The sequence below is a fragment of the Aliivibrio sp. S3MY1 genome, assembly GCF_028765575.1.
Lineage (GTDB): Bacteria > Pseudomonadota > Gammaproteobacteria > Enterobacterales > Vibrionaceae > Aliivibrio.
This window is the reverse complement of record NZ_JARACO010000006.1, coordinates 115,344-173,014: the sequence shown is the minus strand read 5'-3', so window position 1 is coordinate 173,014 and position 57,671 is coordinate 115,344. Positions and strand designations below refer to the sequence as shown.

Sequence of the window (57,671 nt, the reverse complement as noted above, 5' to 3'; positions counted from 1 at the left end):
GCAAGAAAAGCCTTAAAACATCTCGCTTGGGTTGCGATTGCCATTGCAACAGGCCTCACCTTTGTTGGTTATTTTGTACCAGTGAAAGAGTTCGTGGTCGATTTCTTCACTTTTAATAGTGAATTTTTACCTGCCTTTTGGGTGCTATTTTTTGCTGGCTGTACTTATGCGAATGCTGGATGGATGCGATCTATTGTTTGCTTGCATATGTGTCCTTATGCTCGCTTCCAATCGGCGATGTTTGATAAAGACACCTACATTGTCGGCTATGACACAAAACGAGGAGAATCTCGCGGTCCAAGATCTCGAAAAAAAGCACCTAAAGAGCTCGGATTAGGTGACTGTATTGACTGTAATTTATGTGTTCAAGTGTGTCCAACAGGTATTGATATTCGTGATGGCCTACAATACGAATGCATTAACTGTGGTGCTTGTATTGATGCTTGCAATGAAACCATGGACAAAATGGGCTATGAAAAGAATTTAATCAGTTACACGACAGAGCATAAATTAGCGGGTCATAAAACTCATATCATGCGCCCTAAACTCATCGGTTATGGCATCGTAATGGTCTTAATGATAGGTCTGTTCATTGCTCAAATAGCCACCGTTGAACCAATGGGGCTTGATGTATTACGAGATAGAAATCAATTATCACGTATCAACAATACTGGCCTTATTGAAAACACCTACACCTTGAAAATCATCAATAAAACACAACAAGAGCAAAACTACCTATTATCAGTAACTGGCCTTGAAGGAGTCGCTTGGTATGGCGCTCAAGATGTAAATGTAGACCCTGGTGAAGTATTAAGTTTACCAATTAGCCTAGGGATAAATGGGGATGAGTTATCCGCACCAATTACCACCATTACTTTTGAAATTAAAAATAATGACCAACAAGTGATAAAAGCAGAAAGCCGTTTCTTTAAACCGCTATAATCACTCTATTATTGACTCAAAGGGCTCATAATGAGCCCTTTTTATTTGAGAAAACATTATGTCTGAATACGCCTTTAACTTCAGTACGCTTACCCCTGACTTATTGTGGCATGCCCTTGCTGAGATAGGCGTAAGAGCAGAGTCTGGCTTTCTAGCGCTAAATAGCTATGAGAACCGTGTTTATCAATTCAGTGACGAAGAAAAGCGCCGCTATGTTGTGAAGTTCTATCGTCCTCAACGTTGGTCTGAGGCTCAAATCTTAGAAGAACATTTATTTGCTAAACAGCTTGTACAACAAGATATCCCAGTCGCTGCACCAGTAGAAATAAACGGTAAAACGCTTCACTTTGCTAAAGGCTATTGGTTTGCGCTGTTTGACAGTTTAGGTGGTCGCACATTTGAAGTAGATAATTTTGACCAGCTTGAATGGGTCGGGCGCTACTTAGGTAGAATACATAAGGTCGGAGAGTCTGAGTTATTCACTCATCGTCCAACTGTCGGGCTAGATGAATACTTATATCAACCAAGAAAATTATTAGAAAACAGTTCATTCATCCCGTCTTATTTAGAGAACAGTTTTTTCTCTGATCTTGATATGTTGATTGGAAAAATCGAGCAGCACTGGCAGCCAAGTAAAGCGATTCGTTTACATGGTGATTGTCACCCAAGTAATATTTTATGGCGTGATGGACCATTATTCGTCGATTTAGATGACGCGAGAAACGGTCCTGCTGCGCAAGATATCTGGATGCTTTTGAATGGTGACCGTCAAGATAAGTTAGTTCAATTGGATATTTTATTAGAATCTTACAGTGAATATTGTGATTTTAACCAAAGCCAATTGAAACTAATTGAGCCTTTACGAGGTCTACGAATGGTACACTATATGGCATGGCTAGCAAAACGTTGGCAAGATCCTGCGTTTCCTATTGCATTCCCATGGTTTGCCGACGCAAAATACTGGGAAAGCCAAGTACTTGGGTTTAAAGAACAAATAGCCGCTTTAAACGAAGCACCTTTAGAATTAATGCCTCAATGGTAATAACAATAAAACAAACACAAATGGATTGGAGAGAGTTACACATGATGAAGAAAATGATGGCACTGTTTAGTGCTTTAGTTCTAAGTTTTTCTGTCAACGCAGCAAACTTTACAGAAGGTGATTACTATAAAGTTTTAAACCTTCCGGAATCAAAAACACCAACAGTGAATGAATTTTTCTCTTTCTACTGCCCGCACTGTAGTAGCTTTGAGCCTCTAATTCAGGGCTTAAAGAAAACATTACCTGAGAATGCAACCTTTAAGAAAACACACGTTTCATTTATGGGTGGAAAAATGGGCCTATCAATGAGTAAGGCTTACGCTACGATGGTTTCTCTTGGTGTTGAAGATAAACTGGTTCCTGTTTTTTTCAATCGTATCCATACCATGAACAAGCCACCACGTAATGAGCAACAAATTCGTCAAATCTTCCTAGATGAAGGCGTTAACGCTGATGAGTTTGATGGCACTTACAATAGTTTTGCTATTAATTCTATGGTTAACCGCTTTGATAAAGCATTCCAAGACAGCGGCCTAACAGGCGTTCCAGCGGTTATTGTTAACAACAAATACCTCGTTGAAACAGGTAAGGTCCAAAGTGCTGAAGAATACTACGAGTTAGTTAATTGGCTACTAAAGAAATAAAAAACAAACAAAAAGGGAGCGATAATTCGCTCCCTTTTTTTATTCTTTATTTTTGAGAACACCTTGTAGATATTCATCTTTTTCTTTCCATAAGTCGTTTACCCACTTATGAAAACCACGCTTAAAGGCTTTATCTCCAAAGTAATCCCCATTTACCTTTTCATCATTAGGATGCAAATTAATACGGACAACTACTTTAGTTAATTTCCCTTGCAGCATATCGATAAACGGGGAATGTTGGTTCTCTGGATACGCAAGCGTCACATCAACAATACCATCAAATAACTCTCCCATTGCTGACAAGGTAAAAGCAATACCACCAATTTTGGGTTTAAACAAATGCTGATAAGGAGTGCGAGCTTCTTTTAGTTTTTCAGGTGTTGCACGAGTACCTTCAACGAAGTTAACCACGGTTGTTGGCACTGATCGAAAGTTTTCACACGATTTTTGAATCGCCTTAAAATCATCATCACGACGATCTGGATCTCGGCGCATGAATGGCATATCTGCCCCCCAACAGGCTAAGCCGACAAAGGGAACAAAAAGTAATTCATGCTTCAAAAAGAACTTCGTCATTGGTATTTTATCTTTCATTACCGAGGATAAAATAACAATATCAGCCCAACTTACGTGGTTAGAAAGCAGCAAATACCAATTCTCTTGAGAAAGTTCATCTCCCCCCTCTATTTCCCATTCAATGCTGTTATTTAGGTTTAACATCCAAAGGTTCAGCGTTGCCCATCCCCATAGTGTTTTATTTGCCATTGAAACGGTGATCTTTTTTATCACTGCAAAGGGGAAAATAAGCTTAATTACAGCAAAAAAACTGATAATTAAAGAGGTCAATGCCGTGTTGAGCATCACAAGCAAAACGCTAGCAGCCAGTCGGATATTCGCAAACATAGGGGTCTTCATTCGTTCACAGGGGAAAAATTGCCCACATAATAACAAGCTTGACCTTTTTTTGTTAAGAAACTTTATTTCCGTCTATACGAAAAGACATTAAATCGCTTGAGCCGTTAGTTGCTTTAAGAGGCGATCCATTGCCCTATAACCCACAGCTTCTGCTAGATGAATTCGTTGGATCTTATCTTCACCATTCAAATCTGCAATGGTTCTCGCAACCTTAATTATTCGATGATAGGCTCGAATTGAAAGACCTAATTGATGAAGTGTGTTCTCCAAGAAAGCGGCATCTTCCTTAACTAACGGACAATATTTATCTATTTCTCTGCTGCCTAACAATGCATTAATTTTGCCATTTCTTTCCAGCATCCGTGAACGCGCTAGTAAGACTCTTTCTTTTACCTCTTGGGTTGATTCCCCTCGATCGCCCCCTTCCGTTAAAGTGCCTTTAGGCAGTAAGGGGATCTCTAAAGACATATCAAATCGATCCAGCAATGGCCCTGAAATTCGGCTCAAGTATCGCAAAATCAATTGAGGATTCGTTCTGGTGTTATTGCCTTCGTAATATCCAGTAGGGCTTGGATTTAATGCGCCAACCAATTGAAAGCGAGCCGGGAATCGAGTTTTACTTGCTGCACGAGAAATGACAATCTCTCCAGACTCTAATGGCTCACGCAGTGAATCAAGCACCTTTCTTTCAAATTCAGGCATTTCATCCAAAAACAAAATACCGTTATGAGCCAATGATATTTCTCCCGGTCTAGGTATAGAGCCACCACCAACCAAAGCTGCCATAGAACTAGAATGGTGAGGAGAGCGAAAAGGGCGAGAGCGCCAATTAGATTCATCTATATGCTGATGGGTTAAGGAAGCGACGGCCGCGGTTTCAAGCGCTTCATCGTTTGTCATTTTGGGTAATAAATCACTCATACGAGAAGCCAGCATTGTCTTTCCTGTTCCTGGGGGACCTAGATACAATAAGTTGTGCCCACCAGCCGCAGCAATTTCTAACGCACGCTTACCTTGTTGCTGACCAATAATATCTTGCAGATCTCGCTCGATTAAAGCAGCGTCTTGCTCTACTTTTTTTGACGTTAATAATCCCAATGGCTGCTGACCACATAAAAAGCCACACACCGACAACAAATGAGGTGCGGATTTATGAATATCTTTGCCCACTAATGCCGCTTGATCGCCATTTTCATCAGGCACTACTAAGCATCTATTAGACTTTAATGAGGCTAATGCTGCGGGTAACACACCTTTCACTTTGCGAAGCTCCCCCGAAAGGGCAAGTTCACCCACAAATTCGTGCCCTGCCAATTTTATTTCAGGGATCTGATCAGATGCAGCTAAAATACCAAGAGCAATTGGGAGATCAAAACGGCCTCCTTCCTTAGGCAAATCCGCCGGAGCCAGGTTCACAGTGATCCGCTTTGATGGAAATTCAAAGTTTGCATTAATAATCGCACTTCTTACTCTATCTTTAGCTTCTTTAACTGTGGTTTCTGGTAACCCAACAAGGCTAAAGCCTGGCATTCCATTGCTAATATGAACCTCAACGGTTACTTCTGGTGCCTCAACCCCTACGCACGCTCGACTGTGTATGATTGCTAATCCCATTTCCCTACCCAATGATTTATAAAGCGACTATTTCTGCGCTTTTTATTAATTTGTTATATATAAGCGCTAAATGAATGAGAATTGTGAATAAAATGAGAGTTTTTTCTTGTCATGAGAGCCATGTCTGTGTTACCACTAAGTTAATGTAACGAATTATCAAAAAAACACGATTACGGACAGATTAAATGACCTTGCTTGCTCAACTTAATATTCTAATTATTAACATTCTCGTGGTGATTTTGGTCACCGCGCGGGGATGAGTGAGCAAAAAGTCGCAATAGCAACGCACACTAAAAACCCCCAAGCTCATCAGCAAGGGGGTTTTTTTATGAATTCAGGAAGAAATAGGAGCACATGATGTGCAAGAATAAAGAAACAATCACTCACGCAGGGAGCGACAGTGTATGAATGGCTCACAGTTAGTAGTTAAAGCCTTAAGAGACGAAGGGATTAAAACTGTCTTTGGTTATCCTGGCGGGGCGATAATGCCTATCTATGATGCCTTGTATGATGGTGGTGTTGAGCATATCCTCTGCCGCCACGAACAAGGAGCAGCCATGGCCGCTATCGGGATGGCCAGAGCAAGTAAAGATGTTGCCGTTTGTCTTGCAACATCAGGTCCTGGTGCAACCAATCTAATTACTGGTCTTGCTGATGCCATGCTTGATTCTATTCCTCTTGTTGCTATCACAGGTCAAGTCGCAAGTCATTTAATCGGTACTGATGCATTCCAAGAAATGGATGTCATTGGTATGTCTCTCTCTTGTACTAAACACAGCTATCTTGTTACTGACATCAACGAACTTGCTCCTGTTATTGCTGAAGCTTTTGAAGTAGCAAAATCAGGTCGTCCAGGCCCTGTATTAATTGACATAGCTAAAGACGTACAAGTTGCTGAAGCACCAGTAACGACCCTCCCATATTTTGAACCACCAGCGATTCCTATAGCCCCTCAAGAAAGTATTGAAGCCGCTGAAGCCATTCTAAAAAACAGTGCTAAACCTGTTCTATATGTCGGTGGGGGTGTGCAGCTTGCCCATGCTACGGATTCAGTTCGTGAGTTTTTACGTAATAACCCAATGCCATCAGTAAGTACACTTAAAGGCCTAGGTTCGATAGAAAGGCACGACCCACATTATTTAGGCATGATAGGGATGCACGGTACTAAGGCTGCCAATATTATCGTTCAAGAGTCAGATCTATTGATTGTGGTTGGTGCTCGTTTTGATGATCGTGTAACAGGAAAGCTAGAAAGTTTCGCCCCACACGCCAAAGTCATTCATATCGATATTGATGCCGCAGAGTTCAACAAGCTTCGCCATGCCCACTCAACATTGCGCGGAGATATCAATGTGATTCTACCGCAACTGAATGCGACTCAAAATCTAACACCTTGGCTAGAACACGTATCCGCTCTACGTACTGAATTTAAATGGCGTTATGACCATCCGGGGGAGCTAATCTACGCTCCTCTGCTACTCAAGCAATTATCAGACATGATGCCAGACAGCTCTATTGTTGCCACTGATGTCGGTCAGCACCAAATGTGGTCTGCTCAACATATTCAGCCTCGCGCGCCAGAGAATTATTTGACCTCTGCTGGTCTTGGTACGATGGGTTTTGGTTTACCTGCAGCAATAGGAGCTAAAGTTGCTCGCCCTGATGATGAATCAGTTCTGATTACTGGTGATGGCTCATTTATGATGAACGTTCAGGAGCTGGGTACGATAAAGCGTAAACAAATTCCGGTAAAAATGGTGCTACTTAATAACCAACGTTTAGGTATGGTTCGTCAATGGCAATCTCTATTTTTTGATGGTCGCCACAGCGAAACGATCTTAGACGACAACCCTGATTTTGTTGCATTGGCTGCAGCCTTTAACATTCCAGGAAAAACCATTACCCGCAAAGAAGAAGTCCAGCCAGCATTACAAGAGATGTTAGAAAGCAAAACCGCTTATATGCTGCATGTACTTATTTCTGAAGAAGAAAACGTATGGCCACTTGTTCCACCAGGGGCTGCAAACCAAGACATGGTGGAGGGTGAATAATGCAACGTTATATTTTAGAAATTGAAGCGACTGACAAACCGGTATTATTAGAACGCGTATTGCGAGTGATCCGTCACCGCGGTTTTGCTATCAAACAGGTACTTGCGACTCAAAATCAAGCAAGTGGTGTTGCTGCTATCGAGATTATCGTAGAAAGTGATCGTCCTATCAGCCTGCTTACGAATCAAATTGAAAAACTTTGGGATATTACCGCCGTTCATGTCTCTACATTGAATCGCGCATAAGATTAAAATTTAAAGGATTAATAACAATGCCTACAGTACCTAAAAACAGATACCGTTCAGCCACCACAACTCATGGTCGTAACATGGCTGGAGCTCGCGCACTATGGCGCGCAACTGGCGTAAAAGAGGAAGATTTTGGTAAACCTATCATTGCCGTCGTTAACTCATTTACCCAATTTGTTCCGGGTCATGTTCACCTAAAAGACATGGGACAATTGGTTGCCGGTGAAATTGAAAAAGCAGGCGGTATCGCTAAAGAGTTTAATACCATTGCAGTTGATGATGGTATTGCAATGGGTCACGGTGGCATGCTTTATTCTCTGCCATCACGTGAACTTATTGCTGACTCAGTGGAATACATGGTTAACGCTCACTGTGCCGATGCGATGGTATGTATCTCTAACTGTGACAAAATCACTCCGGGAATGATGATGGCAGCAATGCGCCTTAACATTCCGGTGATCTTTGTGTCTGGTGGTCCAATGGAAGCCGGTAAGACTAAGCTTTCAGATCAAATCATCAAACTGGATCTTGTCGATGCGATGATCCAAGGCGCCGATCCAACCATTTCAGATGAACAAAGTGAGCAAGTAGAGCGTTCTGCATGTCCAACCTGTGGTTCATGTTCAGGAATGTTTACGGCTAACTCAATGAACTGTTTAACCGAAGCGTTAGGATTATCTCAACCGGGTAACGGCTCAATGCTTGCGACTCACGCCGATCGTGAAGAACTGTTTATCAATGCAGGTAAGCGCATTGTGGCTCTAACCAAACGTTATTACGAACAAGGCGATGATTCAGCACTGCCACGTAATATTGCCAATAAAGCCGCATTTGAAAATGCCATGGCTCTTGATATTGCGATGGGGGGGTCAAGTAACACGGTTCTTCACCTAATCGCATCCGCTCAAGAAGGTGAAATCGATTTTGATATGGATGATATTGATGCCATGTCTCGTCGAGTACCTCATCTATGTAAAGTAGCCCCTTCAACACCAAAATATCACATGGAAGACGTTCACCGTGCCGGCGGAGTAATGGCCATTCTTGGCGAGCTAGATCGAGCAAATCTACTTAATAGTGATACCAATACCGTGCTTGGCTTAACGATGAAAGAGCAGCTGGCTCAATACGACATCATGCAAACTGAAGATGAAGCGGTTCTTAAATTTTTCCGTGCCGGCCCTGCTGGTATTAGAACAACCAAAGCCTTCTCACAAGATTGTCGTTGGGATCGTCTTGATGATGACCGTGAAAATGGCTGTATTCGCACCAAAGAAAATGCCTTTAGCCAAGAGGGCGGTCTAGCCGTTCTTTCTGGTAATATCGCTGTTGATGGTTGTATTGTAAAAACGGCAGGGGTTGATGAAGAAAACCTTAAATTCCAAGGTCCAGCCATTGTATTTGAAAGCCAAGACAGTGCAGTAGAAAGTATCTTAGGTGGCAAAGTAAAAGCCGGTGATGTTGTCGTTATTCGCTATGAAGGCCCTAAAGGTGGTCCGGGAATGCAAGAAATGCTGTACCCAACCACTTATTTAAAATCAATGGGATTAGGCAAAGCTTGTGCACTTCTTACTGATGGTCGATTCTCTGGTGGTACCTCAGGTCTCTCTATTGGTCATGCCTCACCAGAAGCAGCCAGTGGCGGTACTATTGGCTTAGTAAATACTGGCGACATCATAACCATCGATATCCCAAGTCGCTCTATTACTCTTGATGTTTCAGAATCTGAACTGGCTGATCGTCGAGTGAAACAAGACCAATTAGGCTGGAAACCCGTTAATCGTCAACGAGAAGTTTCTTTTGCACTAAAAGCCTATGCCATGATGGCAACCAGTGCCGACAAAGGCGCAGTCCGTGATAAATCTAAGTTAGAAGGATAAGGCCATGACAACACCTTCTAATCAAACTGGCGCAGAATATCTGCGTCAGATCTTACGAGCCCCTATCTATGAAGTTGCCACTGTTACGCCACTTCAAGGGATGCCTCGTTTATCAGAACGCCTCAATAATCACATACAGCTAAAACGGGAGGATCGCCAACCAGTTCACTCATTTAAGCTTCGTGGTGCTTACAATATGGTGGCAAACTTAACTGAAGAACAGAAGCAAGCTGGCGTTATTGCAGCTTCTGCAGGTAATCATGCTCAAGGTATGGCGCTTTCAGGCACTAAGCTTGGGATCCAAACCACCATCGTCATGCCAAAAACAACCCCTGACATCAAAGTAGAAGCGGTGAAAGGGTTTGGTGGTAGAGTCATTCTTCACGGCCGTAACTTCGATGAAGCAAAAGCCGAAGCAGAGCGTTTATCTGAGCTTCACGGCTATACCTTTGTTCCTCCATTTGATCATCCTTTAGTTATCGCAGGGCAAGGAACGATAGGAATGGAAATGCTGCAACAAAACGGGCATTTAGATTATATTTTTGTTCCTGTCGGTGGTGGTGGTTTAGCCGCAGGTGTTGCTGTTCTTATCAAACAATTAATGCCAGAAATTAAAGTTATCGCCGTTGAACCTGAAGACTCCGCCTGCTTAAAAGCGGCACTAGATGCAGGGGAACCTGTCATACTAGATCAGGTTAGTATGTTCGCCGATGGCGTTGCCGTTAAGCGCATTGGTGATGAAACCTTCCGTTTATGCCAAAAATATCTTGATGGCCATATCACCGTTTCTAGTGATGAAATCTGTGCTGCAGTTAAAGACATTTTTGAAGATACACGTGCTATTGCTGAGCCATCGGGCGCATTAGCATTAGCTGGATTGAAAAAGTTTACCGATAAAAATCAACTTAATCATAAGCAACTTGGGGCTATTCTTTCTGGTGCAAACACCAACTTCCATGGTTTACGCTACGTTTCCGAGCGTTGTGAGCTTGGTGAGAAAAGAGAGGGCTTATTAGCTGTCACTATCCCTGAACGCCAAGGGGCTTTTTTTGAGTTCTGTAATTTAATTGGTGGGCGAGCCGTTACTGAGTTTAACTATCGCTACAACGACAATAAACAGGCAAACATCTTTGTTGGTGTCCGCTTACAAGAGGGGCAAGAAGAACTTAATAATATTATTAATGACTTACAACAGAGTGAATACCCTGTTGTTGATCTCTCTGATAATGAAATGGCAAAACTTCATATTCGCTACATGATAGGAGGCAAACCCTCTAAGTCATTAAAAGAACGATTATACAGTTTTGAATTTCCAGAATATCCTGGTGCCCTAGTCAAATTTCTCAGTACATTAGGCACTCATTGGAATATCAGTTTATTCAATTACCGAAACCACGGGGCTGATTATGGACGAGTTCTGTGCGGCTTTGAATTAGATGATTCCGATCTCCTTGTTTTCTCTAAACATCTAAAAGAATTAGGTTATCGATGTAAGGATGAAACGGATAATCCAGCCTATAAGTTCTTTTTATCTTAATAGCGTATGGCATGTGTAAGGCTACTATTTTTTTAGCCTTATTTTCATTCATTTTTGAAATTCTACTATACAATCGTTTAAAAAATGCTATTATTTTTATCGGCCTGTAAACAGACCTATTTATCTGTAATATTATGCTTTTGAAACCTTCGTTATACTGCTTTACCAGTTATGCTTGAAGCTTTTTATACATATGTTTTACCTCAATAAATAATTCTTTATGGCTACAACTTCGCATTATGCGAATTATTTAATTAAAAAAAATTAGGATTTATTATGTCTAAATCAACTGGTATCGTTAAGTGGTTCAACGAAGAGAAAGGTTTCGGTTTCATTACTCAAGATAACGGCGGCGCTGACGTATTCGTTCACTTCCGTGCTATCGCAACTGAAGGTTTCAAAACTCTGAAAGAAGGCCAAGCGGTAACTTTCACTGTTGAACAAGGTCAAAAAGGCCCACAAGCTGCAGACGTTACTCCAGCTTAATTCGAATTTTCGAATAAAATTTTTAAATGCTGACTTCGGTCGGCATTTTTTTTGTCTGTCATTTGTTACATCAAGTTTCAGAGACAAAAAAAGAAGCGATAATCGCTTCTTTTTTATGTTCAAATACTGATGGAAATAGGTATCTAAGTATTAACTATTTTTTTGTTGGACGCTGCCAATTAGCAATACGACGATCTTTAGCTCGGCTAATGTACAGCTCATTTTCAGCCACATCTTTAGTTACTGTAGAGCCCGCGCCAACCGTCGCGCCATTCGCTATCGTAATTGGAGCGATAAGCTGGCTATCAGAGCCTACAAACACATCATCACCAATCACTGTTTTGAACTTATTTGCACCATCGTAATTACACGTGATCACACCAGCGCCTACATTGACACGCTTACCAATCTCAGCATCACCAAGATAAGTTAAATGATTCGCTTTAGAGCCTTCCCCAAGACGAACATTCTTCACTTCAACAAAGTTACCTACGTGAGCATCATTACAAAGCTCAGCGCCTGGGCGTAAACGAGTAAATGGGCCGACCGTACAATCTTCACCTACTGTAGCGCCTTCAATTACACTGTAAGGACGAATAATTGTATTATCATCAATCTCACAATCTTTCAGTACACAGCCCGCTCCGATAACGACGTTATCACCAATCGTTACATTACCTTCAATGATCACATTTACGTCGATCTCAATATCCATACCACACTGCAGAGATCCTCTAAGATCAAAGCGGCTTGGATCACGAAGCATTACACCTTGCTCTAATAGTTTTTGTGCTTGCGCTGATTGATAAGCTCTTTCTAAACGAGCTAATTGAGCACGATCATTTACGCCTTCAACTTCAATCGGGCTAACAGGGTGTACCGCTTCTACAGCACGACCTTCATCATGTGCAGCGGCAATGATATCAGTTAAGTAATATTCACCTTGCGCATTTTCATTCTTTAATGCAGCTAACCAACGCTTTAAATCACCGCCAGTAGCAACCATGACACCAGTGTTAATTTCTTTAATAAGCTTCTGTTCTTCCGTGGCATCTTTCTGCTCTACAATCGCAATTACAGGACCATTACGACGGATAATACGGCCATAACCCATAGGGTTATCAAGAACAACAGTCAGTAGTGCAATACCACCTGTTGGCTGAGAGTCTAGTAAATTTTCTACCGTTTCAGCGCTGATCAAAGGTACGTCACCATATAGAACTAACACTTTCTCATCATCAGAAAATTCAGGTGCAGCTTGGTTAACCGCGTGACCGGTACCTAACTGATCAGCTTGAAGCACCCATTGAACACGCTCTTCACCCAACTCTGCTTTCATTTGATCACCACCGTGACCATAAACTAGATGGATATTTTGAGCACCAAGACCTTCGCATGTATCAATTACATGCTTTGCCATTGGTTTACCCGCTAAAGTATGAAGCACTTTAGGTTTATTTGAGTACATGCGAGTGCCTTTACCCGCTGCTAAAATTACTGCACTGAATTTCATGAAAAGCCCATTCTATTATTATACTAACTGGTATCGACTCGACATCGATAGCATTTACCTAGCTAGTGGAAATCAAAATATTAAATCCATTACCGACTACTAAGTTAAATACAAAGTAATGATTAATGGGATTAATATGCGGATTAAATTATAAGCTAAAAACAAACCTTTTGGGTAAGAGATAAGTAAGAATAGTGAGATAAAAAAGAAAAGGCGACCCAAATAGGTCGCCTTCTTTCTAATGGTGCTTGATTAACGCGAACGTCTTGTCAGTTCGATAACTCGAAGCTGTGCGATCGCTTTAGCCAAATCACTGGCCGCTTGAGCGAAGTTAATGTCGCCATGCTGATTCTTAATATTTTCCTCAGCCTTGCGTTTAGCTTCTTCTGCCTTAGCTGCGTCTAGGTCTTCACCACGGATTCCGGTATCTGCCAAAACAGTTGCCGAACCTGGTTGAACCTCAACCATGCCACCCGAGACATAAATGTACTCTTCGTGACCGTGTTGTTTAACAATACGCACCATACCAGGCGTGATAGCGGTCAGCAGCGGTGCGTGACCATGGAAAATACCAAGTTCACCCTCGCTTCCGCTCACCTGCATCGTTTCAACAAGCCCTGAGAATAATTTTTTCTCAGCACTTACAACGTCCAGGTGAAAGGTCATTGCTGCCATATCGCCTCCTAATCAGCCTTATAGCTTCTTCGCCTTCTCAAGCGCATCTTCAATCTTACCGCAGTACATGAAGGCTTGCTCAGGAATGTCATCGTAATCACCAGCTAGTAACCCTTTAAAGCCAGCTAATGTGTCTTTAAGCGGTACGTAAATACCTGGGTCGCCTGTGAATACTTCAGCTACGTGGTAAGGTTGAGTTAAGAACTTCTCAATCTTACGAGCACGAGATACAACTTGCTTATCTTCTTCAGATAGCTCGTCCATACCTAGGATAGCAATGATGTCTTTTAGCTCTTTATAACGCTGTAATGTAGATTGTACATTACGTGCGATATCATAGTGCTCTTGACCAACAACAAGTGGATCAAGTTGACGAGATGTTGAATCTAACGGGTCAATCGCAGGGTATAAACCCATTGATGCGATATTACGGTTAAGTACAACTGTCGCATCTAAGTGAGCAAACGTTGTTGCTGGAGATGGATCCGTTAAGTCATCCGCAGGTACATATACCGCTTGAACTGAAGTGATAGAACCACTGCGAGTTGAAGTGATACGTTCCTGAAGAACACCCATCTCTTCAGCGAGTGTAGGTTGGTAGCCTACCGCTGATGGCATACGACCTAGTAGAGCTGATACTTCAGTTCCGGCTAGTGTATAACGATAGATGTTATCAATGAATAGTAAAACGTCACGACCTTCGTCACGGAAACGCTCAGCCATTGTTAGACCAGTCAAAGCAACACGTAAACGGTTACCTGGTGGCTCATTCATTTGACCGTAAACCATCGCTACTTTTGATTCTTCAGGTTTTTCGATGTTTACAACACCAGCTTCCTGCATTTCAAAGTAGAAATCATTACCTTCACGAGTACGCTCACCTACACCTGCAAATACAGATAGGCCTGAGTGTTGTAATGCGATGTTGTTGATAAGTTCCATCATGTTGACAGTCTTACCTACACCAGCACCACCGAATAGACCGATTTTACCACCCTTAGCGAATGGACAAATTAAGTCGATTACTTTAACACCCGTTTCTAAAAGCTCAGTCGAGTTAGACTGCTCTTCGTAGCTAGGCGCTTCGCGGTGAATTGAATAATGCTCTTCAGCACCAATATCACCACACTCATCAATCGCGTCACCAAGAACGTTCATGATACGGCCTAATGTTTTAGTACCCACTGGAACTGTAATTGGCGCGCCAGTATTTTCTACTGTTAAGCCACGACGTAAACCATCTGAGCTACCCATAACGATTGCGCGTACAACGCCACCGCCGATTTGTTGTTGAACTTCAAGAACAAGACGTTCTTTTGCATCAACAACATTCAGAGCATCGTATACACGAGGTACACTGCCTTGTGGGAACTCTACATCGACTACCGCACCGATGATCTGTACGATCTTACCTGTAGTCATCGTTAATCCTCTAAACTGTTTAAATACCTATGCTTAAACCGCTGATGCGCCTGAAACAATTTCTGAAAGCTCTTGTGTTATCGCCGTTTGACGGGCTTTGTTGTACACAAGTTGCAGTTCATCAATAATGTCACCAGCGTTATCAGTTGCCGCTTTCATCGCAATCATTCGCGCTACGTGTTCGCAGGCTAAATTCTCAACCACACCTTGATACACTTGTGATTCGACATATCGAACCAATAAGGCATCTAGTAATGGTTTAGGCTCGGGCTCATAAATATAGTCCCAAGAATGAGTGCGTTTCATTGCTTCATCTTCAGATTTAGGCAAAGGAAGTAATTGGTCAATTGTTGGCTCTTGTACCATTGTATTAATGAACTTATTGCTCACTACATACAGGCGATCCAACTGGCCTTCATCATATTTCTTAAGCATCACACCAACAGTACCGATCAATTCTTCTAAGCTAGGTTTATCACCTAGACCAGAGTTTTGAGCAATAACGTTGCCGCCATAGCTATTAAAGAATGCTGTTGCTTTCGAACCGATAACGGCCAAATCAATCTCAACACCATCTTCAGACCATGTTTTCATTTCTGCCATGACTTTTTTAAACAAGTTAATGTTTAAGCCACCACACAAACCACGATCACTAGAAATAATAATGTAACCAACGCGCTTAGCTTCGCGCTCCTCAAGGTATGGATGTTTATACTCAAGGCTACCAAGCGCTAAATGACCGATTACTTTACGTATTGTCTCAGCATATGGACGAGACGCTGACATCGACTCTTGCGAGCGACGCATTTTAGAAGCGGCTACCATTTCCATTGCTTTCGTGATCTTTTGAGTGCTTTTTACACTCCCGATCTTGTTACGAATTTCTTTCGCACCGGCCATCGTTACTCTCCGTTTTCGGGTGACCCATTACAGGCCACCAACGAATTACCAGGTCTGGGTTGCTTTGAAATCTTCAACCAGTTTCACAAACTGAGCTTCAATTTCATTATTCCAAGCACCCGATGAGTCGATCTCTGTTGCTAGATCGGCAAATTGACCACGAGCATACGACAGCAATGCTTCTTCAAAATCAGCAAGCTTAGAAAGCTCAACATCATTCAAATAGCCTTTCTCAGCTGTAAAGATAACTAAAGCTTGATCAAAAACAGACATTGGAGCGTACTGCTTTTGTTTCATTAACTCAGTTACTTTCTCACCATGATCAAGTTGCTTTTTAGTCGCGTCATCAAGATCAGATGAGAACTGAGCAAACGCTGCAAGTTCACGATACTGTGCAAGAGCAGTACGAATACCACCAGACAGTTTCTTAATGATCTTAGTTTGCGCAGCACCACCTACACGAGATACAGAGATACCTGGATCTACCGCAGGACGAACACCAGCAGTGAACAGTTCTGTTTGTAGGAAGATCTGACCATCAGTAATCGAGATTACGTTGGTTGGTACGAATGCAGATACGTCACCAGCTTGAGTTTCGATGATAGGTAGAGCAGTTAAAGAACCAGTTTTACCTTTCACTTCACCATTAGTGAATTTCTCAACATACGCTTCGCTTACACGAGCAGCACGCTCTAGTAGACGAGAGTGTAAATAGAAAACATCACCAGGGAACGCTTCACGACCCGGTGGACGTTTCAATAGTAGAGAAATCTGACGATAAGCTACTGCTTGCTTAGATAGGTCATCATAAACAATCAGTGCATCTTCACCGCGGTCACGGAAGTATTCACCCATCGCACAACCTGAGTACGGTGCAAGGTATTGCAGCGCAGCAGATTCAGAAGCAGAAGCGACAACAACGATAGTGTTAGCTAGCGCACCGTGCTCTTCTAATTTGCGAACTACGTTAGCAATTGTTGATGCCTTTTGGCCAATCGCAACATAGATTGAGTAAATACCAGAATTTTTCTGGTTAATGATCGCATCGATCGCCATTGCTGTTTTACCAGTCTGACGGTCACCGATGATTAGCTCACGCTGACCACGGCCGATTGGGATCATTGAGTCAACTGACTTATAGCCAGTCTGTACAGGTTGGTCTACTGATTTACGATCGATTACACCAGGTGCAATCACTTCTACTGGAGAAGTCAGTTTCGCATCAATAGGGCCTTTACCATCAATTGGCTCACCAAGTGTGTTTACAACACGACCTAGCATTTCAGGACCTACTGGTACTTCAAGGATACGACCAGTACCTGTTACTTTCATGCCTTCCTGTAGGTCAGCATATGGGCCCATTACTACCGCACCAACTGAGTCACGCTCAAGGTTTAGTGCTAGCGCGTAACGGCCGCCCGGTAATTCAATCATTTCGCCTTGCATAACGTCTGCAAGGCCGTGGATACGAATGATACCGTCGCTTACCGAAACGATTGTACCTTCGTTGCGAGCTTCACTTACAACGTTGAATTTTTCAATACGTTGTTTGATTAGATCGCTAATTTCCGTGGAATTAAGTTGCATGCTCCATTCCCCATCAAGACTGCAATGTTTCACTCAGGCGGCTCAAACGGCCACGTGCTGAGTTATCAATGACTAGGTCTCCGGCTCGAATTATGACCCCAGCTAGTAGGGCCTCATCTACGCTACAATTCAGCTTCACTTTACGCTCTAGACGAGCTTCAAGTTTGGCACTAATGTCAGCTTTCTGCTGTTCTGTCAGCTCAATTGCTGAAGTTACTTCAGCATCAATCATTTTTTCAAACTCATGTTTTAAAAAGATATATTGATCTAACACATCAGGTAGAACCTTCAAACGGCTGTTTTCAGCCATTACATGAATCAGGTTCTGTCCAAACTCGTTCAATTGTTCACCACAAATTGAAATAAAGATTTCTGCCAGTTTCTCTGGAGCAATAGCACCATCAAGTAACTGAGCAACGTCTTCATTCTTTGTGACTTCTGAACAAAAAGTTAGCATTTGAACCCATTGGTCCAATTCATTCTTTTCGACCGCAAAGTCAAAAGCTGCTTTCGCGTAGGGGCGTGCGATGGTTGTCATTGTCGACATATCTTGGCCCCTTTTACTTACAATTTCGCAGTGATGTTATCAAGAATATCTTTCTGAGCTTCTACATCAATAGAACGCTCCAAGATTTTCTCGGCACCAATCACAGCCAGAGTTGCAACTTGTTTACGCAGTTCATCGCGAGCGCGTTTGCGTTCAGATTCAAGTTCAGCTTCACCTTGTGTAAGAATCTTCTGACGCTCTGTCAGAGCTTCTTCACGAGCTTCGTCTAAAATTTGACCTTTACGTTTGTTCGCTTGTTCGATGATCTCAGTTGCAGCGCGCTTTGCTTCTTTCAGTTGATCAGAAGCATTGGCTTGTGCCAAATCAAGGTCTTTAGCTGCGCGTTCAGCGGCAGATAAACCGTCAGCAATTAACTTCTGACGTGCCTCGATCGCTTCCATGATTGGTGGCCATACATATTTCATGCAGAACCAAACAAACAGTGCGAAAGCGATTGCTTGACCAAGCAGAGTTGCGTTCATATTCACAACAGCTACCCCTCGTTAAGAATCAGCTACAAAAATTCAATTAGCAAAAGGCTAGATTAGCCTGCTAGTTGACCAACAAATGGGTTAGCAAATGTGAATAGTAGCGCGATTACGATACCGATCATTGGAACCGCATCCAATAGACCAGCGATGATGAACATCTTAACTTGTAGCATTGGAGCCATTTCAGGTTGACGAGCTGCGCCTTCCAGAAACTTACCACCAAGAATAGCAAAACCAATTGCTGTACCTACAGCACAAAGACCAACAATAATAGCTACTGCGATAGCTGAAAAACTAAGAACGGTTTCCATTTATATTCTCCAATTGAATAGATAGAGTTGTATTAAAAATTTTAAGATTAATGATCGCCATCTTCATGAGCCATTGACATATAAACGATCGTCAACATCATGAAAACAAATGCTTGGATTAAGATAACCAGAATATGGAAAATAGCCCAAGGTAACGCACCGACCCATTGTAAATACCAAGGTAACATTGCAGCGATTAGAATAAACACCACTTCACCAGCAAACATGTTACCAAACAGACGCATGCCTAAAGAAAGAGGTTTAGCAAGTAACGAAACAACTTCAATAAGTAGGTTGAAAGGGATCATGATCCAATGGTTAAACGGGTGTAATGCTAATTCTTTTGCAAAACCGCCTAGTCCTTTTACTTTAATGCTGTAATAAATCATTAAAGCAAACACACCAAGAGCCATTGCCATTGTAATATTTACATCAGCAGTAGGAACCACCTTAAGATAAGGAAGACCTAATAGCTGTTCAGCTGAGTAAGGTAAGAAGTCAATTGGAACTAAATCCATGACATTCATAATTATTACCCAACAAAATATGGTTAAAGCTAGTGGAGCAACTAGAGGGTTTCGACCATGGAAAGTTTCTTTTACGTTGGTATCAACGAATTCAACTACCATTTCAACGAAACACTGTAATTTACCTGGTACTCCAGTTGTTGATTTCTTAGCTACAGAGCGAAATACCCAAAGGAATAACATCCCTGTTAGCACAGAAAAAAACAAGCTGTCTATATGCACATTCCAAAAACTTAATTCATCAACCAGGCCCAATTTCCCTAATGAGAGATTTTGCAGGTGATGATTAATATATTCAGTAGGCGTTGACGCAGACATAACTTTTCCTATTTCCTGTTGTTAATAAAGAAAACTGGTGCAAAGATATTACTACCCAGTACCAGCAAATAGGTTAGTTTGAGGGGAACAAGTTCCACCTCCGTATACACGTAAACAATAGAAAATAAGACAATTGTTATAAGAATTTTAAGCACTTCACCCAGATAGAAAAAAGCAGCAACCATTTTAGCGGCTCTTGCCCCACTGAACATAAATGCGCATTTTGAAAACACTGAGTTCGCGATAATAAAAATACTACCACCAACTAATGCAGACATTCCCCAACTAGCACTAACGGCTATGCTCATCCCTATTGTCATAACTGTAGTGACACTAAGCTGAATCAATAACAATCGCTTTGCAAGCAAACGCCCTGGTTTCGCTAGAGTAACTACCATGTATTCTTCCTTTAACGCATCTTTGCCTTGATATATATCAACACAAGACGAAGATTTTGCAAAAATTATACGTTGCACCCATATGAATGCAATCAAATAGCATTAAAAAGTTACATTTATGAGAACAATGCAGTAACTTTTACGACGTAAAACAGTATTTCACTTTGAAATACTGTTTTATATCACACTTAGCTTTCTAGCTTTGCGATTAGTAGCTCTAATTTGTGAGCCTGGTCAAAGGCAATCGTTACCTTGCCTTTACCTGATGAATTGCGGCTTATCACAACTTTTGAGCCAAGTGTTGCTGATAGTTTATCCGAAATCGCCACCATTTCGGTATCAATCGCTTTAGGTTGATCTTCTTTTTCTGGCGCAAGTAACTCTTTTACTTTTTGCTCAGTTTGACGAACTGTCAGCTTTTTCTCTATCACCAAATGAGCAAGTTCAATCTGCTGTTCGTTCTCTAATGCTAATAGCGCACGAGCATGGCCCATCTCTAATAATTTCTGTTCAACCAGTATTTTAACATCACTTGTAAGTGCATTAAGGCGCAGCAAGTTAGTGACTGTCGTACGAGACTTACCAATGACTTCTGAGATTTGCTGATGAGTTAATTCAAACTCTTGCTGTAAACGCTCTAGTGCTTGCGCTTCTTCAATCGCGTTCAAATCTTCACGTTGAATATTTTCGATTAACGCCATTGCAATAACGGCTTTATCTTCAACAGATTTAACAACACAAGGAACCTGTTTTAAACCCGCTTTCTTTGCAGCACGAAAACGTCTTTCACCAGCAATAATCTCATATTGTTGTTCTGCAACCTGGCGGACAACAATCGGTTGAATAATCCCTTGAGAACGAATGGAAGCAGAAAGTTCTTCTAATGCGTCTTCTTCCATTGTTTTTCGAGGTTGATACTGCCCAGCACTAAGCTGATGAATACCCAGCTCAACCAATTGAGTTTCTTTTGAAAGTATCTCACTCTTTTCAGCAATCGCTTGTTTCTCACGAGCGAGTGAGCTTGTTGCTAATAGCGCATCTAATCCCTTGCCTAAACCACGTTTATTACCCATGAATTTCTGTTTCCCTTTCTTTTTCCATTTCGTCACGGCGAATTATCTCTCCGGCAAGAGCTAAGTAAGCTTTTGCACCATTTGAGTATTTATCATAATACATTGCAGGTTTACCATGACTAGGCGCTTCTGCTAAACGCACATTTCGAGGGATAACAGTGCGATACACTTTATCACCAAAATGCTTTTTTAATTGATCAGAGACATCATTAGCTAAGCGATTGCGAGGATCGAACATGGTTCTTAATAATCCTTCGATCTTTAAATCAGCATTCACAACAGCGGCCAATTTACCAATAGTGTCAATTAAAGCGGTTAGCCCTTCGAGTGCATAATATTCGCACTGCATAGGAACCAATACAGAATCCGATGCTGCCATGGCGTTAATTGTAAGGAGGTTTAGAGCAGGAGGGCAATCAATAAAGATGAAATCATAGTTACCACGAATTGGGTAGATCATATTGCGCAAGCGAACCTCTCGCGCAAACACTTCCATTAGTTTAATTTCAGCAGCGGTGATATCACCATTTGCTGCAATCAAATCATAACCGCCAGAGGTCTCTTCAATTACGACCTTTTCAAAGGGAACTTCGTCAACCAACAACTCATACGCCGTTGCATCCACATCGTATTTATCAACACCACTAGCCATAGTGGCGTTACCTTGAGCGTCAAGGTCAATAAGTAACACTTTTCGATGTGTTGCAGCCATAGATGCTGCTAGATTTACAGCTGTTGTCGTCTTACCTACGCCACCTTTTTGGTTCGCAATCGAGATAACTCTTCCCACACTAACCTCTTATTCCATTATTTTTTTCCGATTAGAGTGACTAAATGTCTTTCGCCCTCTAACTCGGGAACAATTAAAGTGGCGACGTCTTTGACAGAGCACCATTCAGGAAGATCATTTGCTTCCTCTTCTGAATAGATCCCTTTTAATGCCAAAAATACACCATTTTCTTCTTTTGGAAGATGATGGCACCAATTCACCATGTCTGTCATTGATGCAAACGCACGACTTAGGACTGCATCAAATTTTTCTTCAGGTTGAAATTCTTCAACTCGACTTTGGATTGGCGTGACATTGGTAATTTTTAATTCGTGAATCACTTGTTTAATAAAACGAATTCGCTTACCTAAGCTATCTAGCAAAGTAAATGATTTCTCAGGATTCATAATGGCTAATGGGATCCCAGGTAAACCAGGACCCGTACCAACATCAATAAAACGCTCACCAGATAGCTTTGGACTAACCACAATACTATCTAAGATATGTTTAATCACCATTTCACTTGGGTTTCTAACTGACGTTAAGTTATACGCTTTATTCCATTTATGGAGTAGAGCGACATAGCCAAGTAATTGTTCTTTTTGCAATTCAGAGACAGTTAACTCTGTTTGAGCAATTAATAGATCGAATTGTTGTGATAAATCGGTCATGTTATGCTCCTTTCTTTAATAAACCGTGTTTCTTTAAATGGACCAATAAAATAGAAATAGCAGCCGGTGTAATGCCTGAAATACGAGAAGCAATACCAAGCGTTTCTGGTTTTGCATCGCTTAATTTAGCAACAACTTCATTCGACAACCCTTTCACTTTGCTGTATTCCAAATCAAGTGGCAGTTTGGTGTTTTCATGGCGTAATGATTTTTCAATTTCATCACGTTGACGCTGAATATAACCCGCATATTTTACTTGGATTTCAACTTGTTCAGACGCTTGAGAATCTTCAATTGCAGGAGCAAAGTTTTCCAGTGAAACCAATGTCGAATACGTTACTTCAGGACGACGAAGAAGATCCTCGCCACTTGCTTCACGTACGATCGGGGTTTTCAGGATCGAATTCACTTGATCAATGTTTTCTGATTTAGGGTTGATCCAAATATCTTTTAAGCGTTGACGCTCTTTTTCGATATTTTCCACTTTTTCATTAAAGCGAGCCCAACGAGCATCATCAACTAAGCCAAGTTCACGACCTTGCTCTGTTAAACGTAAATCTGCATTATCTTCGCGTAACGACAAACGATATTCGGCACGAGATGTGAACATACGGTAGGGTTCTTTAGTACCAAGCGTTGATAAATCATCAATCAATACTCCCATGTACGCTTCATCGCGACGTGGGCTCCAGCCTTCTTTGCCTTGAGCAAACAAACTTGCATTAAGACCGGCCATTAAACCTTGAGCAGCCGCTTCTTCGTAACCGGTTGTACCATTGATTTGGCCAGCAAAGAATAGACCTTCAATAAACTTGGTTTCGTAAGTTGATTTTAAATCACGAGGATCAAAGAAATCATACTCTATCGCGTAACCTGGACGCACGATGTGTGCATTTTCAAACCCTTTCATTGAACGAACAATTTGTAATTGAACATCGAATGGTAAGCTGGTTGAAATACCATTTGGGTATAATTCGTGAGTCGTTAAGCCTTCTGGTTCTATAAAGATTTGGTGGCTGTCTTTGTCAGCAAAGCGCATTACTTTATCTTCAATTGAAGGGCAATAACGAGGACCAATACCTTCAATAACGCCAGCATACATAGGGCTGCGATCAAGGTTTTTACGAATGACATCGTGTGTTCTTTCATTGGTGTGAGTAATAAAACAGTTGATTTGTTTTGGCTGTTGCTCACGGCTACCCATAAATGAAAATACAGGGGTAGGGTTATCACCAGGTTGTGCTTCTAAATTTGAAAAATCGACAGTACGAGCATCAATACGTGGTGGAGTACCTGTTTTTAGGCGATCGATCCTAAACGGACGATCTCGTAAACGTTGAGCAAGAGTGATCGAAGAAGGATCCCCTGCGCGGCCTCCTGAGAAGTTTTCCATGCCAATATGTATCTGACCCCCTAAAAAGGTACCAGCCGTTAATACAACGGATTTGGCACGGAATTTAAGGCCCATTTGAGTCACAGCACCGATAACTTTATCGTTTTCAATGATCAGATCATCTACTGCTTGCTGAAATAGCGTCAGGTTTGGTTGGTTTTCTAATACTGAACGAACATACGCTTTGTATAAGGCTCTATCTGCTTGAGCGCGTGTTGCTCGAACTGCTGGGCCTTTAGAAGCATTTAGTGTTCTAAACTGAATACCGGCATGATCAGTGGCTTGTGCCATTAATCCACCTAAAGCATCCACTTCTTTTACCAAATGGCCTTTGCCGATCCCACCGATAGCAGGATTACATGACATTTGACCTAATGTGTCGATGTTATGGGTGAGTAGAAGTGTCTTTTGTCCTGTTCTTGCAGCTGCTAATGCTGCTTCAGTACCAGCATGACCACCGCCAATAACAATGACATCAAAGTTTTCTTGGTAAAACATGAGTTGACCTTAGGTGTTATGAAAATAGTGAGAAGAATTTAATTTTAAGAGATCCATTTTACCCTTTTTCTAGCTTGGAAAGAAATGAAAAAGTGATGAAGTTCAAAAAATAAAGATCACTTAATATATATAAGATCTTTTAAAGAGATCTCTTATTAGATCTATTATATAGATCGTCGATCTCTGTGGATAAGTAGTAAATGATCAATTGGATCATACACTTTAGTAAGATCCTAAGTTGTGATGAATCTTTGATCTTCGATCGGACTGCTTGAGGATAAAAGAAGTACTTATCCACAAGGGAGGAGGGCGTTAGATCTTATTCAATGGATAACTATAACTTGATCACTGGATCATTGCCTAGTTATCCACATAGTAGCCGTTTTCTATTTAATAACTTCAACTGATAAATATATACAAGACATTAACAAGTGTGTTGTTTTAACCACAACTCAGCTGGCTCTTCAGGAATACTATGTTGAGTTACATCTATCTCTAAAAGTGGGAATTTCTCTATCGCACCTAATTCAATTAATGTATTTTGTAATGATTTTCCTGCTGCACAGAAGGTGTCATAGCTTGAATCACCAATAGCAACAATAGCAAACGAGACTTTTGAAAGGTTTTGAGCTTGCTCTGTGAGTTGTTGAATAAAAGGTTTTATATTGTCTGGATAATCACCTGCACCATGAGTGGATATGACAATAATCCAGAGACTATTTATTTCTATTTCATTCAAATTTGGTTGATTATGAATATCTGTAGTAAACGCCATCTCTTCTAATAAATCGGCAAGGTGATCGCCAACGTACTCAGCACCACCAAGGGTGCTTCCTGTAATAATAGATACATTTTTCATGAATTTTTCCTATAAAAAATGGGCCATAAGAGCCCATGATTGTTGGTGTGATTTAGGGGGTTATTTACCGATACAGAAAGAGGTAAATATTCGACCTAGTAGATCATCTGAAGTAAATTCTCCCGTGATCTCGCTAAGATGCTGCTGTGCAATTCTAAGCTCTTCTGCCAGGATCTCACCTGCCATGTAACCTTCAAGTTGTTGTTGCCCTATATCAAGATGCTGAGCCGCTTTCTCTAAGGCTTCTAGGTGACGACGGCGAGCCATAAAGCCACCTTCTTGGTTTCCTGAGAAACCCATGCATTCTTTTAAATGCAGACGTAAAGCATCGACACCTTCACCTGTTTTTGCAGACAAACGAATAAGGGTAGGATCGTTAACATGGCAAATACCTAGATCTTCACCTGTTTGATCCGCTTTATTTCTGATCACTGTCATGCCCATGTTTTTAGGTAAGCGATCAAGAAACTCTGGCCAGATTACTTTAGGGTCTGTTGCGTTAGTGGTTGTGCCATCAACCATAAATAAAACGCGATCGGCTTGAGCAATTTCATCCCATGCTCGTTCAATACCAATACGCTCTACTTCATCAGAGGCTTCACGAAGGCCTGCAGTATCAATGATATGTAAAGGCATACCATCAATGTGAATGTGCTCTCTGAGTACGTCACGCGTGGTCCCTGCTATATCTGTAACGATAGCGCTGTCTTTACCTGATAAGGCATTTAGTAGGCTGGATTTACCCGCATTAGGTCGTCCTGCAATAACGACCTTCATCCCTTCACGCATGATCGCGCCTTGATTGGCTTCTTGGCGAACGGCGTTAAGGTTATCAATGATCCCTTGTAAGTCACCACTGACTTTGCCATCAGCTAAAAAGTCGATCTCTTCTTCTGGGAAATCAATGGCGGCTTCAACATAAATTCGAAGGTAAATAAGCGATTCAACTAAGGTATTAATTTTATTTGAAAAGACACCTTGTAGTGAATTTAATGCAGATTTTGCGGCTTCTTCAGAACTCGCATCGATTAAATCGGCAATGGCTTCGGCTTGAGCTAAATCCATTTTATCATTCAAAAAAGCTCTTTCTGAAAATTCGCCAGGTCGAGCTGGGCGAACGCCATCAATTTTTAAGATGCGTTTAATCAGCATATCCATGACAACAGGACCACCATGCCCTTGAAGCTCTAGAACATCTTCACCGGTAAATGAATGGGGGTTAGGGAAATAAAGTGCAATCCCCTGATCGAGTTCAAGGCCATTATCATTTTTAAATGGGGTGTATTCTGCATAGCGAGGTTTAAGGGGCTTTCCTACCACTTCTAAAGCGACTTGTTGAGCTTTAGGTCCGGATACACGAATGATGCCTACGCCGCCTCGGCCTGGTGCTGTTGCTTGTGCAACTATGGTGTCTGTATGTAATGTCATGATTATTCTTAATGTCTATTGCTTGAGCATATTGTAAGCCGATAAAACAAAAAAGGCGACCATAGGCCGCCTTTTGTTTGCTTCTTTAGAAATTCAACTTACTTAGAATGTAAGCCTTTTTTCTCAAGGGCACGGTAAATCAGCGTTTGCTGAATTAACGTTACGATGTTTGATACTAACCAGTAAAGAACTAGGCCAGCTGGGAACCATAAGAAGAATACAGTGAACATTACAGGCATGAATGTCATGATCTTCTGTTGCATTGGATCCGTTACTGTCGTTGGGCTCATCTTCTGGATTAAGAACATACTTGCACCCATTAGTAATGGCAGGATGTAGTATGGGTCTTGTGCTGATAAATCCGTGATCCAACCAAAGAATGGAGAATGACGAAGTTCAACTGATTCCATTAGTGCCCAGTACAGAGAAATGAAGATTGGCATTTGAAGAATGATTGGTAAACAGCCACCTAGTGGGTTTACTTTTTCTTTCTTATAAAGCTCCATCATTTCTTGGCTCATACGCTGGCGGTCATCACCAATACGTTCACGCATTGCTGTCAACTTAGGTTGAAGCATACGCATTTTAGCCATTGACGTGTATTGTGCTTTCGTTAGAGGGTACATGGCACCACGAACGATGAAGGTTAAGAATATGATCGCAAGACCCCAGTTCCCAACAATGCCGTGAATGAAAGACAGTAGTTTGTGAAGAGGAGATGCGATGAACCATAACCAACCGTAATCAACACTTAAATCTAAGTATTTAGCAGTTGCAGCCATTTCTGGTTGAAGTTTAGGGCCTGTCCATAGCGTTGCTGTAAGCGTCGCTTCTTGACCAGCAGGAATTGTTACAGAAGGCATACGAACGCCAATGTAACCGTAATTGCCAGCAACACGTGATGTTAGTGTTGCGTCATTCACGTTACGTGGGATCCAAGCTGATGCGAAATAGTGTTGTAGCATACCCGCCCAACCTTGACCATTTGTCATGTTGATAGATAAGTTCTTATCTTCCATGTCGTCAAAGCTGTATTTTTTGTAGCGTGTATCTTCAGTAGAGTAAGCACCGCCACGGTACGTTGGCATTGTTAAGCTACCACCGTCATCCAGTAGGTTTTGCTTTAAGTTTGCGTACATTTCTACTGTTGCTGGTGCTGAAGATTGGTTATCAACCGTATAATCAACATCAATAGCGTAGCTGTTACGTTTAAGCACTAGTGTTTTAGTATAAGTAATACCATCTTTCACTAATGTTAACGGAACGCGTAATTCGTTTTGATCAGCCGCTAAAACATACTCTGTTTTTTGCGCTGTAAATTGTGCACGACCCGTGTTTGAATCGATGCCTTGAGGGCCGATTAAACCACTTTGAGCAATATAGCTATGATCAGCATCATTCTTAAGAAGAACAAATTTTGCTTCAGAGTCTAATTTTTCATCGTATTGATTAAGAACAGATTCAATGATGTCACCACCCAATGTATCTACTTTTAAAGTAAGCACATCAGTTGTGATTGTAATCAGCTTATCAGATTGTGCTGAATCTGCTGGAGTATCACTGTTTGCTGTCGAAGAAGTTGGAACATCACCATCCGTCTGTGTTTGTTGAACGGTACTAACTGTAGCTGGTTGCTGCGGATTAGTTTCTACTTGCCATTGTTGGAAAAGTAAAAAAGAAACTAAAGCCAGTGCTAGCAACAGAATGTTACGTTGGGTATCCATCGTTATTGTTCTCTGTCTTTATGCTGCTTGGGTGGGATGGGGTCATAGCCCCCATCATTCAAAGGATGACATTTTAATAGACGTTTGCCAGTTAGCCAACACCCTTTTACTAAACCGTGTGACTTTAGTGCTTCAATTGCATAATGTGAACACGTTGGAGTAAATCGACAGCGAGGTCCAATCATTGGACTGATGACGAGTTGATAAAAACGGATTAGACCGATTGCTATCCACGAGAAGGGCGAGACAGGCGATGCCATAATTTATCTAGTAGCTTGTTAAAGTCTTCGTTACTCAGTTCTTGAGCACTCTTTTTAGCGATAACCACAAAGTCTTTCGCAGGTAAGGAATGTTGCTTATTGCGGAAACTTTCACGTGTAATACGTTTAAACTTATTGCGACCAACAGCAGTTTTAATTTGCTTTTTAGGAACAGCAAGACCTAAACGAGGGTGTGATAGTGAGTTTTCTCTGGCAAGAATAGTGAAATGAGGTGAGCCGGCTCGATGAGCTTGCTTGAAGACTGATTTGTAATCTTCGGGAGTTAACAAGCGTAACTCCCGAGAGAAGTCGTAATTCATCAAAATAATCTATTGATTACTTAGATAGACGCTTACGGCCTTTAGCACGACGAGCGTTGATTGTGTTACGACCGTTCTTAGTTGCCATACGAGCACGGAAGCCGTGAGAACGTTTACGCTTAAGAACTGAAGGTTGGAAAGTGCGTTTCATGGTATTACCTTATTACTGATCAGTAGTTATAGGTTTAATTTAAACCCGGCGTGGGACGTACATTCCGACGCCTCTCAACAAAGAGGCGGAATTGTAATCATTGACAGAAAAATAGTCAATAAGAGGTTCCACGTATTTTCCGGACGATGAATTATACGTTTTGTGAGCGAGAGCGCAAGGATCTTTATGCGATCCCGACTTGATTCAAGAATTTTTGTAATTTAGGATCCTGTGGATAACCAAAAATTTGTTCAGGAGTCCCTTGTTCTACGATCTTTCCATCGGACATATAGATAACTCTATCAGCGACTTCTTTAGCAAACTGCATTTCATGAGTGACAACTAGCATGGTTTGGTGTTGAGTCGCTAACTTTTTCATTAATGAAAGAACTTCGTTAACCCACTCTGGATCGAGCGCTGACGTGGGTTCATCAAACAATAATAGCTCAGCGTCAAGAGCCATTGCTCGGCCAATGCCTACACGTTGCTGTTGGCCTCCAGAGAGAGCTGCTGGGTAGTTATTTCCTTTATCTCCAAGACCAATATCATCTAGTATTTGTTGGGCTTTTTTAAGTGCATCAACCTTGTTCCACTTGTGGACAGTTATTAAGCCTTCAGCAATGTTTTGTCGTGCGGTTAAATGAGAGAATAAAGCATAGTTTTGGAAGATAAAGCCTGTTTTTCGTCGTAATGCTAATATTTCTGCTTTGGTATTTTTTTCGCTGTCCACACTGACATCATCAATGCTTATGATGCCCTTGTCTGCCGTTTCAAGAAAATTCACACATCTTAGGAGGGTTGATTTTCCCGTACCACTAGAGCCGATAATGGCAATTATCTCACCTTTATTGATCGTTAGGTCGATACCTGAAAGGACTTCGGTATCACCAAAGCTTTTATGTAGATTGGTTATTTTTATCATCGTACATAGGCCTTATTAAGTTTAGTTTCAGCCCAAGATTGTACTCGGGTAAGAATAACGACGACTCCCCAATAGATTAGAGCGACCGCTAGGAAGGCTTCAAAGAACTTAAAGCTGGAAGAGGCTTCCATTTGTGCTTTCGCCATGATTTCAGATACCCCAAGCGTAAAGGCTAAAGAGGTGGACTTGATCATATCAATGAAATAATTCATTAAAGAGGGCAAAGCCACTCGAGTTGCTTGAGGAAGAATAATACGATACATCGCTTGAGGCGTTGTCATGCCGATAGATAAACTAGCCTCCATCTGACTGCGATCAACACCAATAATAGCAGCACGAATACTCTCAGCCATATAGGCAGCAAAGTGAAGGGTTAATCCAATAACGGCTGCACTAAAAGCATCTAATCCAACAAAAATTGGAAATACCTGCGGTAGACCATAATAAAGTAGGAACAATTGAACCAGTAGTGGTGTTCCTCGAAAAAAACTGATGTACAGCTGGCTAAGTTGATCCAATACCGGCACTTTAAATACTCTTAAGTTAGCCAGTACTAACGCCAGAGCCAGTGCAAAGAATAGCCCCCATATCGCCATTTCTAATGTCGTACCTAAATACTTAAATAGTATAGGTAGGAGTTCAATCATATACGCAAAATCAAATCCCATGATGTCTCTCTGTTATTTAGTATAAGAAAAGTGATGAGTAAACAGTGTTGACTATATATATTTGATAAGCAATAAACACAAAACCCACTACGCTGTGATAGTGGGCTTTATTATTTAGGAAAGTAAATACCTACTTAGTTACATCAGCATCAAACCATTTTTGAGATATTTTAGCGAGTGTTCCATCTTCACGCATCTCAGTTAAAGCCTTATTCACTTCTTGTTGAAGCTTTTGACCTTTTTCATTTTTTACGAACGGCCATGCATTCTCGATCGTTTCAAATGGTTCACCTGCAAGCTGCAGTGGTAATCCTGATTTTTTAATCAGTTGAGCTGCTGATAGACGATCCATCACAAAGGCATCTGAACGGCCTAGTGCCACATCATGTTCAATACCAGTATCGTAGGTTTTAATGTTTATTTGACCTGATTTGTCGTTATCTCGCAGTAACTTCTCAAAATTAGAGCCTAAGTTTACCGCAACTGTTTTGCCCGCTAAGTCATCAATGCCCTTGATACTGTCGTTACCTTTACGAACGGTAATTTGTGCACCATCGACAACATAAGGGTCTGCAAAAAGGTATTTTGCTTCACGCGCTTCTGTTTTAGTAATTTGGTTTGAAATCGTATCAATACGACCGGTTTCTAATAAGCCAAATAAGCCAGAAAAGCTCGCCGTTACGTATTCGACCTTATAGTCATTGCGACGACCAATCTCATCCCATAAGTCGACTTCAAAACCTTGCAGTTTATCTTGCTTAACAAAGGTGAATGGGAAATAACGACCAGACATCCCTACTTTTACTTCAGTTGCCGCTTGTGCAAATTGTGTCGCGGCTAAGGTTAACGCTAATCCTGTAAGAATGTTCTTTGTCCATTTCATGATTGATACTCCCATTATTCATCAGTAGTGAACATAATACTTTTTTTGCGATTGACCTCTAAATACCCACTGGTTATTTATAATAACTAAACGATTAATAGCGTTTATTTTTTATCCATTGTTGATGGTTTTGGGTATAACTCAGGTAAAAAGTGTGTTGATCTAGGTAAAAAAGCGTGATCAGTGTGAATAACTCCGATCTTATTCACTGGATCATCGATCTAACACTGGCACAATAGTTATCCACAGTATAAAATTAGCGACCTTTTTTAATATTTATAAGTGGGGTTGTCCGTGTCTTCATCGCTTTGGTTGCAGTGTTTACAGCGCCTTCAAGAAGAATTACCTTCCGCAGAATTCAGCATGTGGGTTAGACCACTGCAAGCTGAATTAAATGACAATACCCTTACGCTATTTGCGCCGAACCGCTTCGTATTGGATTGGGTGCGTGATAAATACCTAAATAGCATTAACTCATTATTAAATGAGTTCTGCGGTAGTGATGTTCCTACTTTACGTTTTGAAGTAGGAAGCAAGCCTGTATCTGCTCCACTAGAGCCAAAAAGAACGGCTGCAGATGTTGCTGCCTCGACTTCTGCTCCTGCACAGCTTCAAGCTCGACAATCGGTGAATAAGCCATGGGAATCTCAGGGAGCAGAGCCTGCGTCTGCTGATTTAAATCACCGCTCTAATGTTAATCCTAAGCATAAATTTACTAATTTCGTTGAAGGTAAATCAAATCAACTTGGTTTAGCGGCTGCTCGTCAAGTCTCTGATAACCCAGGAACGGCGTATAATCCACTTTTCTTATATGGTGGAACCGGTTTAGGTAAAACCCACTTATTGCAAGCGGTTGGTAATGCGATTCTTGAACGTAAACCAGATGCGAAAGTGGTATACATGCACTCTGAACGTTTTGTGCAAGATATGGTTAAAGCACTGCAAAATAATGCGATTGAAGAATTCAAACGTTATTACCGTAGTGTTGATGCATTATTGATCGATGATATTCAATTTTTTGCGAATAAAGAGCGTTCGCAAGAAGAGTTCTTCCATACCTTTAATGCGCTATTGGAAGGCAATCAACAAATTATTCTGACATCAGATAAATACCCAAGAGAAATCAATGGGGTTGAAGACCGTCTTAAGTCTCGCTTTGGTTGGGGTCTTACGGTTGCGATTGAACCACCAGAATTAGAAACACGTGTTGCTATCTTAATGAAGAAAGCAGAAGATCATCAGATTCATCTGGCCGATGAAGTTGCCTTCTTTATTGCAAAACGTTTACGTTCAAATGTGCGTGAATTAGAAGGGGCGTTGAACCGTGTCATTGCTAATGCAAACTTTACTGGTCGTGCCATTACGATTGATTTTGTACGTGAAGCTCTACGAGATTTATTAGCACTGCAAGAAAAGCTAGTAACGATCGATAATATTCAAAAAACCGTTGCTGAGTACTACAAGATCAAGATGGCAGATTTACTTTCTAAACGTCGTTCTCGTTCTGTTGCACGTCCGCGTCAATTGGCGATGGCATTATCAAAAGAATTAACCAACCATAGCTTACCTGAGATAGGTGACGCATTTGGTGGTCGAGACCATACAACAGTACTTCATGCTTGTCGTAAAATAGCGCAATTACGTGAAGAGAGTCATGATATAAAAGAAGACTACTCTAACTTAATCCGAACACTATCATCGTAAGTCATTATCTACTTTTAAATAAACGAGTATTATGAAATTTTCTATTGAACGCAGCTTGCTATTAAAGCCACTGCAACAAGTATCTGGTGCCCTAGGTGGCCGTCCATCATTGCCAATCTTAGGTAATATCTTACTTCAGGTAGAAAATGGTCAACTCTCAATGACCGCAACCGATTTAGAAGTAGAGCTGATCAGTCGAATTACTTTGGAAGGGGATTTTGAAGCGGGTGCCGTTACGGTTCCATCGCGTAAGTTCCTAGACATTTGTCGTGGTCTACCTGACAGCGCAACGATTACTATTATATTGGAAGGTGATCGCGTATTAGTTCGTTCTGGCCGCAGTCGATTCACATTGGCAACATTACCAGCGAATGATTTTCCAAATATTGAAGGTTGGCAGAGTGAGGTAGAAATTACTCTTTCTCAGGCACAGCTTCGCAAACTAATTGAAAGCACACAATTTTCAATGGCGAACCAAGATGTTCGTTATTACCTCAATGGTATGATGTTTGAAACCCAAGGCAATATCTTCCGTTCTGTAGCAACCGATGGTCACCGAATGGCAGTATGTAATATGCCTGTGGAGTCTGAGCTTCCTGAACAACAAGTGATCATGCCACGCAAAGGCATCCAAGAGCTGGTTCGTCTACTTGACTCACCAGATCAGAGTGTTACTTTACAGTTTGGTAATTCGAATGTTCGAGCTGAAGTGAATAATTTTGTTTTTACTTCTAAGCTGGTTGATGGACGTTTTCCTGATTACCGACGTGTAATGCCACAAAGCAGTAACAAGACATTAGAAGCTGATTGTGATGAGTTGCGCCAAGCATTTGCTCGAGCGGCGATTTTATCGAATGAGAAATTCCGTGGGGTTCGTGTTAATTTAGCGAACAACCAAATGCGTATTACGGCAAATAACCCTGAGCAAGAAGAAGCAGAAGAAATCTTAGACGTTGATTTCCAGGGTGATGATATCGAGATCGGTTTTAATGTTAGCTATGTTATCGACGTATTGAATACATTAAAATGTGAACGTGTACGAATCTCAATGACAACCGCGAATGCAAGTGCATTAGTAGAAGATTGCGCTAATGATGAAGCACAATATGTTGTTATGCCAATTCGTCTATAAGATATTAATTTTCAATGCCATTATCACGCTTAATTATTAATGATTTTCGCAATATAAAGACGTGCGATATTCAATTATCATCAGGATTTAACTTTGTTACTGGTGCTAATGGCAGTGGCAAAACCAGTGTTTTAGAAGCGATATATTTGCTCGGACACGGTCGTTCATTTAAAAGCTCGTTAACAGGTCGAATTATTCGAAATGACTGTGACGAGCTTTTTATTCATGGACGTTTTACCACTCCAGATAAGTTTGAATTGCCAATCGGCATAAATAAACAGCGTGATGGAACAACGGAAGTTAAAATAGGCGGAGAAAGTGGTCAAAAACTGGCACAATTAGCCAAGGTTTTACCACTTCAACTGATCCACCCTGAAGGGTTTGAATTAGTTACTGATGGCCCTAAATTTCGCCGAGCGTTTATTGATTGGGGAGTGTTTCACGTGGAACCTGCTTTTTATGAAGCGTGGAGTCGAGTGAAGCGGCTAACTAAACAACGTAACGCATTATTAAAAACGGCACACAGTTATCGAGAGTTAAGCTACTGGGATTTAGAACTGGCGCAATTGGCTGAAAAAATAGATCAATGGCGTGTAGACTACATCAATCACATATCTGAAGCGACTCAACAAATATGTCAGGCATTCTTACCTGAATATGACATAAAGCTGTCATACTATCGCGGTTGGGACAGAGAAACCCCATACGCAGATTTGCTCAAGAAAAACTTTGAGCGAGATAAACAGCTGGGCTATACCGTCGGCGGCCCAAATAAAGCCGACTTACGAATTAAAGTTGCAGGCACTCCTGTTGAGGATGTGTTGTCTCGTGGTCAACTTAAGTTGATGGTATGTGCGCTACGATTAGCGCAAGGACAACATTTAACTGAGGCAACAGGAAAGCAGTGCATCTATTTAATAGACGATTTTGCTTCTGAACTGGATAGTCACCGTCGCCAATTGCTGGCTCAATATTTGAAACAGACAAAGGCACAGGTGTTTATCAGTTCAATAACTGCTGATCAGATTGCAGAGATGTATGATGAAGAAAGCAAGATGTTCAAGATAGAACATGGCAAAATAGCCCAAGGATAAAAACGCGAGAGTAACTCATGTCAGAAAATTATGATTCATCGAGTATTAAAGTACTAAAAGGTCTGGATGCGGTACGTAAACGTCCGGGTATGTATATCGGCGACACCGACGACGGTACTGGTCTTCACCACATGGTATTTGAGGTTGTCGATAACTCAATCGATGAAGCTCTTGCTGGTCACTGTAATGATATTATTGTAACGATTCACGAAGATAACTCTGTTTCTGTTAGCGATGATGGCCGTGGTATTCCAACTGAAATTCACGAAGAAGAAGGCGTATCAGCAGCCGAAGTTATCATGACGGTACTTCACGCGGGTGGTAAGTTTGATGATAACTCTTATAAAGTATCAGGTGGTCTTCACGGCGTAGGTGTTTCGGTTGTAAATGCCTTGTCTGAAAAAGTTGAACTAACGATTCATCGTAAAGGTGAAATCTTTCAACAGACATATTGTCACGGTGAACCTCAAGCGCCATTAGCGGTTGTGGGCACAACAGACACGACAGGTACTAAAATTCGTTTTTGGCCTAGTGAGCAAACATTTACAAACGTTGAGTTTGTATATGACATCTTAGCTAAGCGTCTGCGTGAACTTTCTTTCTTGAACTCTGGTGTGTCTATTATTTTACAAGACATGCGTGAAGAAGATAAATCTGATCACTTCATGTTCGAAGGTGGTATTCAAGCGTTCGTTACTCATTTAAACCGTAATAAAACGCCTGTTCACCAAAAAATATTCTACTTTGATGCTGAACGCAAAGAAGATGGTATTGTTGTTGAAGTTGCTATGCAGTGGAATGATTCTTACCAAGAGAATATCTTCTGTTACACCAATAACATCCCTCAGCGCGATGGTGGTGCTCACTTATCTGGCTTCCGTTCAGCGTTAACGCGTACATTAAACACCTTTATGGACAAAGAAGGCTTTTCTAAGAAAGCGAAATCATCTGCATCAGGTGATGATGCTCGTGAAGGTCTAACGGCGGTTGTTTCTGTTAAAGTGCCTGATCCTAAATTCTCAAGCCAAACTAAAGATAAACTGGTTTCTTCAGAAGTGAAGTCTGCGGTTGAATCGGCAATGAATGAAAAATTAGCTGAATTCTTAGCAGAAAACCCAGGCGAAGCAAAAATGGTTTGTTCTAAAATCATTGATGCAGCTCGTGCTCGTGAAGCGGCTCGTAAAGCTCGTGAAATGACTCGTCGTAAAGGCGCGTTAGATATTGCAGGTCTTCCTGGTAAGCTTGCTGATTGTCAGGAAAAAGATCCTGCACAATCTGAATTATACATAGTGGAAGGGGACTCTGCTGGCGGTTCAGCCAAGCAGGGACGTAACCGTAAAAACCAAGCGATCCTTCCGCTTAAAGGTAAAATTCTTAACGTAGAAAAAGCACGTTTTGACAAAATGATCTCTTCTCAAGAGGTTGGTACGTTAATTACTGCATTAGGTTGTGGTATTGGTCGTGACGAATACAATCCGGATAAACTGCGTTACCACAACATCATCATCATGACCGATGCCGATGTCGATGGTTCTCACATCCGTACTCTACTTTTGACTTTCTTCTACCGTCAAATGCCTGAGCTGATTGAACGTGGCTACATCTACATTGCTCAACCACCACTTTACAAAGTGAAGAAAGGTAAACAAGAGCAATACATTAAAGATGAAGAAGCGATGGGTGAATACCAAATCACGCAAGCGTTAGACAATGCTGCGTTATTTGTTAATCCAAATGAGTCTATCTTCGGCCAAGAGCTTGAGAATTTAATTCGCACCTTTAATGGTGTGGTTAAATTGATTGAGCGTATGAGTCGTCGTTACCCATTACCGCTATTGAATCGTTTAGTTTACACGCCTCGTTTAACTCAAGAAGAGTGTGAAAATGAAGCGACAGTTCGAGCATGGACTGAAGCATTAGTTGCGGATCTTAACGAGCATGAAATTGGTGCAAGCCAATACAACCCGGCTCTAGATTTTAACGAAGAGTTAAACATTTATCAGCCTAAACTTGTTGTTCGTACTCACGGTGTTCAACATGAATACGTATTAAGTGCCGATCTACTTAACTCGAAAGAGTACGGTCGTATTGCTGATTTATCAGAAGCGCTTAATGGTCTGATTGAAGAAGGTGCTTATGCGCAACGTGGTGAGCGTAAGCAACCAGTAGAAACGCTAGATGAAGCGATCTCATGGTTGATCAAGGACTCTCGTCGTGGCGTTTATTTACAGCGTTACAAAGGTCTAGGTGAGATGAACCCTGAGCAGCTTTGGGAAACAACGATGGATCCTGATTCTCGCCGTATGATGCAAGTAACGATTAATGACGCAGTAAGTGCGGATGAGTTGTTTACTACGCTAATGGGTGATCATGTTGAGCCGCGTCGTAACTTCATTGAAGAAAACGCACTACGTGTAGCTAACCTAGACGTATAAATTTTATAATTCTATATTTTGCCAGTTAGTCCTACTTCTGCGTCGAAGGTGCTCACTTATGTTCATAAGCTCCGCGCCTTCTTCTTGAATTAGAATGAACTGACTTCATCTAGAATCATAAATGCTTAAGTTGAATATTAAGAAGCACTGCTAATTAGCGGTGCTTTTTTTGTCTGGAATTTGGGGTTTATTTCCGTTTGTAGTTCAGTTGGTTAGTATTAGTTTTGAACGGGAATTGGAAATTTTTTTGGCTATTCTCTTGAAAGTAAACTCACTGAGCCACATATCTAGTTATGAAGAGGATGCCGCAAGGGTCTTTTGAAAATGACTTGTCCAAAATGGAAAGTCTTATAATTTGATAGAGTCAACTAAGGACCCAAGCTTGGGGTAGTTGTGCTCACTATTGCTTAAAGTAAAGGATAGTATTATGCGTAATGTAGATTTCACTCCACTGTACCGTTCAGCAATTGGTTTTGATCGTCTTTTCAATCTAATGGAAAATAACACGGCAAAAACAAATGGCGGTTACCCTCCGTACAACATCGAGCAAAAATCGGAACATAACTACCGTATAACCATGGCGGTGGCGGGTTTTGCTGAAGAACAGATCGATTTAACTCAACACGAAAACATGCTGATTGTGCGTGGTGAACGTCCTGATGCTGATGAAACTAAAGCCTATTTATATCAAGGTATTGCAGAGCGTAATTTTGAACGTAAATTCCAGTTAGCGGATTATGTGAAAGTGGTGGGCGCTACCATGGAGAATGGTTTGCTGCATGTTGATTTAGAGCGTGAAATTCCAGAAGCGATGCAACCACGTAAGATTGCTATCAACGGCAGTAACTTACTGGAAAGCTAATCGTATATTGGTAAAAATTTGAAATGAAGGCGCTGTGATAGCGCCTTTTTTGTGTCTGTATTTTATTACAGCGGGTATTAGAAATAGTGATGACTTATTGCTTTGGAATCACCAATGCTGTTTGTCATTGATGATCATTCAACACTTGATATTGCCATTTGTTGGTGATGGAAAAGCAATGAGTCATGAGTACAAATTTATTTACTCTGAATATGCCTTCAATACTTCTTCTGCAATAATATTAATGCCTTTTTGCATCATATCTTCATCTTGAACGTAGTTCATGCGTAAACATTGGTGAGCGTGATCCCAACTGTCGTCTTGGCCGATAAAGAAATACTCTCCAGGAACAATTAATACGCCACGTGCTTTTAAGCGTTTGTACAGTTCCATTGTGGTGATTGGCAGCTGATCAAACCATAGCCACAAGAAAATCGCCCCTTCAGGTTTATGAATTCGAAAACGAGGATCGATAATCGCCGTTTGTAGCATCTTAACGGCAGCTTGAGATTTATGACGGTAGAACGGTTGTATAACCTCTTCACTTAAACGTAATAAATCACCTGACTCAATCATGTGTAGACCAATAGCTGGCCCCATACTTCCCGGCGCTAAATTGATAATGCCGTTTAGATTGGTCATCGCTTCTGTCATTGCCTCATTGGCAATCACGATGCCACAGCGTAAGCCCGGTAAACCTAATTTAGAAAGGCTCATACAAAGAATGGTGTTTTCATTCCAAAATGGCGTGACGTCTTCAAAGATAATATTCGGGAAAGGGGTGCCATAAGCATTATCGAGAATTAATGGAATATTATTTTCACGCGCTAGTTTATCCAGCTTAATCACTTCATCATCAGTAATTACATTGCCTGTCGGATTGGTAGGGCGAGAAACACAAATGGCGCCGACAGAATCATCAACGTTAAGCTGACTAAAATCGACGTGGTATTTAAACAAACCGTTGTCGAGTAATTCAATCTCTGGACGATAAGATATGAAGCTATCAACTTCTAATTCAGAATCCGCATAACCAATGTATTCAGGCGCAAGAGGCAATAAAATTTTCTTTTTAGAGCCATCAGCATAAGTTCCGGCTAACAGATTAAATAGACTGAAAAAAGCACTTTGAGACCCATTAGTGAGAGAGATGTTTTTCTCTGAAATATCCCAACCGTAAGTCTCTTTTAATAGGTTTGCTAATGCTTTAACAAAAGAGTCTTTACCTTGTGGGCCATCATAATTAGCCATTGCAGCAATCAGTTCACCAGAATCGAGCATTTGTTGTGAGGCGTCTTTAAAGTAGTCGAGCATGGCGGGAATTCCTGCTGGGTTACCGCCACCGAGCATGATTGCGCCAGGGGTGCGTAGGCCATCATTTAGATCATCCATTAATTGGGTGATCCCGCTGTAACGAGTAAATTTTTCGCCAAATTGAGTAAACTTCATTATGACTACCGTGATAATTAGAGAGTGGGTGTATTGATTGTTTTAACAACATACCTCAACACCAAACAGAGATAAAGAGCCAAGATAGGCCCTTATTTCATTGCTTAGGCCGTAAACTCAAAGTGAATTTTCATAAAGTGCTTATTTTTGCTACTCCCAGAGGGGTCAGCGAGGTATACTTCTTGGTTATATTTATCAACCATCGCGCGAATTAAATTATGCAAAAATACGATATCAAAACCTTCCAGGGAATGATCCTCGCGCTGCAGGATTATTGGGCACAACAGGGTTGTACGATTGTACAGCCATTAGATATGGAAGTGGGCGCAGGTACGTCTCACCCAATGACATGTCTGCGTGCACTTGGCCCAGAGCCAATGGCTACCGCTTATGTTCAACCATCTCGTCGTCCTACGGATGGCCGTTATGGTGAAAACCCTAACCGTCTGCAGCACTACTATCAATTTCAGGTAGCGTTAAAGCCTTCTCCAGATAACATTCAAGAGCTGTACTTAGGTTCTTTAGAAGTGCTTGGTATCGATCCTCTTGTGCATGATATTCGTTTCGTAGAAGACAACTGGGAAAACCCTACACTGGGTGCTTGGGGTCTAGGTTGGGAAATCTGGCTAAACGGCATGGAAGTAACGCAATTTACTTACTTCCAACAAGTAGGTGGCCTTGAGTGTAAACCAGTTACTGGTGAAATTACTTACGGTATTGAGCGTCTTGCTATGTACATTCAAGAAGTAGATTCGGTTTACGATCTTGTATGGAACAACGGCCCTCAAGGTGTGGTTACTTATGGTGACATTTTCCACCAAAACGAAGTTGAGCAATCGACGTACAACTTTGAACACGCAGACGTTGATTTCCTATTTGGTTTCTTCGATCAGTGTGAGAAAGAGTGTAAAGAGTTGCTTGAACTTGAAAAGCCGCTACCGCTTCCAGCGTACGAGCGCATTCTAAAAGCAGGTCATGCATTCAACCTGTTAGATGCTCGTAAAGCGATCTCAGTAACAGAGCGTCAACGTTACATTCTTCGCATTCGTAACCTAACTAAATCGGTTGCAGAAGCGTATTATGCATCACGTGAAGCACTAGGCTTCCCTATGTGTCGTTCTAATAAACCGACAGCAACTGAGGAGAAGTAATCATGGCGAAGAATTTTCTAATCGAATTAGGCACTGAAGAGCTTCCACCAAAAGCACTTCGTTCATTAGCTGAAGCATTTGCAGCTAACTTTGAAGCTGGTCTTAAAGCGGCTGATTTAGCACACCAAGGGGTTAAATGGTACGCAACCCCTCGTCGTCTAGCACTTAAAGTGGCTCAATTAGACGAAGGCCAAGCAGATAAAATCGTTGAGAAACGTGGTCCAGCTATCGCATCTGCATTTGATGCTGACGGTAATCCAACCAAAGCAGCTCAAGGTTGGGCTCGTGGTAATGGTATTACGGTTGAACAAGCTGAGCGTCTAAAAACAGACAAAGGCGAATGGTTACTTCATAAAGAAGCGGTTAAAGGCCAACCTGTACAAGAGCTTGTTGTTGAATTAGCAGCAAAAGCACTTGCTGGTTTACCAATTCCTAAAGCAATGCGTTGGGGTAACTCAGACATTCAATTTATTCGTCCAGTGAAAACACTGACTATCCTATTGGGTGATGAATTAGTTGAAGGCTCTATCCTAGGTGTTGCTTCTACTCGTACACTTCGTGGTCACCGTTTCATGGGTGAAAGCGAGTTTACGATTGATTCTGCTGACCAATACCCTGCGATCTTAGAAGAGCGCGGTAAAGTAATGGCTGACTACGATGCGCGTAAAGCAATCATTCTTGCTGATGCTCAAAAAGCAGCTCAAGAAGTGGGTGGTATTGCGGATCTAGAAGATGAATTAGTTGAAGAAGTAACGTCTCTGGTTGAATGGCCTGTGGTATTAACCGCTAAGTTCGAGCAAGAGTTTTTAAATGTTCCTTCAGAAGCATTAGTTTACACAATGAAGGGCGATCAAAAGTACTTCCCAGTATACGATCAAGAGAAGAACCTACTTCCTAACTTCATCTTTGTTACTAACATCGAATCTAAAGAGCCTCGTCACATTATCGAAGGTAATGAGAAAGTGGTTCGTCCGCGTCTTGCTGATGCTGAATTCTTCTTTAATACAGACCGTAAGCGCCCGCTTATCGACCGTCTACCTGAACTAGAGCAAGCAATCTTCCAAAAGCAACTGGGCACAATCAAAGACAAAACAGACCGTATTACTGAGCTTGCAGGCTACATCGCTGAGCAAATCGGTGCAGATGTTGAGAAATCTCAACGTGCAGGTCTACTGGCTAAATGTGACTTAATGACATCAATGGTATTTGAATTTACAGATACGCAAGGTGTTATGGGTATGCACTATGCAACGCATGATGGTGAAGATGCACAAGTTGCATTAGCGCTTTATGAGCAATACATGCCGCGTTTCGCTGGTGATGATCTACCAAGTACTGATGTATCTGCATCAGTAGCAATGGCAGATAAGCTAGATACACTTGTGGGTATCTTCGGCATTGGTCAAGCGCCAAAAGGTTCTGATCCATTTGCACTTCGTCGTGCTGCACTGGGCATCCTACGCATCATCGTTGAAAAAGATTACAACTTAGACCTCGTTGATTTAGTCACTAAGGCGCAATCTTTATTTGCGCTAGAAGACGGCACAACGAAGTTAACCAACGCGAATGTTGAGAATGACGTAATTGATTTCATGCTAGGTCGTTTCCGTGCATGGTACCAAGATGAAGGTTTCAGTGTAGACATCATCCAAGCGGTACTTGCTCGTCGTCCGACTAAACCAGCTGATTTTGATAAGCGCGTGAAAGCGGTATCTCACTTCCGTGAACTAGACGCTGCTGAATCACTAGCGGCTGCGAATAAGCGTGTCGGTAATATCCTTGCGAAATTCGATGGTGAACTGGCTCAAGAAATCGATCTGGCTCTTCTACAAGAAGATGCTGAGAAAGTATTGGCAGAGAAAGTTGAGATCCTAGCTGAAGCACTAGAGCCTGTATTTGCTGCTGGTAACTATCAAGAAGCACTAAGCCGCTTAGCTGAGCTACGTGAGCCTGTTGATGCGTTCTTCGATGGTGTTATGGTTATGGCTGACGATGAAGCGCTTAAACTTAACCGTTTAACCTTACTAAATAAGCTACGTAATTTATTCTTAGATATTGCGGATATTTCTCTTCTTCAAAAATAAGAAATAGCTCTATTTCATGAAATGCCCCGCTGTTGCGGGGTATTTTTTTGTCTAGATATCGTATTTTCGAAAATTAGAGGTTAATAATATACCTAACAATGACTACAATTGATGTTCTCTCTTTTATTAGGCTGCTGATTTCGATGAAATTATCTGTGTGTACAACTCTTATCTCCCTCTCACTTATGGTCGGGTGTCAAAGTACCTCGTTACCCTCTACGGATAATTCAAACGCGCCGATAACAACTGAGGCTACTTCAGCGGATAAAACTATTCATACAGAGACAGTATGTCCTTCATTAGGTATTCAGCCTGTTACAGTGACGGTTTCTGAACTGTGGTCTGAAGGCGATGTGGTTACTGATGCTTATTCTGGCAATATTGCTCAGGTTAAAGATGGCCAGATAACATTAACGCCAAGCCGTCATAGTGGTGGGTTACTTTTATTAGAATCTATATCAGTATTAGAATCAGAAAAAGAGAAGATTGATTTTCAATGGCAGAACGCCACGTTTTATCATATCGCCACGGATCGTTTTTATAATGGTAACGGTTGGAATGACCACAGTTATGGTCGTCAAACATCAGCTCAAGGCTTTAAAGGTGGTGATATTGCAGGCTTAACCAAGAAGTTAGATTATTTAGCTGAGTTAGGTGTTGATGTATTGTGGCTTTCGACGCCATTAGAACAAGTTCACGGTTGGCTTCCAGGTAAAGATGGAAACACACCAGAATACCCATATGCAGGCGGAGCAACACTAGATTGGACTCAGCTCGATACCAATATGGGTAGCGAACAAGAGATGAGGATCTTTATCGATTCTGCTCATCAACTGGGAATGCGAGTGGTGTGGGGTATTGATACTGTGCCTTCTAAGCCAAGTCTTGCCGATCTACAGCAATTTACGATTCAACCTAAAGATAGCAGTGAACTGCCAAGTTATTGGAATGATTGGCAACCAAAAGAAGGGCAAAATCTAACTCACTATCTTGATGCATTTAACGATGAGAATGGTCAAATTCCACAGTGGTGGTCTTCTGATTGGTCTGATCTTAAGTATGAAGGAAGCGTGTCGACGCCAGAGTTCTTTATTAATAAACCGACCACAGCAGTGACTCAAGAAAGCAAAGAGAAAGACGCGTTATTAATTCAGTGGGTAACGTCATGGGTGTCTAAATTTGGTATTGATGGGATTGTTTTATCTCAATCTACGCCACAATTAACCAAACAGTTTGAAGTGCAAGGCAGTAAGGCATTTGAAGCGTGGAAGAAAGACAATCAATACAAAGCACTTGAAGGCTCTTCATTTATTATTGTTGATTTAGAAAACCAAAATCATTTTATTCCTCAAGTTCATGCGATTGCATCCCAATGCTTAACTCCGTTAAATGATCAAATTAATGCACAACAGAAAGCGCCAATACATGCACTCACTTGGTTTGATAAAGATAAACAACCAGAATTAACGACTGATAATTATGCACAGTATCGAGATGCTGCCTCGACCTTGTTACTGTCTAATGGCAGTGTTTCCATCTGGTATGGCGATGAAAATGCAAAGCCTGGTGACTTATATAGCATGATGAATTGGGAAGATGCGACAGGGCTATATTGGTCTTTGCGTACCCATTGGAAAAAATTACTCTCTTTTAGAGGAAATCATTCCGCAATAGTACAAGGTGATTATCAAGTCGTTAAACAAGAGCCTTATTACTCCGTTATACGCAAAAATGAATCAGATAAAGTGATGATTGTGTATACGGGTGAATAGAGATCTGATTGTGATTATGGGTGTCATCAAACTTTCATAAAATCCGAATAAGAGTGTGATACTAACCACATAGGTTTTGTAATAGAGATGGTAATCTATAGCTATAATTAGTTGTTGGTATCTGTTTCTTAAAGGAAAGGAGCTTATCATGACTCGTTTTTTAGCTATCTCACCACAAAGCCAGTGCTATTTATTTACAGTGGCATTAGCCCTTAATTTATTAGGAATGGTATTAACCGATATGTGGGTACCCATGGTAGTAGGGGCGATTGTCACTACGGCATTATCTGTGGATGCTTGGGTTCGCGTTCATTATGTATTACCAATGAAGAAAGAGGTGCGTAACTTACAGCATGAGATTGAAAGCATTCAAAAACAAGTGCGAGATATCAATACATAAACTCAATAGCTGTTTGTTTACAATGAAAAATAGCATAAAGGCGACCTTGTGGTCGCCTTTATCATTTCTTAAGCTGAAAGCCCTTTACGGATAAGAAATCGGTAAGGCAGTGAATCAGTATCTTCCGCAATAAGCTCATGATCCATAAAACGACAGAAACTTGGAATGTCACGCGTGGTCGATGGGTCGTCTGCTTTGATTAATAGTGTTTCGCCATCTTGCATCTGTCGAATTGTTTTTCTAACCATCATTACAGGCTCTGGGCAGCGTAATCCTTCCGCTTCTAAGGTTTGGTTGGCGGTATCAAAGTGGATGGTCATTGTTGTATCTCATTACAGTTAAAGGCGACCAAGATCATACTGCTGTAAAAAAAATAATCAATACTCATTGGCAAAGAACTGGAAAGAGCGTAAATTATTTATTAACAACAAATTAACATTGGACGGTTATTTCGTTGTTTTAGCTATAGATATGAAAGCAACAGAAGGATCGCCATATGCTTACTCAAATAGATCGTTTAACTACCTATTGTGTACTTTGTATTGTTACGATTTGCTCCTTAGTACTACGAACCCCTGAAAATATCAGTTTATTTCCTTTAATCGGCCTTGCCTCCGTTATGATCGCATTGACGATTGAGTTAAAAACCTGGTCAGAAAGTGAAGCCGCCGAAGAAAAAGATTACTAGAAACCCATTAACAACGAATAATGACACTACGCTCCAACTTTCCCGTCTCTTTATTGCTCTTGATCCCAACAAGAGATGAATAAATTGCGGGATTTTTTTTATCCCAAAAAACGTTACACTAGCAAAACCGTTTAGGGTATTTCAGATGCAGGTTTAAGTAATGGAATTAGAAGAAGTTTATCGTCGTGATTTAAATTTACTCATTGCTCTTCGAGTCTTATTAGACGAGAACAGTGTTAGCCAAGCCGCTCTTCGACTTAACTTGAGTCAATCAGCAATGAGTCGTGTATTGGGACGATTACGAGACTTACTGGGTGACCCATTATTTACTCGCCAAGGACAGCATTTAGTCCCAACTCAAAAAGCCTTAGAGATTAATGCACAGATAAACCAACCGTTGGAGTCCTTACGTCAATTACTCACGCCAAGTGACTTTACACCTATGTATTGTGATCAGCATTTTTTAATTGCGACCACAGATTATGCGATGCAAACGATCTTACCTTATGCGCTTCCTAAGATTTACGAACAAGCGCCGAACATATCATTGGAGTTTACTTCTCTTAATCATGAGAACTTGTTTAAACAGCTGAGTACTGAAAAAGTGGATATGGCGATATGTCGTCCAATTGGTTCCGTGTCTCCACTAAAACAAGACGTATTGGGACAGGTTGGGGTGCTGTGTTTGTTATCTAAGAACCATCCCCTTGCAGGATCAGCACTGACTCTAGATGATTATTTATCATTACCTCATGCCATGATAGCGATCAGCGATGGAGTAAAAGCATTATTAGATACGGCATTACTAGGTCAAAGAGAAAGAAGGCAAGTACTTAGGGCGTATCATCTAGAAGCTGCGTTGGCCATTGTTGATAAAATGCCATTAGTGATCACAGTTCCTGCGGATCTCGCTTACTTGGTTGCTGAAAGATATGATCTTGTGATTAAACCATTACCGTTTGAATTTACCCCATTTGATTATTCACTTATTTGGCATGCACGCTGCGATACTTCTCCAGCCCAAGCGTGGTTAAGAAAAGTGGTAAAAGAAGAGTGTGGTAAATTGATAGAAAAACGTATTGAAGATATTGGTTTTGTATAAGAAGAATATCCAGCTATCGTTATGTAAAGTATAAAAAAGGCAGCGATTAGGCTGCCTTGGTTTACCGATGTTTTCACATTAATACTAAGCTAGGTAGGGCTTAGTATTAAATTCTTTTAATGCGTAATACTAAATTTTGATTACCACACGACCAGTGATCTGACCGTTAGTGATGTCTTCTGCTGCTTGAATTGCCTCATCAAGAGAGACTTCTTTAGTGGCTTGGGCGTAGAAGGATTCAGGTAGAAGCTCTGCCAGTTGTTCCCATGCTTTGATGCGTTTTTCACGAGGGCACATTACAGAGTCAACACCTTGCAAACGTACATTACGTAGAATGAATGGCATCACCGTGGTTGGTAAATCAAAGCCACCCGCAAGACCACATATTGCTACTGCGCCATTGTAATCAATTTGCGCTAATACTTTAGCAAGCACCTTGCTACCCACCGTATCAATTGCGCCAGCCCATAGTTGTTTTTCTAATGGTTTTGCTGGTTCTTCTAGTTCGCTACGCTCAACAATGCGTGATGCGCCTAATGATTTAAGCAGTTCACCATTTGAAGAAGCTCGACCCGTTACCGCTGCAACTTTGTAGCCAAGTTGGTTAAGAAGCGTGATTGATACGCTACCTACACCGCCGCTTGCACCGGTTACTAAGATCTCACCATCTTCTGGTTTAATACCCGCATCAACAATCGCTTGAACACATAGCATTGCTGTAAAACCAGCCGTACCGATCGCCATTACTTTTTTAGCGTCTAAGCCTTTTGGCATTGGCACTAACCAGTCACCGTTTAGGCTTGCTTTTTCAGCCATGCCGCCCCAATGACCTTCACCAACGCCCCAGCCAGTAAGTACGACTTCATCGCCAGCCTTATAACGAGCATCGTCTGATTGAGAGACAACACCGGCTAAATCAATACCTGGAACCATAGGGAAATTACGAACAATGCGTCCTTTACCAGTAATCGCTAAGCCATCTTTATAGTTTAGAGAAGAGTAGTTTACATCGATTTTTACATTACCTTCAGGCAGCTGAGACTCGTCGATCTCAGTAACAGCAGCAATGGTATTTCTCTCTTCTTGATTCAGAACTAGTGCTTTAAACATAACGAACTCCAATAAGAATAAATAACGATTATCAAACAGTGCGTTTGACCAATGAGATAAGTGTAGGTGAGTTAGTCAAATAAAAAAAATGATACTTAAACATGAGTAATATGCGTTTTCTGCATAGATCCTCTGCGATATTATTTTTCAAAGAAAGAGTAAATAAGATCTTTACTTTTTATTGGATCGTGTTATTTTGCACCCTTGCTCTGATGTATAGAGTTATTAATACAAGCAATAAGTACAAGTAAAACCCTCAGAAAAATATCTTCGAAAAAGCTATTATCTCCGTGTTTCATTTCACTTTTCCAATTATTAATAATTGAACATTTCAGCAGATCGTTAGCAGCGAATAAGCCTAACTGGATCTATTTATAATGTAATATGACCGTGTGCTATCGAAGTTGTGAAAATGCGTTGGCTTTATACCTAATATCGTTATTGGGCTACCTACTTTTTTAAACCGTTATTTTAAGATAAGTAGATTGATGAGGTAAAGAACGTACAACTTCTCTATGTATAAATTACATAAGATAAATATCTCTTCTCAGGCTAAACAAGCGCATCGTATTGATGCATGTTTATACTAAAGTTAAGAAGGATATCTCATGTCTAAATCAACAGGCAGAAAGCGTTTTTGGTTCCACCAAGCGCGTGATACAAAAATCATCTCTAAAAAATAAGATGATAAATACGATACCAAATTAGGTATCAACTCGAAAAAAGTCGCCCAAGAAGGCGACTTTTTTAGTTTTTACGGCTTAGAATGTTTTCTCTAAGGTCGTTCGAATACCGTTGCGATACCTTGACCAAGACCAATACACATAGTCGCGACACCAAGTTTAGCCCCAGTACGTTCCATGTTATTGATTAACGTGGTGGCAATTCGAGATCCCGAACAACCTAATGGGTGTCCTAGTGCAATAGCCCCTCCATTTAAGTTAATCTTCTCTTCCATTACATCCAGTAAACCTAAATCTTTAATGCATGGTAGGGATTGAGCTGCAAACGCTTCATTCAATTCGAACAAATCAATCTCATCAATCGATAAACCTGCTCGTTTCAGTGCTTTTTGAGTGGCTGGAACTGGTCCATAACCCATGATGGATGGATCGCAGCCGGAGACGGCCATTGAACGAACTTTCGCTCGAATGGTTAAGCCTAATTCATTGGCTTTTTCTTCGCTCATAACTAGCATTGCCGATGCACCATCTGATAATGCAGATGAGGTGCCCGCAGTTACGGTACCATTCGCAGGGTCAAAGGCTGGTCGCAGCGCAGCTAACCCCTCAAGTGTGGTTTCTGGGCGAATGACTTCATCATGTTTTACTAAGGTGAGTGCACCATGTTCATCGTGACCTTCAATCGGTAAAATTTCAGAATCAAAATAGCCTTCAACTGTTGCTCGATGTGCTTTTTGGTGTGACGCAAGTGCAAAGGCATCTTGTTGCTCACGAGTAATGCCGTGCATCTTTCCTAACATTTCAGCCGTTAAACCCATCATGCCAGAGGCTTTAGCGACACTTTTTGATAAACCAGAATGGAAGTCAACACCGTGATTCATCGGTACGTGGCCCATGTGCTCGACGCCGCCAATAATACAAATGTCGGCATCACCAACCATGATAGCGCGAGAGGCATCATGCAGTGCTTGCATAGACGAGCCACACAAACGGTTAACTGTGGTTGCCGCGATAGATTTTGGTAAGCCAGCTAATAATGAGGCATTACGAGCAATATTAAACCCTTGCTCTAAGGTTTGTTGAACACAACCCCAGTAGATGTCTTCGATTTGATCTGGGTCGACTTTTGGATTTCGCTCTATTAAGCCTTTCATTAAGTGTGCAGATAAATCTTCGGCGCGAGTATGACGAAAAACGCCATTTTTAGAACGACCCATTGGCGTACGGATACAATCAACAATAACTACATTTTTCATGATAAATCCTTCCCTAGGCTGACGTTAATGGAGTCGATACTGATGGTGACTTAGGGGCAGGGTAATAACATTCACCGGCCGCGGCTTTTTGTTTGATGCTTTCTGGTACTTGATAAACTGCACCCAATTGCTCAAACTCTTTCGCCATCTCTAGGTAAGTCGATAACCCAATCGCATCAAGGTAGCGGAAAACCCCGCCTTTAAATGGAGGGAAACCTAAACCATACACTAACGCCATGTCGGCTTCTGCTGGAGAAGCAATAATGCCTTCGTCCAAGCATCGGATCACTTCGTTAATCATAGGTATCATCATACGAGCACTAATTTGCTCTGAGGTATAAGGTTGAGTGGTGTCTGTTACCGTTGCAATGATCGCACTGGTGCCATCATCCACATTTTTCTTTGGTTTACCTTTTCTATCTACGGTGTAAGCATAAAATCCAGTGCCATTCTTCTGGCCATAGCGGCTTTCATCAAACATTGCATCAATAACATCTCGACCATTTTTAGCCATGCGCTCTGGAAAACCTTGAGCCATCACCGCTTGAGCATGATGCGCCGTATCAATACCAACCACATCAAGTAAGTAAGCCGGTCCCATTGGCCAACCGAACTCTTTTTCCATCACGTTATCGATTTGTTGGTAATCGCCACCATCACGCAGCAATAAACTAAAGCCCGCGAAATAAGGGAAAAGAACACGGTTTACAAAGAAGCCAGGACAGTCATTCACCACTATTGGGGTTTTACCCATTTGAGAGGCGTAAGCAACAACGCGATCCATGGTGTGTTGTGAGGTTTTCTCACCACGGATAACTTCAACCAATGGCATACGATGAACTGGGTTGAAGAAGTGCATACCACAGAAATTTTCAGGTCGCTTGAGTGATTTTGCTAATAACGAAATAGGTATGGTTGAGGTGTTCGATGCTAAGATCGCGTTTTCGTTCACTTCACCTTCTACTTCGGCTAAAACAGCCGCTTTGATTTTTGGATTCTCAACCACTGCCTCAACAATGACGTCTTTACTCTCAATGCCACCATAGTTTAAAGAGGGAGTAATAGAAGAGAGCACTTGTGCCATTTTTAAACCAGATAAACGGCCACGCTCTAATTGCTTATTAAGAAGTTTAGAGGCTTCATTCATTCCGAGATCTAATGATGCTTGAGCAATGTCTTTCATTAGAACCGGTACGCCTTTTGATGCCGATTGATAAGCGATACCGCCGCCCATAATGCCTGCACCTAAAACGGCTGCGCTTGTTACGGGCTCACTATTTTTCACCGCTTGTTTTGCTTTACCCTTAACGAGCTGATCGTTTAAGAAAATACCCACTAATGATTTTGCGACTTCGGTTCGAGTTAGGGCAACGAAGTGTTTGTTCTCAACGGCTAGCGCGTCATCACGACTCATACCTGCGCTTTGTTCTATCGATTTAACCGCGGTCATTGGCGCAGGATAATGTTTTCCTGCTATTTTCATTATCATGCCTTTAGCGACATTAAATGACATTGCCGCTTCTAATGGAGACAGTTGCAGTGGTGCTTTTTTCTGTTCACGACGTTGTTGCCAATTCAATTCACCTGCAATTGCTTGCTTAAGCATAGAAACAGATGCGTCTATCAAGGTTTCACGTGAAACAACACCATCAACCATACCTAATGTTAATGCGTCTTTAGCACGTTTTGGCTTACCTGTAGTGATGACTTCCATCGCTGGGTCGGCACCAATTAAGCGAGGTAAACGAACAGAACCACCCCAACCAGGCATAATACCGAGTTGTGTTTCAGGTAATCCGATGGATGCGGTTTCATCTGCTAAACGAAAATCGCTAGCTAATACGCACTCACAACCGCCACCAAGCGCAAAACCAGTAATAGCGGTTAAGGTCGGAACAGGAAGGTCTTCTAGTTTATTAAATATTATATTAGCTTGATGTAACCAATCACTAAGTTCTTCTGATGGGGTATCAAATAGCCCTAGGAATTCAGTGATGTCTGCTCCGACAATAAAGGCATTTTTGCCAGATGAGAGCAGGAGGGCTTGTAAATCCTTTTGTTTGTAGAGTGCATCAATGGCTTCGCCAAGTGAATGTAGGGTAGCAAGGTTGAGCTTGTTTACACTGCCTGTCGCATTAAATACGAGGTGAGCAATGCCTGATTCGATGTAGTCTACAGAGAGGTTTTCACCTTGATAAATCATTTTCTATCTCCATGAAATGATAACCAGATAAAGTATTCGTTATTATAATGGTCTGGTTTGACCAGTTAATAGTGATGTTAATGTAAACAGATATCAAATTAAATTTAACATTTTAGTTACGAATATCTTGGTTGATCACAAATTTACTTTCTTCGATTAGCGAATAAATATCAGCTTAAAAAGCGTAAATGCCACGAGAAGTGATACACTTTAAGGTTCCATTTTTACTATCAGTGTAGTCTATGAATGAGCAGCCATATCAAGTGCCAAAAGCGATGGCAGTATTTGAAGAAGAGATTAAAAAAAGTGTTTTTATTACCTATCTTGCGAGAACCTCATCGATTGATGAAGCCAAAGCGTTTGTCGCTGAAATAAAAACAAAACACTCTGATGCTCGGCATAATTGCTGGGGGTTTGTTGCTGGTCGACCTGAAGATTCAATGAAATGGGGCTTCAGTGATGATGGCGAACCTTCAGGTACTGCTGGTAAACCGATCCTTGCTCAATTGAGTGGGAGTGGTATCGGTGAAATTACCGCAGTGGTAACTCGTTATTATGGCGGTATTAGGCTTGGCACTGGAGGTTTAGTTAAAGCTTATGGTGGCGGTGTTCAACAAGCATTAAAGCTCATTGAAACCGAAGAGAAACGAATTACAAAGGCGCTTGTTTTACATTGTGATTATAACTTAATGAGTCTGGTCGAAACCTTATTACTTCAATTTGAAGGGCAACAAGTAATGGCGGATTATAGTGATAAAGTTATTATGACGGTCGAGTTAGAAAAGCGTGTTATTAATGAATTTAAAACCGCTATCATTAATAAAAGCGGTGCAAAGATCGAGTTTCCACCGGAAGTGTGAAATTTTTAATACCAACTATTTAGGATGTGAGTGACGCCAGGCGTCCAATAAATCATGCAGTTTCGTTCAATTATTCGAATCGTGGGTACTTTACTTGCGGTGTTTAGTTTTTTCATGTTGGCTCCTGCTTTTATCGCGTTTATATATCGTGATGGTGCTGGTGTGCCATTTGTTATTACTTTTTTCTTGTTATTGGCTGGTGGCGGTGCACTTTGGTTCCCAAATCGAGATCACAAACAAGAACTGAAATCGCGCGATGGCTTTCTCATCGTGGTTCTCTTTTGGATGGTAATCGGTAGTGCGGGTGCATTGCCATTTTTACTTTCTGGATCGCCAGATATATCGGTAACCAATGCCTTTTTTGAATCATTTTCTGGGTTAACGACAACAGGGGCTACGGTTCTTACGGGATTAGATCATTTGCCCAAAGCGATTCTATTTTATCGACAACTTCTTCAATGGTTTGGCGGTATGGGTATTATCGTGTTAGCTGTGGCTATTTTACCGGTATTAGGTATCGGTGGTATGCAACTGTATCGAGCGGAGATCCCAGGACCTGTAAAAGACTCAAAAATGACCCCGCGAATAGCCGAAACAGCAAAGGTACTGTGGTATATATACCTTACGTTAACCATTGCGTGTGCTTTGGCATTTTGGGCTGCTGGAATGAATTGGTTTGATGCCATCTCACATAGCTTTTCAACGATAGCGATTGGTGGTTTTTCTACTCACGATGCCAGTATGGGCTACTTTAATAGTCCGGTAATTAATGCTATTACCGTAGTGTTCTTACTTATCTCTGCATGTAACTTTTCGTTGCACTTTGCTGCATTTGCTTCTGGTGGCGTGCACCCTAAATATTATTGGAAAGACCCAGAATTTAGAGCGTTTATATTTATTCAGATATTATTGTTTCTTATCACCTTCTTATTGTTACTCAAGCACAGTACCTATGATTCGATAGGAACAGCGGTTGATCAGGCTCTATTTCAGACCGTATCCATGTCAACCACTGCAGGTTTCACCACAACTAGCTTTGCTGAGTGGCCGCTGTTTTTGCCTGTATTACTGTTATTTTCCTCTTTCATTGGTGGCTGCGCGGGATCTACGGGCGGCGGCATGAAGGTAATTCGTATTTTGCTGTTATCACTACAAGGGATGCGTGAGTTAAAACGTCTTATTCACCCAAGAGCTATTTTTACTATTAAAATTGGTAGTAAAGCACTACCGCAACGGGTGGTTGATGCGGTATGGGGATTCTTCTCTGCGTATGCCTTGGTGTTTGTGATTTGTATGTTGGCATTAATTGCGACAGGGATGGATGAGCTAACCGCTTTTTCTGCTGTAGCGGCAACACTAAATAACTTAGGCCCTGGTTTAGGTGAGGTTGCGGTGCATTTTGGTGAGGTAAATGATACCGCTAAATGGATTTTAATTATCTCAATGTTATTTGGTCGTTTGGAAGTATTTACCTTACTTATTTTGTTCACGCCGACGTTCTGGCGTAGTTAGTTTTTAATCTTAGAAAGATAAAAGGGTTTATTGTGAAAAGAGTATTACTTCTTCACTCAAGTCGTGAAGGTCAAACCATTAAGATATTGGATTATATTGCGACTAAGCTAGGAAGTGATGTCCAATGTGAATTAGTCGATTTACATCAGCCGTTAACGGTTTCATTTTCTGATTATGATCGTGTTGTGATCGGTGCATCTATCCGTTACGGCCACTTGAATAAGAAGTTGTATCAGTTTATCACTCAACATCAAGTGGCTTTGGAGCAAGCGAAGGCTGCGTTTTTTATTGTGAACCTGACCGCTCGTAAAGAAGGTAAAGATACTCCAGAAACCAGTGTATATTTTAAGAAGTTTTTATTGAAATCCTCTTGGGTTCCCGCTTTGCAAGATACGTTTGCTGGTGCGTTATTTTATCCTCGTTATAATTTCTTTGATCGCTTTATGATTCAACTCATCATGAGAATGACGGGGGGGGAGACAGACCCAACCAAAGAAGTTGAATATACAAACTGGTTGCGTGTTGATCAATTTGTTGAAAAGATTAAAAAAGGTTAATTTTTAGGCGATTTGAAAATAATTGTGCGATAGAGATAGATATTTTGGTTTAGATGCTATTTTTTAGCATGTTAGCTATGGATTTTCTTGTGAAAGTCATTACAATAGCACGCACAACAGGGGTGTAGCTCCAACTGGCAGAGCAGCGGATTCCAAATCCGCGTGTTGGGAGTTCGAATCTCTCCACCCCTGCCATATTTAGAGAAGGCTCATATCGAAAGGTATGAGCCTTTTTGCTGTTTGTAGTTTGAGAAAAGAGCCGCGGATTCCCCCACCATAAGAACGCGCGTGTTGGGAGTTCGAATTACTCTAGCTTTGCCATATTTAGAGAAGGCTCATATCGAAAGGTATGAGCCTTTTTGCTGTTTGTAGTTTGAGAAAAGCGCCGCGGATTCCCCCACCATAAGAACGCGCGTGTTGGGAGTTCGAATTACTCTAGCTTTGCCATATTTAGAGAAGGCTCATATCGAAAGGTATGAGCCTTTTTGCTGTTTGTAATTTGAGAAAAGAACATGTGATGAGAGTGGGTTCTCAGATTTCTGCCATGTTATTAACTATATTCATAATAGAATTAATTTATTGAGTATAAGCAGAGACAACTCATGACTACATTTCAAAAAGATTTCCTATGGGGCGGCGCGATTGCTGCGAACCAAATTGAAGGCGCATTCCAAACTGACGGTAAGGGCTTATCAACTTCCGATATGCTTCCTAATGGCATTCTTAGTTCATCACAAACCAGAGAAACAAGGACGGATGGCATAAAAGATCTCGCCATTGATTTTTATCATCGTTATCCAGAAGACATTCAATTGTTTGATGAAATGGGGTTTAACTGTTTACGTCTTTCTATTGCGTGGACTCGTATTTTTCCAAATGGTGATGATGCCGAGCCGAATGAAGCGGGATTAGCTTATTATGATGCGATCTTTGATGAGTTAGCTAAATATGATATTCAACCTTTTGTTACGCTTTCTCACTATGAAATGCCTTATGCATTAGTTGAAAATTATGGCGGCTGGGGTAATCGAAAGGTCATTGAGTTCTTTGAACGATACGCTAAGGTTGTATTTGAGCGTTACCAACATAAAGTGAAATTATGGCTAACATTCAATGAAATCAATATGTCACTACACGCCCCATTTACCGGGGTAGGACTACCAGATGAGGCGGATGAGCAAAGTATTTATCAAGCGATTCACCATCAATTAGTTGCTAGTGCTCGTGTGGTTAACTTATGCCATAACATGTTGCCTGATTCTAAAATTGGCAACATGTTATTAGGAGCGCTTAACTACCCATATACGTGTCATCCCGACGATGTACTTGCAGCTATGCATGAGAATAACCAATGGCTTTTCTTTGGTGATGTGCAAGTTCGCGGAAAGTACCCAGGTTACATGTTGCGTTATTTTCGTGAGAATCAGATAAGTTTACACTTTGCAGAGGGGGATCTTGAAGAGTTAGCAAAAGCGAGTGTTGATTTTATCTCATTCAGTTATTACGCCAGTGGATGTGCGAGTGCAGATCCAAAGAAAAAAGAGATTGGTAATATTGTTGCTAGTGTTCCAAATCCACACCTAGAAGCAAGCGAGTGGGGCTGGTTAATCGATCCTAAAGGGTTACGAGTGCTATTGAATGTCTTGCATGACCGTTACCAGAAGCCACTATTTATTGTTGAAAATGGGTTAGGCGCTAAAGATGTAGTCACAGAAGAAAATACCATTGAAGATGATTATCGAATAGCCTACTTGAACGACCACCTAGTTCAGGCTCGCGAAGCAGTGCTTGATGGTGTTGAATTAATGGGATTTACCTCGTGGGGACCAATTGATTTAGTCAGCAATTCTGAAGCTCAACTGGATAAGCGTTATGGTTATATTTACGTAGATCGGAACGACAAGGGAGAAGGTAGTCTACAACGCATACCTAAAAAGAGTTTTTATTGGT

Annotated in this window: 53 protein-coding genes and 1 tRNA gene (2 of these 54 cut by a window edge); 24 read left to right on the top strand and 30 right to left on the bottom strand. The window is 41.3% G+C overall.

What is annotated here, in order from left to right; translation table 11 throughout:
- The 3 genes in view from ccoG to PVK62_RS06270 are tightly spaced (at most 58 nt apart) and all read left to right on the top strand, a layout consistent with a single transcriptional unit that may run on beyond the window.
- Positions 1 to 942, top strand: the 3' portion of a protein-coding gene (gene ccoG / locus PVK62_RS06280; protein WP_274445109.1) for a cytochrome c oxidase accessory protein CcoG. Its footprint begins 477 nt before the window's first position; the window shows 942 of its 1,419 coding nt (coding positions 478–1,419); its start codon lies beyond the left edge, outside the window; the stop codon is at positions 940 to 942.
- A 58-nt stretch (positions 943 to 1,000) separates the two neighbouring features.
- The gene (locus PVK62_RS06275; RefSeq protein WP_274445108.1) at positions 1,001 to 1,984 is read left to right on the top strand and encodes a serine/threonine protein kinase; all 984 of its coding nucleotides are present in this window, start codon (positions 1,001 to 1,003) and stop codon (positions 1,982 to 1,984) included.
- 44 nt (positions 1,985 to 2,028) lie between these two features.
- A complete protein-coding gene (locus tag PVK62_RS06270) occupies positions 2,029 to 2,628 on the top strand; it encodes a thiol:disulfide interchange protein DsbA/DsbL (RefSeq protein ID WP_274445129.1) in 600 nt (199 codons plus the stop codon).
- Positions 2,629 to 2,667: 39 nt separating this feature from the next.
- On the opposite strand, the gene PVK62_RS06265 is transcribed toward PVK62_RS06270, so the two are convergent.
- Both PVK62_RS06265 and PVK62_RS06260 read right to left on the bottom strand, forming a co-directional pair.
- On the bottom strand, positions 2,668 to 3,531 hold the full coding sequence (locus tag PVK62_RS06265; RefSeq protein WP_274445106.1) for an acyltransferase: 864 nt from the start codon (positions 3,529 to 3,531) through the stop codon (positions 2,668 to 2,670).
- Positions 3,532 to 3,630: 99 nt separating this feature from the next.
- Positions 3,631 to 5,157, bottom strand: coding sequence for a YifB family Mg chelatase-like AAA ATPase (locus PVK62_RS06260; RefSeq protein WP_274445105.1), 1,527 nt, complete (start codon positions 5,155 to 5,157; stop codon positions 3,631 to 3,633).
- Positions 5,158 to 5,561: 404 nt separating this feature from the next.
- On the opposite strand from PVK62_RS06260, the gene ilvG reads away from it, so the two are divergent.
- The 5 genes from ilvG (at position 5,562) to cspE (ending at position 11,359) form a co-directional block, all read left to right on the top strand.
- Complete coding sequence (ilvG, locus tag PVK62_RS06255; protein ID WP_274445104.1) at positions 5,562 to 7,208, top strand: acetolactate synthase 2 catalytic subunit; 1,647 nt, start codon at positions 5,562 to 5,564, stop codon at positions 7,206 to 7,208.
- Positions 7,208 to 7,453 (top strand): acetolactate synthase 2 small subunit, encoded by a 246-nt coding sequence (ilvM, locus tag PVK62_RS06250; protein ID WP_061030392.1) that lies wholly within the window; start codon positions 7,208 to 7,210, stop codon positions 7,451 to 7,453. The genes ilvG and ilvM overlap by 1 nt, the downstream gene beginning before the upstream one ends.
- A 26-nt stretch (positions 7,454 to 7,479) precedes the next feature.
- A complete protein-coding gene (gene ilvD, locus PVK62_RS06245; protein ID WP_274445103.1) occupies positions 7,480 to 9,336 on the top strand; it encodes a dihydroxy-acid dehydratase in 1,857 nt (618 codons plus the stop codon).
- 4 nt (positions 9,337 to 9,340) lie between these two features.
- Positions 9,341 to 10,873: a threonine ammonia-lyase, biosynthetic gene (gene ilvA, locus PVK62_RS06240; RefSeq protein ID WP_274445102.1), complete on the top strand. Its 1,533-nt coding sequence runs from the start codon at positions 9,341 to 9,343 to the stop codon at positions 10,871 to 10,873.
- A 276-nt stretch (positions 10,874 to 11,149) separates the two neighbouring features.
- On the top strand, positions 11,150 to 11,359 hold the full coding sequence (cspE, locus tag PVK62_RS06235) for a transcription antiterminator/RNA stability regulator CspE (protein ID WP_005421580.1): 210 nt from the start codon (positions 11,150 to 11,152) through the stop codon (positions 11,357 to 11,359).
- 154 nt (positions 11,360 to 11,513) lie between these two features.
- Here cspE and glmU read toward each other — a convergent pair whose 3' ends face one another.
- The 23 genes from glmU to PVK62_RS06120 all read right to left on the bottom strand — a co-directional run bounded on the left by glmU (position 11,514) and on the right by PVK62_RS06120 (position 31,667).
- Complete coding sequence (gene glmU, locus PVK62_RS06230; RefSeq protein ID WP_274445101.1) at positions 11,514 to 12,872, bottom strand: bifunctional UDP-N-acetylglucosamine diphosphorylase/glucosamine-1-phosphate N-acetyltransferase GlmU; 1,359 nt, start codon at positions 12,870 to 12,872, stop codon at positions 11,514 to 11,516.
- Between the two features lie 252 nt (positions 12,873 to 13,124).
- On the bottom strand, positions 13,125 to 13,547 hold the full coding sequence (locus tag PVK62_RS06225) for a F0F1 ATP synthase subunit epsilon (RefSeq protein WP_122033456.1): 423 nt from the start codon (positions 13,545 to 13,547) through the stop codon (positions 13,125 to 13,127).
- A gap of 18 nt (positions 13,548 to 13,565) precedes the next feature.
- Complete coding sequence (atpD, locus tag PVK62_RS06220; protein ID WP_274445100.1) at positions 13,566 to 14,969, bottom strand: F0F1 ATP synthase subunit beta; 1,404 nt, start codon at positions 14,967 to 14,969, stop codon at positions 13,566 to 13,568.
- A gap of 33 nt (positions 14,970 to 15,002) precedes the next feature.
- Positions 15,003 to 15,869, bottom strand: coding sequence for a F0F1 ATP synthase subunit gamma (gene atpG / locus PVK62_RS06215; RefSeq protein ID WP_122033454.1), 867 nt, complete (start codon positions 15,867 to 15,869; stop codon positions 15,003 to 15,005).
- 45 nt (positions 15,870 to 15,914) lie between these two features.
- Positions 15,915 to 17,456 carry a F0F1 ATP synthase subunit alpha gene (atpA, locus tag PVK62_RS06210; RefSeq protein WP_130045751.1) on the bottom strand — a complete coding sequence of 514 codons (1,542 nt, stop codon included), beginning with the start codon at positions 17,454 to 17,456 and terminating at the stop codon, positions 15,915 to 15,917.
- Positions 17,457 to 17,469: 13 nt separating this feature from the next.
- Entirely contained in the window at positions 17,470 to 18,003 is a 534-nt protein-coding gene (gene atpH / locus PVK62_RS06205) for a F0F1 ATP synthase subunit delta (RefSeq protein ID WP_274445099.1), read from the bottom strand.
- Between the two features lie 17 nt (positions 18,004 to 18,020).
- Entirely contained in the window at positions 18,021 to 18,491 is a 471-nt protein-coding gene (atpF, locus tag PVK62_RS06200) for a F0F1 ATP synthase subunit B (protein WP_162922486.1), read from the bottom strand.
- 56 nt (positions 18,492 to 18,547) lie between these two features.
- On the bottom strand, positions 18,548 to 18,805 hold the full coding sequence (gene atpE / locus PVK62_RS06195; RefSeq protein ID WP_004411110.1) for a F0F1 ATP synthase subunit C: 258 nt from the start codon (positions 18,803 to 18,805) through the stop codon (positions 18,548 to 18,550).
- A 47-nt stretch (positions 18,806 to 18,852) separates the two neighbouring features.
- Positions 18,853 to 19,650 (bottom strand): F0F1 ATP synthase subunit A, encoded by a 798-nt coding sequence (atpB, locus tag PVK62_RS06190; RefSeq protein WP_274445098.1) that lies wholly within the window; start codon positions 19,648 to 19,650, stop codon positions 18,853 to 18,855.
- An 8-nt stretch (positions 19,651 to 19,658) separates the two neighbouring features.
- Entirely contained in the window at positions 19,659 to 20,048 is a 390-nt protein-coding gene (locus tag PVK62_RS06185; protein ID WP_045103233.1) for a F0F1 ATP synthase subunit I, read from the bottom strand.
- 188 nt (positions 20,049 to 20,236) lie between these two features.
- Positions 20,237 to 21,121 (bottom strand): ParB/RepB/Spo0J family partition protein, encoded by an 885-nt coding sequence (locus PVK62_RS06180; RefSeq protein WP_274445097.1) that lies wholly within the window; start codon positions 21,119 to 21,121, stop codon positions 20,237 to 20,239.
- On the bottom strand, positions 21,114 to 21,911 hold the full coding sequence (locus PVK62_RS06175; RefSeq protein ID WP_122033447.1) for a ParA family protein: 798 nt from the start codon (positions 21,909 to 21,911) through the stop codon (positions 21,114 to 21,116). The genes PVK62_RS06180 and PVK62_RS06175 overlap by 8 nt, the downstream gene beginning before the upstream one ends.
- 17 nt (positions 21,912 to 21,928) lie before the next feature.
- On the bottom strand, positions 21,929 to 22,561 hold the full coding sequence (rsmG, locus tag PVK62_RS06170) for a 16S rRNA (guanine(527)-N(7))-methyltransferase RsmG (RefSeq protein ID WP_274443709.1): 633 nt from the start codon (positions 22,559 to 22,561) through the stop codon (positions 21,929 to 21,931).
- 1 nt (position 22,562) lies between these two features.
- Positions 22,563 to 24,452, bottom strand: coding sequence for a tRNA uridine-5-carboxymethylaminomethyl(34) synthesis enzyme MnmG (mnmG, locus tag PVK62_RS06165; protein ID WP_274443708.1), 1,890 nt, complete (start codon positions 24,450 to 24,452; stop codon positions 22,563 to 22,565).
- 424 nt (positions 24,453 to 24,876) lie between these two features.
- Positions 24,877 to 25,311 carry an FMN-binding protein MioC gene (mioC, locus tag PVK62_RS06160; RefSeq protein WP_274443707.1) on the bottom strand — a complete coding sequence of 145 codons (435 nt, stop codon included), beginning with the start codon at positions 25,309 to 25,311 and terminating at the stop codon, positions 24,877 to 24,879.
- A gap of 60 nt (positions 25,312 to 25,371) precedes the next feature.
- Positions 25,372 to 26,739 carry a tRNA uridine-5-carboxymethylaminomethyl(34) synthesis GTPase MnmE gene (gene mnmE / locus PVK62_RS06155; protein WP_274443706.1) on the bottom strand — a complete coding sequence of 456 codons (1,368 nt, stop codon included), beginning with the start codon at positions 26,737 to 26,739 and terminating at the stop codon, positions 25,372 to 25,374.
- A 98-nt stretch (positions 26,740 to 26,837) separates the two neighbouring features.
- Positions 26,838 to 28,463: a membrane protein insertase YidC gene (yidC, locus tag PVK62_RS06150; protein WP_274443705.1), complete on the bottom strand. Its 1,626-nt coding sequence runs from the start codon at positions 28,461 to 28,463 to the stop codon at positions 26,838 to 26,840.
- A gap of 2 nt (positions 28,464 to 28,465) precedes the next feature.
- Entirely contained in the window at positions 28,466 to 28,723 is a 258-nt protein-coding gene (gene yidD, locus PVK62_RS06145) for a membrane protein insertion efficiency factor YidD (protein ID WP_122033441.1), read from the bottom strand.
- The gene (gene rnpA / locus PVK62_RS06140; RefSeq protein WP_012548914.1) at positions 28,690 to 29,043 is read right to left on the bottom strand and encodes a ribonuclease P protein component; all 354 of its coding nucleotides are present in this window, start codon (positions 29,041 to 29,043) and stop codon (positions 28,690 to 28,692) included. Before rnpA ends, yidD begins: the two co-directional genes overlap by 34 nt.
- Before the next feature lie 16 nt (positions 29,044 to 29,059).
- Positions 29,060 to 29,194 (bottom strand): 50S ribosomal protein L34, encoded by a 135-nt coding sequence (gene rpmH, locus PVK62_RS06135; protein WP_012548915.1) that lies wholly within the window; start codon positions 29,192 to 29,194, stop codon positions 29,060 to 29,062.
- 184 nt (positions 29,195 to 29,378) lie between these two features.
- The gene (locus PVK62_RS06130; protein ID WP_274443704.1) at positions 29,379 to 30,116 is read right to left on the bottom strand and encodes an amino acid ABC transporter ATP-binding protein; all 738 of its coding nucleotides are present in this window, start codon (positions 30,114 to 30,116) and stop codon (positions 29,379 to 29,381) included.
- Complete coding sequence (locus tag PVK62_RS06125) at positions 30,113 to 30,784, bottom strand: amino acid ABC transporter permease (RefSeq protein WP_274443703.1); 672 nt, start codon at positions 30,782 to 30,784, stop codon at positions 30,113 to 30,115. Before PVK62_RS06125 ends, PVK62_RS06130 begins: the two co-directional genes overlap by 4 nt.
- A 130-nt stretch (positions 30,785 to 30,914) precedes the next feature.
- Positions 30,915 to 31,667 (bottom strand): amino acid ABC transporter substrate-binding protein, encoded by a 753-nt coding sequence (locus tag PVK62_RS06120; RefSeq protein WP_274443702.1) that lies wholly within the window; start codon positions 31,665 to 31,667, stop codon positions 30,915 to 30,917.
- A gap of 294 nt (positions 31,668 to 31,961) precedes the next feature.
- Here PVK62_RS06120 and dnaA point away from each other — a divergent pair, with 294 nt between their 5' ends.
- From dnaA to ibpA, 5 genes are all read left to right on the top strand, one after another.
- Positions 31,962 to 33,371, top strand: coding sequence for a chromosomal replication initiator protein DnaA (gene dnaA, locus PVK62_RS06115; protein ID WP_122033437.1), 1,410 nt, complete (start codon positions 31,962 to 31,964; stop codon positions 33,369 to 33,371).
- Between the two features lie 31 nt (positions 33,372 to 33,402).
- The gene (gene dnaN, locus PVK62_RS06110; RefSeq protein WP_122033436.1) at positions 33,403 to 34,503 is read left to right on the top strand and encodes a DNA polymerase III subunit beta; all 1,101 of its coding nucleotides are present in this window, start codon (positions 33,403 to 33,405) and stop codon (positions 34,501 to 34,503) included.
- A gap of 14 nt (positions 34,504 to 34,517) precedes the next feature.
- Positions 34,518 to 35,597 (top strand): DNA replication/repair protein RecF, encoded by a 1,080-nt coding sequence (recF, locus tag PVK62_RS06105; protein ID WP_274443701.1) that lies wholly within the window; start codon positions 34,518 to 34,520, stop codon positions 35,595 to 35,597.
- Positions 35,598 to 35,614: 17 nt separating this feature from the next.
- A complete protein-coding gene (gene gyrB / locus PVK62_RS06100) occupies positions 35,615 to 38,032 on the top strand; it encodes a DNA topoisomerase (ATP-hydrolyzing) subunit B (RefSeq protein ID WP_274443699.1) in 2,418 nt (805 codons plus the stop codon).
- Between the two features lie 427 nt (positions 38,033 to 38,459).
- A complete protein-coding gene (gene ibpA / locus PVK62_RS06095) occupies positions 38,460 to 38,894 on the top strand; it encodes a small heat shock chaperone IbpA (RefSeq protein WP_274443698.1) in 435 nt (144 codons plus the stop codon).
- A 201-nt stretch (positions 38,895 to 39,095) separates the two neighbouring features.
- Here ibpA and PVK62_RS06090 read toward each other — a convergent pair whose 3' ends face one another.
- Positions 39,096 to 40,343 carry a valine--pyruvate transaminase gene (locus PVK62_RS06090; RefSeq protein WP_274443697.1) on the bottom strand — a complete coding sequence of 416 codons (1,248 nt, stop codon included), beginning with the start codon at positions 40,341 to 40,343 and terminating at the stop codon, positions 39,096 to 39,098.
- Positions 40,344 to 40,561: 218 nt separating this feature from the next.
- On the opposite strand from PVK62_RS06090, the gene glyQ reads away from it, so the two are divergent.
- The 4 genes from glyQ (at position 40,562) to PVK62_RS06070 (ending at position 45,750) form a co-directional block, all read left to right on the top strand.
- On the top strand, positions 40,562 to 41,494 hold the full coding sequence (glyQ, locus tag PVK62_RS06085; protein WP_122033432.1) for a glycine--tRNA ligase subunit alpha: 933 nt from the start codon (positions 40,562 to 40,564) through the stop codon (positions 41,492 to 41,494).
- A 2-nt stretch (positions 41,495 to 41,496) separates the two neighbouring features.
- Positions 41,497 to 43,578 (top strand): glycine--tRNA ligase subunit beta, encoded by a 2,082-nt coding sequence (gene glyS / locus PVK62_RS06080; RefSeq protein ID WP_274443696.1) that lies wholly within the window; start codon positions 41,497 to 41,499, stop codon positions 43,576 to 43,578.
- Positions 43,579 to 43,721: 143 nt separating this feature from the next.
- Positions 43,722 to 45,350 (top strand): alpha-amylase, encoded by a 1,629-nt coding sequence (locus tag PVK62_RS06075; protein ID WP_274443695.1) that lies wholly within the window; start codon positions 43,722 to 43,724, stop codon positions 45,348 to 45,350.
- A 148-nt stretch (positions 45,351 to 45,498) separates the two neighbouring features.
- Positions 45,499 to 45,750, top strand: coding sequence for a hypothetical protein (locus PVK62_RS06070; protein ID WP_274443694.1), 252 nt, complete (start codon positions 45,499 to 45,501; stop codon positions 45,748 to 45,750).
- A gap of 68 nt (positions 45,751 to 45,818) precedes the next feature.
- On the opposite strand, the gene tusA is transcribed toward PVK62_RS06070, so the two are convergent.
- Positions 45,819 to 46,070: a sulfurtransferase TusA gene (tusA, locus tag PVK62_RS06065; protein ID WP_274443693.1), complete on the bottom strand. Its 252-nt coding sequence runs from the start codon at positions 46,068 to 46,070 to the stop codon at positions 45,819 to 45,821.
- Between the two features lie 176 nt (positions 46,071 to 46,246).
- Here tusA and PVK62_RS06060 point away from each other — a divergent pair, with 176 nt between their 5' ends.
- The gene (locus PVK62_RS06060) at positions 46,247 to 46,438 is read left to right on the top strand and encodes a hypothetical protein (RefSeq protein ID WP_274443692.1); all 192 of its coding nucleotides are present in this window, start codon (positions 46,247 to 46,249) and stop codon (positions 46,436 to 46,438) included.
- A 160-nt stretch (positions 46,439 to 46,598) separates the two neighbouring features.
- A complete protein-coding gene (locus tag PVK62_RS06055) occupies positions 46,599 to 47,540 on the top strand; it encodes a LysR family transcriptional regulator (protein ID WP_274443691.1) in 942 nt (313 codons plus the stop codon).
- A 129-nt stretch (positions 47,541 to 47,669) separates the two neighbouring features.
- On the opposite strand, the gene acuI is transcribed toward PVK62_RS06055, so the two are convergent.
- The 3 genes from acuI to fadB form a co-directional block, all read right to left on the bottom strand.
- Positions 47,670 to 48,650, bottom strand: coding sequence for an acrylyl-CoA reductase (NADPH) (acuI, locus tag PVK62_RS06050; RefSeq protein WP_274443690.1), 981 nt, complete (start codon positions 48,648 to 48,650; stop codon positions 47,670 to 47,672).
- A gap of 775 nt (positions 48,651 to 49,425) precedes the next feature.
- On the bottom strand, positions 49,426 to 50,589 hold the full coding sequence (fadA, locus tag PVK62_RS06045) for an acetyl-CoA C-acyltransferase FadA (protein WP_274443689.1): 1,164 nt from the start codon (positions 50,587 to 50,589) through the stop codon (positions 49,426 to 49,428).
- Between the two features lie 13 nt (positions 50,590 to 50,602).
- On the bottom strand, positions 50,603 to 52,792 hold the full coding sequence (gene fadB / locus PVK62_RS06040) for a fatty acid oxidation complex subunit alpha FadB (protein WP_274443688.1): 2,190 nt from the start codon (positions 52,790 to 52,792) through the stop codon (positions 50,603 to 50,605).
- Between the two features lie 242 nt (positions 52,793 to 53,034).
- On the opposite strand from fadB, the gene PVK62_RS06035 reads away from it, so the two are divergent.
- The 5 genes from PVK62_RS06035 to PVK62_RS06015 form a co-directional block, all read left to right on the top strand.
- Positions 53,035 to 53,652 carry a YigZ family protein gene (locus PVK62_RS06035; protein WP_274443687.1) on the top strand — a complete coding sequence of 206 codons (618 nt, stop codon included), beginning with the start codon at positions 53,035 to 53,037 and terminating at the stop codon, positions 53,650 to 53,652.
- A gap of 54 nt (positions 53,653 to 53,706) precedes the next feature.
- On the top strand, positions 53,707 to 55,164 hold the full coding sequence (locus PVK62_RS06030) for a TrkH family potassium uptake protein (protein WP_274443686.1): 1,458 nt from the start codon (positions 53,707 to 53,709) through the stop codon (positions 55,162 to 55,164).
- 32 nt (positions 55,165 to 55,196) lie between these two features.
- The gene (gene hemG / locus PVK62_RS06025) at positions 55,197 to 55,721 is read left to right on the top strand and encodes a menaquinone-dependent protoporphyrinogen IX dehydrogenase (RefSeq protein ID WP_274443685.1); all 525 of its coding nucleotides are present in this window, start codon (positions 55,197 to 55,199) and stop codon (positions 55,719 to 55,721) included.
- 118 nt (positions 55,722 to 55,839) lie between these two features.
- Positions 55,840 to 55,916: transfer RNA gene (locus PVK62_RS06020), tRNA-Trp, on the top strand.
- Positions 55,917 to 56,323: 407 nt separating this feature from the next.
- Positions 56,324 to 57,671 carry the 5' portion of a glycoside hydrolase family 1 protein gene (locus PVK62_RS06015; protein WP_274443684.1) on the top strand. Its footprint extends 41 nt past the window's final position, so 1,348 of the gene's 1,389 nt are visible here — the first part of the coding sequence; its start codon is at positions 56,324 to 56,326; the stop codon falls past the right edge of the window.

Bases quoted from the DNA above. Each gene is read 5' to 3' on its own strand.
- PVK62_RS06265 (WP_274445106.1), bottom strand. From the start codon at position 3,531: ATGTTTGCGAATATCCGACTGGCTGCTAGCGTTTTGCTTGTGATGCTC.
- gyrB (WP_274443699.1), top strand. From the start codon at position 35,615: ATGTCAGAAAATTATGATTCATCGAGTATTAAAGTACTAAAAGGTCTG.
- atpE (WP_004411110.1), bottom strand. From the start codon at position 18,805: ATGGAAACCGTTCTTAGTTTTTCAGCTATCGCAGTAGCTATTATTGTT.
- acuI (WP_274443690.1), bottom strand. From the start codon at position 48,650: ATGTTTAAAGCACTAGTTCTGAATCAAGAAGAGAGAAATACCATTGCT.
- atpD (WP_274445100.1), bottom strand. From the start codon at position 14,969: ATGACTACAGGTAAGATCGTACAGATCATCGGTGCGGTAGTCGATGTA.
- PVK62_RS06030 (WP_274443686.1), top strand. From the start codon at position 53,707: ATGCAGTTTCGTTCAATTATTCGAATCGTGGGTACTTTACTTGCGGTG.
- PVK62_RS06270 (WP_274445129.1), top strand. From the start codon at position 2,029: ATGAAGAAAATGATGGCACTGTTTAGTGCTTTAGTTCTAAGTTTTTCT.
- glyQ (WP_122033432.1), top strand. From the start codon at position 40,562: ATGCAAAAATACGATATCAAAACCTTCCAGGGAATGATCCTCGCGCTG.
- atpA (WP_130045751.1), bottom strand. From the start codon at position 17,456: ATGCAACTTAATTCCACGGAAATTAGCGATCTAATCAAACAACGTATT.
- ibpA (WP_274443698.1), top strand. From the start codon at position 38,460: ATGCGTAATGTAGATTTCACTCCACTGTACCGTTCAGCAATTGGTTTT.
- fadA (WP_274443689.1), bottom strand. From the start codon at position 50,589: ATGAAAAATGTAGTTATTGTTGATTGTATCCGTACGCCAATGGGTCGT.
- atpG (WP_122033454.1), bottom strand. From the start codon at position 15,869: ATGGCCGGTGCGAAAGAAATTCGTAACAAGATCGGGAGTGTAAAAAGC.
- mioC (WP_274443707.1), bottom strand. From the start codon at position 25,311: ATGAAAAATGTATCTATTATTACAGGAAGCACCCTTGGTGGTGCTGAG.
- PVK62_RS06225 (WP_122033456.1), bottom strand. From the start codon at position 13,547: ATGGCAGCAATGACCTTTCACCTGGACGTTGTAAGTGCTGAGAAAAAA.
- PVK62_RS06060 (WP_274443692.1), top strand. From the start codon at position 46,247: ATGCTTACTCAAATAGATCGTTTAACTACCTATTGTGTACTTTGTATT.
- rpmH (WP_012548915.1), bottom strand. From the start codon at position 29,194: ATGAAACGCACTTTCCAACCTTCAGTTCTTAAGCGTAAACGTTCTCAC.
- recF (WP_274443701.1), top strand. From the start codon at position 34,518: ATGCCATTATCACGCTTAATTATTAATGATTTTCGCAATATAAAGACG.
- PVK62_RS06090 (WP_274443697.1), bottom strand. From the start codon at position 40,343: ATGAAGTTTACTCAATTTGGCGAAAAATTTACTCGTTACAGCGGGATC.
- mnmG (WP_274443708.1), bottom strand. From the start codon at position 24,452: ATGTTTTACCAAGAAAACTTTGATGTCATTGTTATTGGCGGTGGTCAT.
- rnpA (WP_012548914.1), bottom strand. From the start codon at position 29,043: ATGAATTACGACTTCTCTCGGGAGTTACGCTTGTTAACTCCCGAAGAT.
- atpB (WP_274445098.1), bottom strand. From the start codon at position 19,650: ATGTCTGCGTCAACGCCTACTGAATATATTAATCATCACCTGCAAAAT.
- PVK62_RS06120 (WP_274443702.1), bottom strand. From the start codon at position 31,667: ATGAAATGGACAAAGAACATTCTTACAGGATTAGCGTTAACCTTAGCC.
- atpH (WP_274445099.1), bottom strand. From the start codon at position 18,003: ATGTCGACAATGACAACCATCGCACGCCCCTACGCGAAAGCAGCTTTT.
- PVK62_RS06130 (WP_274443704.1), bottom strand. From the start codon at position 30,116: ATGATAAAAATAACCAATCTACATAAAAGCTTTGGTGATACCGAAGTC.
- PVK62_RS06180 (WP_274445097.1), bottom strand. From the start codon at position 21,121: ATGGGTAATAAACGTGGTTTAGGCAAGGGATTAGATGCGCTATTAGCA.
- PVK62_RS06275 (WP_274445108.1), top strand. From the start codon at position 1,001: ATGTCTGAATACGCCTTTAACTTCAGTACGCTTACCCCTGACTTATTG.
- tusA (WP_274443693.1), bottom strand. From the start codon at position 46,070: ATGACCATCCACTTTGATACCGCCAACCAAACCTTAGAAGCGGAAGGA.
- yidD (WP_122033441.1), bottom strand. From the start codon at position 28,723: ATGGCATCGCCTGTCTCGCCCTTCTCGTGGATAGCAATCGGTCTAATC.
- PVK62_RS06185 (WP_045103233.1), bottom strand. From the start codon at position 20,048: ATGGTAGTTACTCTAGCGAAACCAGGGCGTTTGCTTGCAAAGCGATTG.
- PVK62_RS06075 (WP_274443695.1), top strand. From the start codon at position 43,722: ATGAAATTATCTGTGTGTACAACTCTTATCTCCCTCTCACTTATGGTC.
- ilvG (WP_274445104.1), top strand. From the start codon at position 5,562: ATGAATGGCTCACAGTTAGTAGTTAAAGCCTTAAGAGACGAAGGGATT.
- fadB (WP_274443688.1), bottom strand. From the start codon at position 52,792: ATGATTTATCAAGGTGAAAACCTCTCTGTAGACTACATCGAATCAGGC.
- glyS (WP_274443696.1), top strand. From the start codon at position 41,497: ATGGCGAAGAATTTTCTAATCGAATTAGGCACTGAAGAGCTTCCACCA.
- cspE (WP_005421580.1), top strand. From the start codon at position 11,150: ATGTCTAAATCAACTGGTATCGTTAAGTGGTTCAACGAAGAGAAAGGT.
- ilvA (WP_274445102.1), top strand. From the start codon at position 9,341: ATGACAACACCTTCTAATCAAACTGGCGCAGAATATCTGCGTCAGATC.
- PVK62_RS06055 (WP_274443691.1), top strand. From the start codon at position 46,599: ATGGAATTAGAAGAAGTTTATCGTCGTGATTTAAATTTACTCATTGCT.
- dnaN (WP_122033436.1), top strand. From the start codon at position 33,403: ATGAAATTTTCTATTGAACGCAGCTTGCTATTAAAGCCACTGCAACAA.
- glmU (WP_274445101.1), bottom strand. From the start codon at position 12,872: ATGAAATTCAGTGCAGTAATTTTAGCAGCGGGTAAAGGCACTCGCATG.
- ilvM (WP_061030392.1), top strand. From the start codon at position 7,208: ATGCAACGTTATATTTTAGAAATTGAAGCGACTGACAAACCGGTATTA.
- PVK62_RS06035 (WP_274443687.1), top strand. From the start codon at position 53,035: ATGAATGAGCAGCCATATCAAGTGCCAAAAGCGATGGCAGTATTTGAA.
- ilvD (WP_274445103.1), top strand. From the start codon at position 7,480: ATGCCTACAGTACCTAAAAACAGATACCGTTCAGCCACCACAACTCAT.
- yidC (WP_274443705.1), bottom strand. From the start codon at position 28,463: ATGGATACCCAACGTAACATTCTGTTGCTAGCACTGGCTTTAGTTTCT.
- rsmG (WP_274443709.1), bottom strand. From the start codon at position 22,561: ATGACCGATTTATCACAACAATTCGATCTATTAATTGCTCAAACAGAG.
- mnmE (WP_274443706.1), bottom strand. From the start codon at position 26,739: ATGACATTACATACAGACACCATAGTTGCACAAGCAACAGCACCAGGC.
- PVK62_RS06070 (WP_274443694.1), top strand. From the start codon at position 45,499: ATGACTCGTTTTTTAGCTATCTCACCACAAAGCCAGTGCTATTTATTT.
- PVK62_RS06125 (WP_274443703.1), bottom strand. From the start codon at position 30,784: ATGGGATTTGATTTTGCGTATATGATTGAACTCCTACCTATACTATTT.
- PVK62_RS06260 (WP_274445105.1), bottom strand. From the start codon at position 5,157: ATGGGATTAGCAATCATACACAGTCGAGCGTGCGTAGGGGTTGAGGCA.